The organism is Novosphingobium hassiacum, assembly GCF_014196055.1.
Lineage (GTDB): Bacteria > Pseudomonadota > Alphaproteobacteria > Sphingomonadales > Sphingomonadaceae > Novosphingobium > Novosphingobium hassiacum.
In genome coordinates this window covers 278,415-333,412 of sequence record NZ_JACICY010000001.1, presented here as the reverse complement: position 1 = coordinate 333,412, position 54,998 = coordinate 278,415, and the positions used below count along the sequence as shown (strand labels likewise).

Sequence of the window (54,998 nt, the reverse complement as noted above, 5' to 3'; positions counted from 1 at the left end):
GCTCGGGCCTTCAGTTTCTCGCGATAGCGGCGCTGGCGTTCGGCGTTGGATAGCGGCATCGCGCGATCCTAGTCGTTAACCACGCGCGCCGCCACCTCCGTTACGTTACTTACCCGCGCGTCAACCACGCACTGCCTGATTTTTGACCTCGATCAAGGCAAACTCGTATGTGTTGCATATTATTTTCCGCAAGTCGGACACCCCGCGTCCGGCCGGGAGATTCGCGCCATGACGCCCGATCCGTGTTACGCTGACGAAAGCGCCGCCATCCGCCGCACCATCCCGCTGTTCGACGGCCACCGCGCCGCACGCGGCTATGCGCTCAACGCGATGTGCTTCTCGTTCAACGACGCTGCCAACCGCGCGGCCTTCCGCGCCGACGAGGACGCCTACTGCGCGCGCTTCGCGCTCACCGAGCAGCAGCGCAAGGCCGTCGCGGACCGCGATGTCCTCGCCATGCTCGAGGCCGGCGGCAACGTCTACTATCTCGCCAAGCTCGCCGGCATCCTCGGCCTTGGCGTGCAGGACCTCGGCGCGCTCCAGACCGGCATGTCGCTCGACGCGTTCAAAGCGATGCTCACCGCGTGGGCAGAGAAGATCCCCAACGGAAAGCACGCATAATGGCACAGATCATCGGCGGCTATTTCACCAGCCACGTTCCCGGCATCGGCGGCGCGATCGTGCGCGGCGATCAGGACACGCCCTACTGGAAACCGTTCTTCGACGGCTTCCCCCCGATCCGCGAATGGCTTGCCGAGGCGAAACCAGACGTCGCGGTCGTGTTCTCGAACGATCACGGCCTCAACTTCTTTCTCGACAAGATGCCGACTTTCGCGGTCGGCGCGGCGGCCACTTACGACAACGCCGACGAAGGCTGGGGCTTGCCCGTCTACAAGAGCTTCACCGGCCATCCCGCACTGTCCTGGCACCTGATCGACGCGCTCGTCCGCGATGAATTCGACATCACCACCTGCCAGCAGATGCTTGTCGATCACGCCGTCTCGATCCCGTTCGAACTCGCCTGGCCGGGCGCGGAAAGCTGGCCGATCAAGCTTATCCCGATCGCGATCAATACCGTGCAATATCCCCTGCCGAGCCCCAAGCGCTGCCTCGCGCTGGGCCGCGCCGTCAACCGCGCGCTGCAGTCTTGGGGCGGGACTGAGCGCATTCTCGTCTGCGGTACGGGCGGCCTCTCGCACCAGCTCGACGGCCCACGCGCCGGGTTCATGAACCCCGAATACGACATGTTCTGTCTCGACAACCTCGCCGCCGACCCGGAAGCGCTGACCGGCCACTCAGCCGAACAGGTCGCGGAACTCGCGGGCACGCAAGGCGTCGAAATCCTCAACTGGATCGCCGCGCGCGGCGCGCTGGGGGATCTGCCACTGACCCAGATCAGCCGCAACTACCATATCCCGATCAGCAACACCGCCGCCGCCAGCCTCCTGCTGGAAGCTGCCTGAAGACGGTCGTCCAACCACAGTCCAAGACACCTCGTTCCCCCCTCCCGCTTGCGGGAGGGGTCGGGGGAGGGCCTGTTAAGCCGTGCTGGAATGGCAGGTATCGGCGCGCCCGCGATTTGGGGCGAACGGCCTGAAGTGGGTGGGAAGGGGAATTTTGGCCATCACTTTTTGGGGTCTAATCCTCGGAGAAACTGCTCGACGTCTCCCAAGTCAAGCTTTCGGTAGACGCATTCCTGCTGCTCTTGGGTTGCGGTCCCGTCTAACGTCCAAGACCATTTCGCCAGCTTGGACAAACCGGCGGGGACGCGATGTCGAATGGCAACAGTAGAACAGTCGTGAGCAGCTTTTTGGACTTGTTGCCAAGTCACTGTGCTCCTCGGTTCCCCGGCATCAGCAGCCGCCGGTGATGCAAACACGAGCGAGGCAATAGCGGCCATGAGGACTTTCATGAGCCAAATTTATCTGCTTTGACTAACGACCGCAATGGCGTCGTATCCCGACAGTCGGCCATCAAAACGAAATCGCCAGAACCGGCTACCCCATTCACCCATCCTGATCATTCACCGCCAGCAGCGCCAGCTCCGTGCGGTTCTCGATGCCCAGCTTCTGATACATCGTGTGGAGGTAGACCTTCACCGTGCCTTCACCGATGCCCAGTTCCGCGCCGATGTCGCGGTTGCGCATGCCGCGCGCGACCAGCGCGGCGATCTTGCGTTCGCGTGGGTTCAGCTTGGCCAGTGGCCCTTGTGAATCCGGCTTGAGCGACAGATCGAGCGCGCGCTGGAGGAACACCGGGTCGATCGCCTTCTGGCCCGAATGGACTTTGTCGAGCACATCGACCAGGCCATCCTCGGCGCCGTCCTTCGACACGATCCCGTCGACCCCTGCGCGCATCACGGCCATCAGCTGGCGGTCGGTGATCTCGGCGGTCAGCAGCACCACGGCGCGCTTGTCGCCACGCGCGCGCAATGCCTCGAGTGCCTGCACCCCATTCATCCCGGGCATGTTGATGTCGAGCAGCACGATCGCGGGATCGTGCGTCTTGATCGCGTCCAGCGTTTCCTCGCCGCTGGCGGTCGTTGCCACGATCGCAAAGCGTGTGCCGCGCAGCACGGCTTCCACGCCTGCGCGAATGAAACCGTGATCGTCGGCGATTAGAACGGGTATCATATTGTTCCTCCGGAACGGATAGCTATTTCAAGGCGTGCGCCACGCCCGTCGCTGTGCATGGCGAAACGCCCGCCGAGCGCATCGACCCGTTCGCTGATCGAACGCGGTCGCAAGGGATCGGGCAGTTGCGGGAACCCGATACCATCGTCGATGATAGCAAGGTTGAGCATGCCGTCGGCATCGGCCAGCTCGACGCGGACCTTGCGACATTTGCCGTGACGAACGGCGTTCGCGATGCCTTCGCGGACGAGCTGGCGTATCTCGTGCGAAAGTTGCACGGAGACCGGCTGGGGATGATCGGGCACGACAAGTTCGGTCTCGATATGCCAGTGCGCCCCCGCTTCGGCCAGCAGGTCGCGCATCTCATCGGCAATCTCGGTGCGGCGATCGCCTTCCTCGCCTCGTCGCAGACGCTCGATCAACAGCCGCAGATGACCTTGCTCCCGACGCAGCGCGTTCTTGATCGAATCGATTTCGCCTTCGGGATCGTGGCCGTCGCGAATCCAGCGGCGCAGCGCCTCGAGTCGGAACAGCGTGCCGGCCAGGAACTGCACCACGCTGTCATGCAGGTCGCGGGCGACCGCATGGCGCACCCCGGTCTCGGCGGTCCTGCGTGCGAGCGACGCCATCGCCTCGCGGTCGAGCGCGTGGCCGATCTGTTCGGCCATGGCATGCATGATCGCCAGATCGTCGGGGCCAAGCGTTGCGCAGTCCCACGCCAGCAGGTGACCACTTCCGGTGACGCTCTGGATCGGAACGATCAGGCCTTCGTTGGCGCCCATCATTTCGGCGAGCCGCGATTCGACGTCGCCGGTAACCGCCTCCACAGCGGGGCCGCCAAAGGTAAGTTGGCGTTTGCGCGCGACATTGAAGATAGCGGTCGATCGCAGGGTCGTCAGTTCCTCGCCGAAGTTTTCGGGTCCGTGGCGCTCGACTTTCACACCCTCAGAGGAGAGGTGGTGGATTTCGACCCATGGCTCTTCGCTCCCGGCAAAGGCGAGCGCCACCTGCCGTGCTGCAAGGACCTGCGCGGCAAGCGACAGCGCCGAATTGAGAAGCGGCTCCCAGCGCTCGCCCAACAGGCCCGGCGGCTCGGGGAATATGATTGTCCGCCCACCACCGCGCGACAGGCTCAGCCAGATCAGGATACATGACAGCAGGATCATGTAGACGACCCGGCGCGAGAACCGGAACAGGTCGATGTCGAAGCCGAATTCGTACAGTGCCAGGCCGACGGCCAGGTTGGCGCACAGCAGGGCGATTGCCGTGATCGCGCTCGCCCGCCAGTTCCAGCGGACCATGGCCGAGACCAGCAGAAATGCGGCAAAGGCCAGGAACGGGTTCTGGAATTCGCTGTAGCGGCTTTCGGTGAAATAGACCGCCCCCAGGAACACGCCGATGTCGATGGCCTGTGCGAGCGTCGCCAGGCGGAAATCGTACCACCAGCTTTTCCACGCGACGACCATCAGCGCTGCGGTCCACAGCAGGTAGAGGTTAACCAGTATGTATCCGGCGAGTGCGCCGCGCACGGGCACACTCGGTTCAAGCCATAGCGCCAGCAGGAACGAAAGCGCCAACACGGCTCGCCCGGTTGCAATAACTCGCCCGGTTCGTCTGGTTAGCGTGCCGCCGTACATTTCCGCCCCTGATTCGCCGGGGCTACACTTGCACGCTAAGTTGCAAGGCCGATAGCGTAAGGATCGGGTCAACCAACACAAATCGTTTGATTTTCACTAACTAAAGTGAAGCTACATTGTGGTTGTTAGACAAAAGTTTGCTTGAAAATTCTTTAACATAGCGCAAAATGCGCAGTGCAGCCGTTAACCTTTTTGGGCGAGGTTCTCGGTCTACGGGGTGCAACGTGGTTATGATCATCGAAAACGATCTGGCTGACAGTCCATTGCTAGAGTTGACCGCCAAGCAGCGTGAGGTCCTCGACCTGCTTATTCAGCACAAGACGTCCAAGGAGATCTCGCGCCTGCTCGGGATCTCGCCACACACAGTCGACCAGCGCATTATGCTTGCGCGCGCCAAGCTTGGCGTCGCCACGCGTGGAGAGGTGGCGCAGGGCTATCGCCGCCTGATCGAGATATACGAACAACCCGTATATGAACTTTCCCACATAGGATTCCCGCCGCTTCCGGTCGAAACGTCGGACCGGGATGACGTGGAAGTCGCCCCGTCCATGACAACGACCATGCCTCTGGCGCTACCCGCGTCCGGGATCGAAGGCAGGGCCGGCGTTGCAGCTTCAGGCTGGGCGGACGGAGCGGATTACTACCACGTACTCCCGGAGATGTTCGACGGGCCACACGGCACCGCGATGCGGCTGGGTTACATTGCTGTCATCACGGTATTCCTGATCCTGATCGTGCTCGGGGGCTTGAGCATGTTTGCGCAATTGTCCTCGCTGCTCGATCGTTGATCGCCGCACGACAGGTCGTTCATCTCCATCCGAACCAGGGTGACCGGCGCGGGGGCGCTGCCATCCGTCGTAACAAGTGGGACCTGTCGCGAAGACGCGCAGGCGGGAGACTGAAATGACCAACCACAACACCAATCACGTTGCTATCCACGGCATGCGCATCACCCGCGACCTTCACGAAGCCGAAGCGGCGATCGACGAGGCGCTCATCCGTCAGGCCAACCTGCTCGCCACCATGGTCCGCGCCCGCCGCGGTTCCGAAGTGGGCGCTTTCACCGGACAGGAAGCGCTGCTGCGCCTCGCCGCCAGCCAGAAAGCCATGCTCGACGCCAGCAACGAAATCGCCCGCGTTCACGGCAAGCTGCTCGATGTCGGCCGCGAAGTCGGTAGCGGTATGGTCGACGATTGCCCGCCAAAGGGTGCCACCGGCGATCAGCTCGATCGCAGCCTCGTCACCGTCGGCATTGCAGCCTGACCCTTGCGTAATGACAGAACCGTTCCTGTGACTGGTCCCGGGAAATGATGCTGATATGGACCCTGCGCCTGATAATCGCGGCAATCGTGGTTTTCGTCTTCCGTAAGGGGGGCGAACCGGAAAAGCTTGTCGCGATTGTTCTGGTCACTACGACGGGCCTCGATCTGGCCAACCACGCTATGTTCGGCGACCCCGTTTTCTTTGCGGTCAACCCCGGCCATATCGTGATCGACACCTGGGCGATGATCGCCCTGCTGTGGATCGCTTTGCGTGCCAATCGAGGCTGGCCGTTGTGGGTCAGCGCTGCGCAGATCATCGTGGTGCTCGGCCACGTGTCCAAGATCATCGATCTTTCCCTGGTCCGCTACGGCTATTTCGCAATGATCCAGATGCCTATGAACATCCAGGTCTGCGCGTTGCTGCTCGGAACGCTCGCCCACGTGCGACGTGAAGAGCAGATCGGCCGCTACCACGCGTGGCGACTGGCCTGAAGCGTACCGCCTGCACGACGCAAGCATTGGGGAATGCTGCGGCTCATCGTGCACCACCAGCTGCAGGAATGTTCCACAACCTGATTGGGGAGCACCACAATGACCGTCCGTTCCATGCGCGCAACGACACCGCGCACCACGTCCATGATCGGCCGCCGCAGCGACAGCCGCCCGGCCGAGCCCGCCAACGTCGTGCAAATCGGTGCCGAAGCTTCGGTCATCGTCAACACGCTCGGCGCCGAAACCATCCGCCTGCATCTGGCCACCGCGCGCCATATCTACGCCGAGCGTCGCCGCCGCCACAAGTTCCTGCCCGCCGACCTGTTCGGCGAGCCGACGTGGGACATCATGCTCGATCTGTATATCGCGGCGCGCGAGGATCGCCGCGTGCCCACCACCAGTTCCTGTATCGGCGCACATGTTCCGCCAACCACGGCGCTGCGCTGGCTGCGCATCCTCGAATCGCGCGGCCTGGTCGAGCGTGAGGACGATGGCCGCGACGGCCGCCGCACTTTCGTCCGCCTGACCCGCCCCGGCCTGAGGGCAATGGACGATTGCCTCGCCAGCGAAATCAGGGACTTCGCCCGCGTCCTGCACGATGCCGAGGCCGCGCACGCCGTTGCCGAAGCTGCCGAATGACAGTTCCCCGGAAGGCCGGACGGAGACACGCACCCCCTCCGTCCGGCCGACCGGGTATGCGGCTAAGGCAGGACCCAGCGCACCGCGCCCGCGTAGCTGCCCACCGCCGGCATGCCGTCGCTGCCTAACGCCGGAACGAACCGCGCCCGCGCGCTGACCTTGGCGCAAGTCGCCGCGTCCAGATCCGCCGATCCACTCGAGCCGGTCACCTCGCACCCGGTCACGCGCCCGTCGGGCCCGATCGCCAGCCGGAACCGCGTCGTGCCCTCGCGCTCTGCCCGGATCGCCGCGCTCGGATAGTCGCGGTCCGAAACCCATGATCCCGGCGCCGATTTCGGACTCGCCCCCCGCGTTACAAAGCTCGGCGACGGTTCGGGCGAGGGCGACACCTTCGGTTCGATCAGCACCCCGTTGCCGGACGATGGGATCACCGGCGTCACGATGTCCCGGATCACCGCATCGCTATCGACCGCACCCAGCGTAAACTCCGATCGCGGGACGACCTGTTCGGTCTCGACCGGCTTGGCCGAGGGCTGCGGCTTGGGCGGATCGAGCGGCGCGATCGGGACCACGTTGGGATAGTCCCGCGCGACCAGCGTATCGCGCACGATATTCACCACGCCGCCCGCAAAGCCCGATGCGATCGCCCAGATCCCCACCGCATGCAGCGCACCCACCGCCACCAGCGCCTGCGCCCGTCGCCTGCCCGAATTCTCGATAAGATATGCCATAGACCAGTACCTCTTCCAGTGCCGCCGCCCCGCCTTGCCATGCGAGGGTCGCGCTCCGGATACATCGCCTTGCGGCAATTCAGCCGGAAGAGGGGCCCCCGCACAGTGGGGGGCGATCGGTAACACCGGAAACTATACCTGTTCTCAAACCGACGCCAGAAAAATCTCAACCGAAAAGATAGATATTAGGCATAACCATCGAACGACAGCCCCCGGACCCCGCTCATCCCGCGCCTGTCGCAGGCTCATCCACCGCCTCAGCCTCAGCCGCCAGCCGAGCCTCCCGCGCCTCCCGCATCTCGATCATCTTGCGCATGATCGACGCCCGCACCTCCGCCCCATCGCCCGCGCTCTGTGCCATCCACTCGGCGCGCAGCTTGTCATAGACCGGATGGCCGGGAGACAAATCGGCCAGCCGCACATTGCCGTACTTCTCCGACCGCCTCTGGCGCAGCAGGAACATCAGCAGCGCCGTGTCATAGCGCTTCCACGTCGTCACCACCTTGCCGTCCCACACCACCGGCCGCTCCTCGCCCGCGATGGCGCGTTCCAGCGCACAATCCTCGAGCCGCGTGAACCCCCGCTCGATCGCCGCCTCCCAGGCCGCTGCAAAGCCCTCCGCGCCGGTGCGATTGCGCAACTTGTACAGCGCCTCAAGGCTCGCCCCGATGCACCGCGCCGCCTGCGTCACGATCCCCGTCGCCGCCAGCATGGCAATGAACTCGCGCTGCCGGTCGGGCGTGATCGAATTCCGCCGCGGTGCCACATGCACATAAGGCGCAAAGTCCAGCAACGGATCATCGTCCGCCACGCTTTGCGCAAAAGCCACCCGCGAGGTCCGCCGACCTGGGCGAACCGAAAGCGAAAGAAGTTCATCAGCCATTCCCCGCAAATAACCTATATGGTTATATGTAGGAAACCCCAAAATGGCAGCACCCCAACTCGCTCCACCCAAACCTTCCCCCTTAGATGGAGGAAGGATGCCGCAGCTTACGGCTAGCCCGTTAGCGAAGGCCGGATGGGGGTGAAATACCACTCTCGTGCCAGACCCACCCCCAGCCCCTCCCGCCCGCGGGAGGGGAGATCAGGCTCCACCCACGCATACTGGCGGGAGCGATTGCAGGCTCCCCGTCCCGCAGGCGGCAGGGATTGCAGCTTTCCCCCGTCCCGCAGGCGGGAGCGATTGCAGCTTTCCCCCCTCCCGCAGGCGGGAGGGGTCGGGGGTGGGCCTGCGCAGCGTGCGATAGACAGGCCACTCCGCATAAAACACGGGACACCCGCCCAACGATCGCGCCGCCAGGTCCCGCTGGCCCACGCCACGCCGACTTCGCCAGCCACCGCGCCAGATTGGTCATGGAACTCGACGGCGGCCAGCACACGCAAACCACAGACGCCGCCCGAACCGCCATAATCGAACGCGAAGGCTACCGCGTCCCCCGCTTCTGGAACACCGAAGTGCTGGCCAACCCCGAAGGCGTCCACACCCGCCTGACCGAGGCGCTGGCGCAACCCTCTTCCCCATCCAACTCCGGCTAGGCCGCCAGCGGCCAAGCCTCTCCATCCTTCCCCCATCAAGAGGGAAGGGGGGAGCGCAATGCATCACGACAACCCTTCCCCCGCGATGTGGGAAGGAGGCCGCAGCTTGCGAGCTCGCTAGCGAAGTCTGGAAGGGGGGATGCGACGCGCAACGTCAGCCAAGCCCAGATCCGTCTCGGGGCAATTATCAGATCGTGCCTAATTTTTCGTCAGGATGCCAACGAAAACTGCTACATCCAATCTCCATCTAACCCTAAACCAACTCGGGCAATTCCGTGTTGATCTAACAATGAGAACGATTTAGGAACATCGATGCAATGAGATTCATTAAAATGACGCGGGAACAGAGAAATTGAACAGTCTCACCACAGCTTCATCAAGCGGCAACAAGACGCTGTCGAAGGCAAGAAATGCCAAGCAGGACGAGTTTTACACACAGCTTGCCGATATCGAGAATGAGTTGAGGCACTATCGCGCGCAGTTTCACGGCAAGATCGTGCTGTGCAATTGCGACGACCCGTATGAGAGCAATTTTTTCCGTTATTTCGCCCTCAATTTTAACGCGCTGGGGTTAAAAAAACTGATCGCAACGAGTTATGCCAAATCGACGATTGCGGGAGGCTATCTTCCGCTGGTTGAGATGGCGGGACTCAAGCCCGAGGGCAGAGAACCCTATGCGATCGAGATAAGCGAAGTCCTCGATGCCAACAACGACGGCGCGATCGACCTTTCCGACGTGGAATGGCTGCTGCGTAACGATGCCAATACCTGCCGAACCTTAAAAGGTGATGTTGAATTTGGTCCAGGCGACTTTCGCAGCGCTGAATGCGTTGCGTACATGAAAGAGGCCGACATAGTTGTCACTAATCCGCCCTTTTCATTATTTCGAGAATACGTGGCGCAACTTGTCGAGCAGGAAATGCGCTTCCTAATCATCGCCAACAAGAATGCGCCGACTTACAAAGAGATTTTTCCGCTGATAAAGGAAAACAAAATCTGGACCGGCGTTCGCCCATTTGCCGGAGGAATGTGGTTCATCTCTGACTATGAAGGCAAGTATGAGCGCGTGGTGGACGGAGTAAAACAAATCAATGTTCCTGCAATTTGGTTGACCAATATGGACAACCCCAAGCGGCACGAAACGATACCATTATACAAGCGCTATACACCTGAAGAATATCCGAATTACGACAATTATAATGCCATCGAGGTGTCAAAAGTGATCGAGATTCCCGCCGATTATGATGGAGCGATGGGCGTTCCGATCACGTTTCTCGACAAGTACAACCCTGCGCAGTTCGAGATTTTAGGAATCACTGATCGGGACAACAATTCGGGATTGAAAACCCGCGAATATACGGCATCCGATGTACCCAATGCTGGGGATTTGAACAGGCGTGGAGCAATCAAGGTCGGTGACATATATAAATCGACCTTCGCGAGGCTTCTTATAAAACGGAGGCATCCTAAGTGAAGATCGAATTGCGCAAAGTTAAAATCTCAGAGCTGACCCGAGAATATGAAGACCATGGTGAAGTTGGTGTAAGAGGTTTTGGCGGAAAACTGAATATTAGACCTGCCTACCAACGTGAATTTGTTTATAGCGGAAAGCAGCGTAATGCAGTGATCGAAACAGTTCGGAAGTTATTTCCGCTTAATACTATGTACTGGGCGTCTTCAGGTGACGATTACGAGCTGATGGATGGCCAGCAGCGCACGATCAGCATCTGCCAGTATGTCAGCGGCGATTTTTCCGTCCTTATTGATGGATCGCCCAAGAGTTTTCACAATCTCGCCGCCAATCAACAGCAACAGATCCTCGACTATGAGCTATCGGTCTATGTCTGCGATGGCTCAGACAGTGAAAAGCTCGACTGGTTCAAGATTATCAATATTGCAGGTGTTGAGCTATCCAATCAGGAGTTGCGCAACGCCATCTATACCGGTCCCTGGCTGGCTGACGCGAAGCGATGGTTTTCGCGGCACAATCCACCAGCGGTGCAAGAGGGACGCGACAAGCTGGTCAACGGCTCTCCGATCCGACAGGATATCCTCGAAACCGCTCTCGACTGGCTATCTACTGGCAAGATCGAGCAGTATATGGACGCGCATCAGCAAGATGCCGACGCGGACGAATTGTGGCAGTATTGGCAGGCAGTGTTCGCATGGGTCAAGCGAGTGTTTCCCAACCAAGACAGCGCCCGCGTCCGTTTAATGAAAGGTCTGCCTTGGGGCCGATTCTACAATGCTCACAAGGACGACAAGCTCAACGCTGCCGAACTAGAAAGGCGCATTGTCTATTTGATCGAGGATGATGAGGTCGAGAGTAAGAAGGGCATTTATGCCTATCTGCTCAGTGGAAACGAGAAGACGCTCAACCTGCGTGGCTTCGACGAAAAAACCAAGCAGGCGGTTTATGCGCGGCAGAAAGGTATTTGCCCTGTCTGCGCCAAGCGCTTCGAGTTCCAGCAAATGGAAGCAGATCATGTGATTCCGTGGCACAGGGGTGGTAGGACTTCCGCCGGTAACTGCCAGATGCTTTGTATGCCGGATAATCGAATGAAAGGCGGTAAGTAGCTCCAGCAGCGCATTACTGCACATCTGTAATCCTTCTCGCCACGCGATAGATGGTTCTCGTCACCCCACCCTTGACCCCACCCTTGACCCCAACCCCGAATCCAACTAGGGGCGCATTCTTCCGCGACTGGTCTCACCAAATCGCGGCATTGAGCTGAACATTGCCGGTGCGTGCGGGCAGGGCGTTTCGTCCAACCTGCGTAATCCGTCAAAGTAACCCGGTCCTTGGGTCCGGGTGGAGCGTTTCGGTTCGTTGATGCACTGGCGGCGGGGGCCTTGTCCCTCGCGTTCCGGCATTTGCGAATTCCGCACCGTCTTCACCTTGTCGCTTGGGTCTACAACCAAGGTGAAGAGCACTTCATGCCTACGATCAACCAGCTGATCCGCAAGGGTCGCGAACCGCAGAAGGCCAAGTCGAAGGTCCCTGCGATGGAGCAGAACCCGCAGAAGCGCGGCGTTTGCACTCGCGTTTATACCACGACCCCGAAGAAGCCGAACTCGGCTCTCCGCAAGGTCGCCAAGATCCGCCTGACCAACCAGCGCGAAGTCATCTCGTACATTCCGGGCGAAGGCCACAACCTGCAGGAGCACTCGGTCGTGCTTATCCGCGGCGGCCGTGTTCGCGATCTTCCCGGCGTTCGTTACCACGTCCTGCGCGGCGTGCTCGATACGCAGGGCGTCAAGGATCGCAAGAAGTCGCGCTCGAAGTACGGCGCCAAGCGTCCGAAGTGAGCCGTTCGCGGCGATAGGCCTGGCGGCGCTCCGGCGTCCCCGCGAAGGCGGGGGCCTCAGGCCCCAGGTCGAAACGCTGTAGCGATCCCAGGTTTGGTTCCTTGCCGCACGAGGCCCCCGTTTCCACGGGGGAGCAGCAGGGAAAGTAAAAGGAATTCAAGATGTCACGTCGTCGTCGTCCGGAAAAGCGGGTCATCCTGCCCGACCCGAAGTTCGGTGATCAGGTTCTGTCGAAGTTCATGAACAACCTCATGCTCGATGGTAAGAAGTCGGTCGCTGAAAGCATCGTTTACGGTGCCATGGAAGTGATGCAGACCCGCGCCAAGTCGGATCCGATCCAGCTGTTCCATGATGCGCTGAACAACGTGCGCCCGCAGATCGAAGTGCGCTCGCGCCGCGTCGGTGGTGCCACGTACCAGGTCCCGGTCGAAGTCCGTCCGGAACGCGCTCAGGCGCTCGCCATCCGCTGGCTGATCACGGCTGCGCGCAACCGTTCGGAAACGACGATGGCCGCGCGCCTCTCGGCCGAACTGCTCGACGCTGCCAACAACCGTGGCAACGCGGTCAAGAAGCGTGAAGATACCCACCGCATGGCCGACGCCAACCGCGCGTTCAGCCACTACCGCTGGTAAAAGGAAACACCGACAATGGCCCGCAGCCATCCGCTCGAGACATACCGTAACTTCGGTATCATGGCGCACATCGACGCCGGCAAGACGACGACGACCGAGCGTATCCTTTACTACACCGGCAAGTCCTACAAGATCGGCGAAGTCCATGACGGCGCCGCGACGATGGACTGGATGGAGCAGGAGCAGGAACGCGGCATCACGATCACGTCGGCCGCGACGACCTGCATCTGGAACGACCACCGCCTCAACATCATCGACACCCCCGGGCACGTCGACTTCACCATCGAAGTCGAACGTTCGCTGCGCGTGCTCGACGGTGCGGTCGCTGCCTTTGATGGCGTGGCCGGCGTAGAACCGCAGTCCGAAACCGTATGGCGCCAGGCGGACAAGTACAAAGTCCCCCGCATGTGCTTCATCAACAAACTAGACCGCACCGGCGCCAACTTCTACTACTGCGTCCAGACGATCATCGATCGTCTCGGCGCGAAGCCTGCAGTGCTTTATCTGCCGATCGGTGCGGAAGCGGACTTCAAGGGTCTTGTCGATCTCGTCGAGAACCGGGCGATCATCTGGAAGGACGAGGCGCTCGGCGCTGAATTCTTCTACGAGGAAATCCCTGCCGATATGGCCGACAAGGCCGCCGACTATCGCAACCAGCTGATCGAACTTGCCGTCGAGCAGGACGATGACGCGATGGAAGCGTACCTCGAAGGCAATGAGCCCGACGTCGCGACGCTCAAGGCGCTGATCCGCAAGGGCACGCTGGGTCAGGCGTTCGTGCCGGTTCTGTGTGGTTCGGCGTTCAAGAACAAGGGCGTCCAGCCCCTGCTTGACGCCGTGGTCGACTACCTGCCGTCGCCGCTCGACATCGAGGACGTGCAGGGCGTCAACCCCGACACCAACGAGCCGGACAGCCGCGCCACGTCGGACGACGCCCCGTTCTCGGCACTCGCGTTCAAGATCATGAACGATCCGTTTGTGGGCTCGCTCACCTTCACCCGCATCTATTCGGGCACGCTGACCAAGGGCGGCTACCTGAACTCGGTCAAGGGCAAGAAGGAAAAGGTTGGCCGCATGCTGCTGATGCATGCGAACAGCCGCGAAGACATCGATGAAGCCTTTGCCGGCGACATCGTGGCGCTGGCCGGGCTCAAGGAAACGACGACCGGTGACACGCTGTGTTCCGAGCGTCAGCCGATCATCCTTGAGCGTATGGAATTCCCCGAGCCAGTCATCGAACTGTCGGTGGAACCCAAGACCAAGGCCGACCAGGAGAAGATGGGCGTCGCGCTACATCGTCTTTCGGCCGAGGATCCCTCGTTCCGCGTTTCGACCGATCACGAATCGGGCCAGACGATCATCAAGGGAATGGGCGAGCTCCACCTCGAGATCATCGTCGACCGCATGCGTCGTGAGTTCAAGGTCGAGGCCAACGTCGGTGCACCGCAGGTGGCTTACCGCGAATACCTCGGCAAGGCTGTGGACGTGGATTACACCCACAAGAAGCAGTCGGGCGGCACCGGCCAGTTCGGTCGCGTGAAGGTCCGGGTCAGCCCGGGTGAGCGCGGTTCGGGCATCATCTTCACCGACGAGATCAAGGGCGGTAATATTCCGAAGGAATACATCCCCGCCATCGAGAAGGGGATGCGCGAGACGGCAGCCACGGGTTCGCTCGTGGGCTTCCCGATCATCGACTTCGAGATCAACCTGTACGACGGCGCTTACCACGACGTCGACTCGTCGGCCCTGGCGTTCGAAATCGCAGGCCGCGGCTGTATGCGTGAAGTTGCGCAGAAGGCCGGTATCAAGTTGCTCGAACCGATCATGAAGGTCGAAGTGATCTCGCCGGAGGAATATCTCGGCGACGTGATCGGCGACATCAACTCGCGGCGTGGCCAGATCCAGGGCACCGATAGCCGGGGCAATGCCCAGGCAATCACCGCCATGGTGCCGCTTGCCAACATGTTCGGCTACGTGAACCAGCTCCGCTCGTTCACCCAGGGCCGCGCGAACTATTCCATGTTCTTCGACCACTACGACGAGGTTCCGGCCAACGTCGCGGCCGAGGTCAAGGCTAAGCTTGCATAAGACCACGGATAGCTTTAGGGGCGGCGCTCGATTCAGCGGGTGCCGTCCATTTCCCGCAGATTCTGCACACATTTGAAAAGAAGGTTTGAACAATGGCCAAGGCTAAGTTTGAGCGGACCAAGCCGCACTGCAACATCGGCACCATCGGTCACGTCGACCACGGCAAGACCACGCTGACCGCCGCAATCACCAAGGTTCTCGCTGAGACCGGTGGCGCGACGTTCACCGACTACGCGAACATCGACAAGGCTCCCGAAGAGCGCGAGCGCGGCATCACCATCTCGACTGCACACGTTGAGTACGAGACTGCCAACCGTCACTATGCGCACGTCGATTGCCCGGGTCACGCCGACTACGTGAAGAACATGATCACCGGTGCTGCCCAGATGGACGGCGCGATCCTGGTCGTGAACTCGGCTGACGGCCCGATGCCGCAGACCCGCGAGCACATCCTGCTCGCACGTCAGGTCGGTGTTCCTGCGCTGGTCGTTTACATGAACAAGGTCGATCAGGTCGACGACGAGGAAATCCTCGAGCTCGTGGAACTCGAAATGCGCGAGCTGCTGAGCTCGTACGGCTTCGAAGGCGATGACATTCCGTTCGTCAAGGGTTCGGCTCTCGCCGCGCTCGAAGGCCGCGACGATGCCATCGGCCGCGATTCGATCAACGCCCTGATGGCCGCCGTCGATTCGTGGATCCCGCAGCCGCCGCGTCCGACCGACAAGCCTTTCCTTATGCCAGTGGAAGACGTGTTTTCGATCTCGGGTCGTGGTACGGTCGTGACCGGCCGCATCGAGACCGGCATCGTCAAGGTTGGCGAAGAAGTCGAAATCGTTGGTCTGAAGGACACGCAGAAGACCGTCGTGACCGGCGTCGAAATGTTCCGCAAGCTGCTCGACCAGGGTGAAGCTGGCGACAACGTCGGCGCGTTGGTTCGTGGCATCAAGCGTGAAGACGTTGAGCGCGGTCAGGTTCTCTGCAAGCCCGGTTCGGTTACGCCGCACACCGAGTTCAGCGCAGAGGTCTACGTGCTGTCGAAGGACGAGGGTGGCCGTCACACGCCGTTCTTCGCCAACTACCGCCCGCAGTTCTACTTCCGCACCACCGACGTGACCGGTGAAGTTGTCCTTCCTGAGGGCACCGAGATGGTCATGCCGGGCGACAACGTTTCGATCGGCGTCAAGCTGATCGCTCCGATCGCGATGGATCCAGGTCTTCGCTTCGCAATTCGCGAAGGTGGCCGGACTGTCGGTTCGGGGGTTGTCAGCACCATCACGAAGTAATATAGGCCGCGCACCGGCAGGGAGATTCGCTCTTCCTGCCGGTCGGTTTTTACGAACTGATCGCTATTCAGGCAGTCGGCCAGCTCTCCCCGGGCAACAGCAAATGGGGCAGGGTAAGAGGGCAGGTCGACTGGCTTTTTTGTTTCGCTCTTTCGCATCGGTAAACGGACATGGACGCCCAGAATATCCGCATTCGCCTGAAGGCCTTTGATCATCGTGTGCTCGACCAGGCCACTGGAGAAATTGCAGATACCGCCCGCCGCACCGGCGCGCTGATCCGGGGTCCTATCCCGCTGCCGACGCGTATCGAGAAGTTCACCGTGAACCGCGGTCCGCACATCGACAAAAAGTCGCGTGAGCAGTTCGAGGTCCGTACCTACAAGCGCCTTCTCGACATCGTGCAGCCTAACGCTGCCACTGTCGACGCGCTGATGAAGCTGGACCTTGCGGCCGGCGTCAACGTCGAGATCAAGCTGGCCTGAGCCGGTTTGCCGACGGATCTGCCAAGGCAGTTGTCCGTCCGGTCGGGTCGTCCGTAACGGCCCAGAGATTTCGGTCGGTTCGATCCGGCCAATACTCTCACCCAAGGTCTTCCCGAGGTGAGGGGCCAGAGTTTCCGGGGTAACAAAACCCCCGTTGACAATGGGATACCTCCGGCGCCGCGTGCTTCAGGAAACTGGAGTGAGCATTAGCCGGGCAAGCGTCCCCCGATTGTCTCTGCTATGTGCAGGGACGCTCAGCCCGGTCGGGGGCGCGCTTCACATACGGGCTGAACACGCATGCCGGAATGGGTCTGGCATGCCTCTGTGAGGAGTATGGATCATGCGCACCGGCGTGATCGCGAAGAAAGTCGGGATGACCCGCCTTTTCCAGGATGATGGTCGGCACGTGCCGGTTACCGTCCTTTCGCTAGAAAATTGCCAGGTGGTTTCGGTTCGCACGGCTGAAGTTGACGGTTACGTCGCTTTGCAGCTCGGTGCGGGTCAGGCCAAGCAGAAGAACGTTGCCAAGCCGCAGCGTGAGCACTTCGCCAAGGCGCAAGTGCCGCTGAAGATGGAAGTCGCCGAATTCCGTGTTGCCGATGACGCAACGCTGGACGTCGGTTCGACCATCGCCGCTTCGCACTTCGCTATCGGGCAGATGGTCGACGTTTCGGGTCACACGCAGGGCAAGGGCTTTGCGGGCGGCATGAAGCGTTGGGGCTTCGGCGGTATGCGTGCAACGCACGGCGTATCGATCTCGCACCGTGCACTGGGTTCGACTGGCCAACGCCAGGATCCGGGCCGCGTCTTCAAGAACAAGAAGATGGCAGGGCACATGGGCGACAAGCAGCGCACCCAGCAGAACCTCGAAGTCGTCCGCGTGGACGATGAGCGCGGCCTGATCTTCGTCAAGGGCTCCGTCCCTGGTTCGAAGAACGGCTGGTTGCTCGTTCGCGATGCCGTGAAGGTTTCGCGTCACGCTGATGCGCCTTATCCCGCCGGTCTCAAGCAGGCCGCCAACAGCAACGATTCGGCCGCTGCCGACACCCCCGCCGATACCGGCGCGGCTGTCGAAGCCACCGATGGCCAGGAGGGCTAAGTCGTGAAAGTTCAAGTCCTCAATCTGGACGGTAGCGCAGGCACCAGCGAAGTGGATCTCGCAGACGACGTGTTCGGCCTCGAGCCGCGCGCCGACATCCTGCACCGCGTCGTAACCTGGCAGCTCGAAAACCGTCGCGGCATTGCCCGCAAGGCGCGCGAGCGTTCCGACGTTGCACGCACCGGCAAGAAGTTCGGTCGCCAGAAGGGCGGCGGTACGGCTCGTCACGGTGACCGCAAGGCTCCGATCTTCATCGGCGGCGGCAAGGCCCACGGACCTCGCGTTCGTGAGTTCAATGTGTCGCTGAACAAGAAGATCCGCTCGCTCGGTCTGCGCATGGCGCTTTCGTCGAAGGCTCTCAGCAATGGCGGCGCCGGTCTCGTGATCGTCGACAACCTCGACGTTGACGGCAAGACCAAGGCACTCGTCGGTCAGCTCGCCAAGGCGAACTGGGGCAAGAAGGTCCTCGTAATCGATGGCGATGCGGTGAACGACAACTTCGCCCTGGCCGCGCGCAACATCGTTGGCGTCAACGTTCTGCCCGCAATCGGTGCGAACGTTTACGACATCCTGAAGCATGACACGCTGGTGCTGACGCGCTCGGCTGTCGAAAAGCTGGAGGCGCGTTTCAATGGCTAAGGACGCAATCGACACGCGTCACTATGACGTGATCGTGGCTCCCCACATCACCGAAAAGGCGACGTTGCTCAGCGAGCACAACGCCGTGGTCTTCAAGGTTGCCGACAAGGCGACCAAGCCGGAGATCAAGGCAGCGGTCGAAGCCCTGTTCGACGTCAAGGTCACGAAAGTGAACACGTTGAACCAGGACGGCAAGACCAAGCGCTGGAAGGGCAAGCCCTACAAGCGCTCCGATTTCAAGAAGGCTGTCGTGACTCTGGCCCCAGGCCAGTCGATCGACGTCACCAGCGGGATTTGAGGCTAGACCATGGCACTCAAGAACTATAACCCGACCAGCCCCGCACGCCGCGGCCTGATCCTCGTCGACAAGTCGTCGCTGTGGAAGGGCAAGCCGCTCAAGGCGCTGACCCAGGGCAAGAGCAAGACCGGCGGCCGCAATAACAAGGGTCATGTGACCTCGCGCGGCATCGCAGGTGGCCACAAGCAGACCTACCGCTTCATCGACTTCAAGCGTCGTAAGTGGGACATGCCGGCTACCGTCGAGCGTCTGGAATATGACCCCAACCGCACGGCATTCATCGCCCTCGTCAAGTACGAAGACGGTGAGCAGACGTACATCATCGCTCCGCAGCGTCTTGCGGTCGGTGACTCGATCGTCGCCGGTGAAAAGACCGACGTGAAGCCTGGCAATGCCATGCTCCTGTCGCAGATGCCGATCGGCACCATCATCCACAACGTGGAGATGAAGCCGGGCAAGGGCGGGCAGATCGCCCGTTCGGCCGGCACCTATGTCCAGCTCGTCGGTCGTGACCGCGGGATGGTCATCGTTCGCCTGAACTCGGGCGAGCAGCGTTACCTGCGCGGCGATTGCATGGGTACGGTTGGCGCGGTTTCGAACCCCGACAACCAGAACACCAACCTTGCCAAGGCTGGTCGCAACCGCTGGAAGGGCATCCGCCCGCTTACCCGCGGCGTCGCCAAGAACCCGGTCGATCACCCGCACGGTGGTGGTGAAGGTCGTACCTCGGGTGGCCGTCATCCGGTCACGCCTTGGGGCAAGCCGACCAAGGGCGCCCGTACCCGTCACAACAAGTCGACGGACAAGATGATCATCCGTTCGCGTCACGCGAAGAAGAAGAGGTAACACCCCATGGCACGTTCCGTCTGGAAGGGCCCCTTCGTCGACCTGCACGTCCTGAAAAAGGCGGAAGTCGCCCAGGACACAGGCTCTCGCGCTGGCCCGATCAAGACATGGTCGCGTCGTTCGACCATTCTGCCGCAGTTCGTTGGACTGACGTTCAACGTATACAACGGTCACAAGTTCATCCCGGTCTCCGTCTCGGAAGAGATGGTCGGCCACAAGCTTGGCGAATTTGCGCCCACGCGCACGTTCCCCGGCCATGCCGCTGACAAGAAGGGCAAGCGCTGATGAGCAAGTCTGCAGCTCCCCGCCGCGTTGGCGACAAGGAAGCCCTGGCTGTCGGTACCACGATCCGTGGTTCGGCCCAGAAGCTCAACCTCGTCGCTGGCCTGATCCGCGGCAAGACGGCCGAAGAGGCCATGAACATTCTCGCCTTCTCGACCAAGGGTATGGCGGTTGATGCCCGCAAGGTTCTCGCTTCGGCGATCGCCAACGCGGAAAACAACCACAACCTCGACGTCGATGCCTTGGTCGTTGCGGAAGCCTCGGTCGGCAAGTCGGTGACGATGAAGCGCTTCCACACGCGTGGTCGCGGCAAGTCGACGCGCATCCTGAAGCCGTTCTCGCGCCTTCGGATCGTCGTCCGCGAAACCTCCGACGAAGAAGGGGAGGCCTGATCATGGGTCATAAGTCCAACCCCATCGGTCTGCGTCTGCAGATCAACCGCACCTGGGACAGCCGCTGGTATGCGGAAGGTCGCAACTATGCGCAGATGCTCAAGGAAGATCTTGCCATGCGCAAGTTCATCGTTGACACCCTGCCGCAGGCCGCGATCTCGAAGGTCGTCATCGAACGTCCTGCCAAGCTGTGCCGCGTGTCGATCTATGCCGCCCGTCCGGGCGTCATCATCGGCAAGAAGGGCGCCGACATCGAGAAGCTTCGCTCGAAGCTTGCCGCGATGACGAACAGCGACGTCAAGCTGAACATCGTCGAAATCCGCAAGCCGGAAATCGACAGCAAGCTCGTCGCACAGGGCATCGCCGACCAGCTGGTCCGCCGCGTTGCTTTCCGTCGTGCGATGAAGCGCGCCGTTCAGTCCGCTCTGCGTCTGGGTGCCGAAGGCATCAAGATCACGTGCGGTGGCCGTCTCGGCGGCGCTGAAATCGCGCGCGTCGAATGGTATCGCGAAGGTCGCGTGCCGCTGCACACGCTGCGCGCACACATCGACTATGCGGAAGCTGAAGCCCACACCGCCTATGGCGTGATCGGCATCAAGACCTGGATCTTCAAGGGTGAGATTCTTGGTCATGATCCGATGGCGCAGGACCGACTGATGCTGGAAGCGCAGACTTCCGGCGTCCGTCCGGCACGCTGAGCCTCGAGGGTAGAGAAGCACCATGCTGCAACCTAAGAAGACCAAGTTCCGCAAGACCTTCAAGGGCCGTATCCACGGCCTGGCCAAGGGCGGTACGGACCTGAACTTCGGTTCCTACGGCCTCAAGGCCATGGAACCCGAGCGCATCACCGCGCGTCAGATCGAAGCGGCTCGCCGCGCGATCACCCGCCACATTCGCCGTCAGGGACGTTTGTGGATCCGCATTTTCCCGGACGTGCCGGTATCGAAGAAGCCTGCCGAAGTCCGTCAGGGTAAGGGCAAGGGCTCGATCGAATACTGGGCAGCCCGGGTCAAGCCAGGCCGCATCCTGTTCGAACTGGATGGCGTACCGGGTCCGCTCGCTGCTGAAGCGTTCAGCCGCGCCGCGATGAAGCTGCCGATCAAGACGAAGGTTATCGCCCGCCTGGGTGATACTTCGCACCTTGGCGGCGAGTAAGGAGGAAAGACGATGGCCAAGTTCGAAGACCTTCGCGTCAAGAGCGACGACCAGCTTTCCGCTGATCTCGCCGAGCTGAAGCGCGAACAGTTCAACCTGCGTTTCCAGGGCGCGACCAACCAGCTTGAGCGCCCCGCGCGCATCAAGGAAGTTCGTCGCGACATCGCGCGCATCAAGACGCTGCAGACTGAGCGTTCTCAGTCGGCCCAGGCGTAAGGAAGCACATATGCCAAAGCGTATTCTGGTTGGAACGATCGTTTCCGACAAGACCGACAAGACCGTGGTCGTGAAGGTCGAGCGCAAGGTGAAGCACCCGCTTTACGGGAAGATCATCCGCCGCTCGAAGAAGTATCACGCCCATGACGAGGCGAATGCCTTCAAGACCGGCGAGACCGTGCGCATTGAAGAAACCGCGCCGATCTCGAAGCTGAAGACGTGGAAGGTCATCGACCGCGTCCAGGCCGGCAAGGGCACCGCAATCGAAGCGGACGTCTGAGCAACAGCGACAATTTGGAACTGCCGGACTGGTTCCGGCAAGCCAGTGAGAAGGAACCGGATCAATGATCCAGATGCAATCCAATCTCGACGTCGCGGACAACAGCGGCGCAAAGCGCGTCCAGTGCATCAAGGTGCTGGGTGGCTCTAAGCGTCGGTTCGCGAGCGTTGGTGACGTTATCGTGGTTTCCGTCAAGGAAGCTCAGCCGCGTGCACGCGTCAAGAAGGGCGACGTTCATCGCGCCGTGATCGTGCGTACCCGCAAGGACGTGCGTCGTGCCGACGGCAGCGTCATCCGCTTCGACGGCAATGCCGCCGTGCTCGTCGGCAAGAACGAAGAGCCGATCGGTACGCGTATCTTCGGCCCAGTGGTTCGCGAGCTTCGCGCCAAGGGCTTCATGAAGATCATCAGCCTTGCGCCGGAGGTGCTGTAATGGGCGCTGCAAAGATCAAGAAGGGCGACACCGTCGTCGTTCGGTCGGGCAAGGACAAGGGCCGTTCGGGCACTGTCCTTCAGGTCATGCCGAAGGATGAAAAGGTTGTCGTGCAGGGCGTGAACATCGCTGCCCGTCACCGCAAGCCGAGCCAGCAGAACCCGCAGGGCGGCATCGACCGCTTTGAAGCTCCGCTGCACATCTCGAAGGTTTCTGTTGCTGACAAGGATGGCAAGGCCACCCGCGTCCGCTTCGAGGAACGCGACGGCAAGAAGGTCCGCGTGGCCGTCAAGTCCGGGGAGGCCATCGATGTCTGACAAGTACACACCGCGTATGCGGTCGAAGTATGACGCTGAAATCGCTCAGGCGATGCAGGCCAAGTTCGGCTACAAGAACGTGATGGAAATCCCGCGCATCGATAAGATCACGCTTAACATGGGCGTGGGCGAAGCGAGCCAGGACAAGAAGAAGGTCACGATCGCAGCTGCCGAAATGGAGCTGATCGCCGGCCAGAAGCCTGTCATCACCAAGGCGAAGAAGTCGATCGCTCAGTTCAAGCTGCGCGAAGGCATGCCGATCGGTTGCAAGGTTACCCTGCGCCGCGAACGCATGTACGAGTTCCTCGACCGCCTGATCACCATCGCAATGCCTCGCATCCGCGACTTCCGTGGTTTGAACCCGAAGTCGTTCGATGGTCGCGGCAACTACGCGATGGGTCTGAAAGAGCAGATCATCTTCCCAGAGATCAGCTACGACCAGATCGAGAAGGTGCGTGGCATGGACATCATCGTCACCACCACCGCGAAGACCGACGACGAAGCGCGCGAGCTGCTGCGCCTGTTTGGTTTCCCGTTCCCGCAGGAAGCTGCTGAAGAGCAGCAGGCCGCGTGATCCTGAATTGAAGAAGAGAGCTTAAGTCCATGGCGAAACTGAGTTCCATCAACAAGAACGAGCGACGCAAGAAGCTTGTTGTGAAGTACGCGGCAAAGTTTGCTGCGCTGAAGGCTATTGCAGACGATGAATCGCTCGACGAAACCGAGCGCCTCATGGCCCGTCTCAAGATGGCCGAACTTCCCCGCAACGCGAACCCGACTCGGGTACGCAATCGTTGCGCCACGACCGGTCGCCCGCGCGGCTATTATCGCAAGTTCGGCCTTTGCCGGATCGAGCTGCGGGACAAAGGCAACAAGGGCCTTATCCCCGGCCTGACCAAGTCGAGCTGGTAAGGACATCCGATGGCAATGACCGATCCTTTGGGTGACATGCTCACCCGCATCCGCAACGGCCAGCAGGCAAAGAAGGACTCCGTCCTCTCGCCCGCTTCGAAGTTGCGTTCGCACGTGCTCGAAGTCCTTCAGCGTGAAGGCTACATCCGCGGTTTCTCGGAAGACGCCACCGGCGCTCATCCGCAACTGCGCATCGAGCTCAAGTATTTCGAGGGCCAGCCTGCGATTAAGCACGTTGCCCGCGTCTCCAAGCCTGGCCGTCGCGTCTACTCGGGTTCCAAGGAACTTCCGGTGATCCGCAATGGCCTTGGCATCACCATCGTCTCGACGCCGAGGGGCGTGCTCTCGGATGCCGAAGCACGCGCCGCGAACGTCGGTGGCGAAGTGCTCGCGGAGGTCTTCTGATGAGCCGCATCGGCAAACAGCCAGTGACTATTCCCGCTGGCGTCACCGCTGATATCGCAAACGGCGTTCTGACCGTGAAGGGCCCCAAGGGTTCGCTCACGCTCAAGCTGCGTGACGAGATCAGCTACACCCTCGAAGGCGATCGGCTCGTTGTGAAGCCCGCCAACGAAAGCAAAGCGGCGCGTGCCTTCTGGGGCATGCAGCGCACGATGGTCGACAACCTCGTAACCGGCGTAACGCAGGGCTACACCAAGGTTCTCGAGATCACCGGTGTGGGCTATCGCGCCAACTCGCAGGGTCGCAATCTGAAGCTGCAGCTTGGCTACAGCCACGATGTCGATTTCGCAGTGCCCGATGGCATCGAGGTCAAGACCCCGGATAACACCACGGTCGAAATCTCAGGTATCGACAAGCAGATGGTCGGCCAGGTTGCCGCCGAGATCCGTCGCTGGCGCAAGCCCGAGCCTTACAAGGGCAAGGGTATCAAGTACCGCGGCGAGTTTGTCTTCCGCAAGGAAGGGAAGAAGAAGTAATGGCAAAGCTGTCCCTCTTCGCACGCCGCCGTCAGCGCGTTCGCACTGCGCTCAAGGCTCGTTCGGGCGGTCGTCCCCGCCTGTCGGTCCATCGCTCGGGCCGCCACATCTACGCTCAGATCATCGACGACGCTCAGGGCCTCACGGTCGCTGCCGCATCTTCGCTGGTCAAGGGCGAGAAGTCGATCGGCGCGAACGTCGCTGCTGCGGCCAAAGTCGGTGCCGAGATCGCCGAGAAGGCCAAGGCTGCCGGCATCACCACCGTCGTGTTCGATCGCGGTGGTTTCCTGTTCCATGGCCGCGTCAAGGCGCTGGCTGATGCTGCCCGCGAAGGCGGCCTGGAGTTCTGATCATGGCTGACGAAACCAACATGGAAGGCGAAGTCGCCGTTGCTGCAGAAGCAGCGCCCGGCGGCGAGCCGCAGCGTGAAGGTCGTGGCCGTGGTCGCGGCCGTGGCAACAACGATCGCGGTGGCAACAACGATCGCGGCGGCAACAACCGCGGCGGGCGTCGCGACGACCGTCGTGGTGGTCGTGGCGGCGACGATGATGGTGGCGAGGAGCTGATTGAAAAGCTCGTCCACATCAATCGCGTCTCCAAGACCGTCAAGGGTGGCAAGCGCTTCGGCTTTGCTGCGCTGGTCGTGGTCGGCGATGGCAAGGGCCGCGTCGGCTTCGGTCATGGCAAGGCTCGCGAAGTGCCTGAGGCGATCACCAAGGCAACCGCTGCCGCCAAGAAGGCGATGGTTCGCGTTGCGCTTAAGGAAGGCCGCACCCTCCACCATGACGGCAAGGGCCGTTTCGGTGCAGGCAAGGTCAACGTTCGCTCGGCACCTGCCGGTACCGGCATCATCGCCGGTGGCCCGATGCGCGCCGTGTTTGAAAGCCTTGGTGTTGCCGATGTGGTGACCAAGTCGGTCGGCACGTCGAACCCCTACAACATGATCCGCGCCACCTTCGACGCGCTCGTCAACCAGACTTCGCCGAAGTCGGTTGCCCAGCGTCGTGGCAAGAAGGTTGCGGATCTGCTCGGTCGCGGTGGCGCCACTCCGGTGGAAGCCGAAGCCGCCGCCGACGCCATCACGGAGTAATCGGTCATGGCTACGATCAAGATCAAGCAGATTGGTTCGCCGATCCGTCGCCCCGCCAGCCAGAAGAAGATTCTGGTAGGTTTGGGCCTGGGCAAGATGAACCGTGTCGTCGAGCGGGAAGATACCGCCGAAGTACGCGGCGCCATTGCCAAGCTTCCCCACATGGTGAAGGTGGTCGACTGACCAACCTTCCCATGCGGGAAAAAGGAACGCCCCGGCCATGTGCCGGGGTTTTCCGTTGAGCCTTCGGGCTCTCTCCTTTGGGGGTGACAACCTGAGGCCTTTGGCTTAAGGGCGCCGCTTCCATCCAGCGCGACAAAAGCGAAAGCGAGTGCACGACATGAAACTCAATGAAATCTCCGACAACGATGGTGCCCGCAAGGGCCGCATGCGCGTGGGCCGTGGTATCGGTTCGGGCAAGGGCAAGACCGCCGGTCGCGGCCAGAAGGGTGCTAAGGCACGTTCGGGCGTATCGATCAACGGCTTCGAAGGCGGCCAGATGCCGCTCCACATGCGTATCCCGAAGCGTGGCTTCAACAACATCTTCGCCAAGGACTGGGCTGAAGTGAACCTGGGCATGATCCAGAAGTTCATCGATGCCGGCAAGATCGACGCGTCGGCAACTGTCGATCATGCTGCGCTCAAGGCCGCTGGCCTTGCCCGTGGCGGCAAGAATGGTGTGCGTTTGCTCGGCAAGGGCGAACTGACCTCGAAGGTCGCGTTCAAGGTCGACGGCGTCAGCAAGGGCGCGCTCGAGGCCGTCCAGAAGGCTGGCGGATCGGTCGAACTTCCCGAGGCCGCGCCGAGCGAGCACGAGAAGAAGACCGCTCGCCGCGAAGCCAACAAGCAAGCCAAGTAAGCCAAATCCGGTCCCTGCCTGCAACGCGGGCGGGGATTTTGGCACGCGCGGGTTCGACTTCTGCGATCCCGCACTATATGGGCTAGCTCGACAGTATGGAGACGGGCCCGTGCGGCCGGTCTCACAGCAAGGCTTGAACCCCGAAAATGGCATCACGCGCCGACAACATCGCCAGCAACATGAGCCTGGCCAACTTCTCCAAGGCAACCGAGCTCAAGAAGCGCATCTGGTTCACGGTGGGCGCGCTCATCGTTTTCCGGTTCCTCAGCTTCGTGCCGTTGCCCGGGGTGAACCCGCTGATCATGGAGACGCTCTACGATCAGACGCGCGGTGGCGTGCTCGACATCTTCAACGCGTTTTCGGGCGGTTCGCTCGAACGCATGAGCCTGATCGCATTGGGAGTGATGCCCTACATCACCGCCTCGATCGTGGTGCAGCTTGCCGCCTCGCTCCATCCGTCGCTTGCCGCGATGAAGAAGGAAGGCGAGAGCGGGCGCAAGAAGCTCAACCAGTATACGCGCTATGGCGCGGTGTTGCTGACCGCGATCCAGGGCTGGGTTCTTGCGTCGGGCCTTGAGGCCTATGGCGCCTCGAGCGGCCTGCAGGCCGTGGTCAATCCGGGTATGCTGTTCCGCGTGGGCGCAGTCGTTTCGCTGATCGGCGGCACGATGTTCCTGCTGTGGCTGGGTGAGCAGATCACCTCGCGCGGCATCGGCAATGGCGTTTCGCTGATCATCATGGCGGGTATCGTCGCACAGTTGCCCAAGTTCTTCGGCAACCTGTTCGAAGGTGGCCGCACCGGCTCGATCTCGCCATTTCTGATCGTCGGCATCGTGATCATGCTGATCGGCCTGGTGCTGGCGATCTGCTTCATCGAGCGGGCGAGCCGGCGGTTGCTGATCCAATATCCCAAGCGCGCAACGCAGCGCGGCATGATGAATGCCGACCGCAGCCATCTGCCGCTCAAGCTCAACACCGCAGGCGTGATTCCGCCGATTTTCGCCAGTTCGCTGCTGTTGCTGCCGCTGACGATCACGCAGTTTGCCGGTAACTCGATCTCGCCCGATACCACGATGGGTCAGGTGATCGTATCGCTGAACCAGTATCTCGGCCACGGCAAGCCGCTGTACATGCTGCTTTATGCGGCGGGGATCATCTTCTTCTCGTTCTTCTACACCGCAGTCGTGTTTAATCCGGAAGAGACCGCCGAGAATCTCAAGAAGAATGGCGGCTTCATTCCCGGCATCCGTCCGGGCAAGAACACCGCCAACTATCTCGATTACGTACTGACGCGGATTACCGTGTTGGGCGCCGCCTACATCACGATCGTCTGCGTCGTGCCAGAGTTCATCATGGCCGAGACCGGAATGGGCGCGGTGTTCTTCGGCGGCACCAGCTTGTTGATTGTCGTCAATGTGACGGTCGATACGATCACGCAGATCCAGTCGCACCTGCTGGCCCACCAGTACGGAGACCTGATCAAGAAGGCGAAGTTGAAGGGGCGGCTGCGCTAAGATCAGCCGAGCGACGACGAGGGGAGCTAATTCGTGAACATCATCCTGTTGGGGCCTCCGGGCGCAGGCAAGGGCACTCAGGCCCAGCGACTGGTCGAACGCCATGGCATGAAACAGTTGTCGACCGGCGACATGCTCCGCGCGGCGGTCAAGGCCGGTACGCCAGTCGGCCTCAAGGCCAAAGCCGTGATGGAAGCCGGCGAGCTGGTCTCCGATGAGATCGTCTCTGCGCTGATCGGCGATGAACTCGACGCGATGCCTGCAAGCCAGGGCGCGATCTTCGACGGTTATCCGCGCACCGCACCTCAGGCTGCTTCGCTCGAACAAATTCTCGAAAGCCGCGGCCGCAAGCTCGATTGTGTGATCGAACTGGGCGTCGACGAAGACGCGCTGGTTGAGCGTATTACCGGCCGTTACACCTGCGCCTCATGCGGCAAGGGTTATCACGACACCTTCGAAAAGCCGGTAGTCGAAGGCACTTGCGACAAGTGCGGATCGCATGAATTCAAGCGCCGCCCGGACGATAACGAACAGACGGTGCGCACGCGCATGGCCGAATATCGCGCCAAGACCGCACCGATCCTGCCTATCTATGAAGAGCGCGGCATCGTCGCGCGGGTCGATGGTATGGCCGATATGGACAATGTCACGGCGGCCATTGAGGCTGTTCTCAAGCCGCGCTAGTCTGGTCCCGAAGTCCGCCGGTCTGGTGGACGGGGGGCTGGTATGATCCGCATCGTTCTGATCACGTTGACGGCGGGGCTGTGCAGCCTCGCCGTTCCTGCATCAGCCGAAGTCGCGCAGAAGAGCGATGCAGGCTTTGTCGTCCGCGTGACCGACGAGGTCGCGGTAACGCCCGCCGAGGCATGGAAGGCGTTCACAACGCCGTCCTCCTGGTGGAACGGCGCCCACACCTTCTCCGGATCCGCCGCCAACATGACGCTGGACCCCACGGCCAACGGCTGTTTCTGCGAGCGGCTGCCCGTTCCCAAGGATGCTCCGGCAGGGCAGAAGCCTGGCTCGGTCATGCACATGCGCGTGCTCTATGCCGAGCCCTACCGTGCGTTGCGCCTGACCGGTGGGCTCGGGCCGCTGCAGTCCGAGGCGATTAACGGCACGATGACGGTGACCTTCAAGCCAATCGACGGACCCGGCGGCAAGGGCACGCGAATCCTGTGGGAATATGTCGTCGGTGGCTTCATGCGCTACAAGACCGATGTCATCTCAGGTGCCGTGGACAAGGTGCTTACCGAGCAACTGGGTGGGCTGATCAAGTTGTTGGGACCACTCGCGTCCAAGCCATCAGTCCCGTCGCTCGCGCCCGAACTGCCGCCTACGGATGAGGAGCCTGCGTTCTCCGCCGACCCCGCCAAGGACGAGACTGCGGCCGGTGAATCGGTGAAGGCTGCGCTCGACAAGATGTTCAAGAAGAAGTCGGTAAGTTCGTCCGAATGACGATCGGGCGTATCGCCGCTTTTGTGTGGCGCAAAAGCCGCTAATCTCCGCTCCAACAATAACGCGACTCGGCTGAATGGGCTGAAGTCGCGCCCGATCGGGCCGCACCTGCCACCACAACGAAGCCCGTCTTGGGCTTCACCAAGGGGAGAGTACTGTGGCCGTTTCCGATCATGTTGACTTGCCGACCTTCATGGAGGGCGTGAAGAAGCGCAATCCATACCAGCCCGAATTCGTCCAGGCCGTCCAGGAGGTCGCCGAGGATATCTTCGAGTTCATGCAGGACAAGGAAGAGTACCACTCGCAGCAGATCCTGCGGCGCATTGCCGAACCGGATCGCGTGGTCTCGTTTCGTGTGTGCTGGGAGGACGACAACGGGAACGTGCGCGTCCAGCGCGGGTGGCGCGTCCAGAACAACAACGCCATCGGCCCGTACAAGGGCGGCATACGGTTCCATCCTTCGGTGACGGAATCGGTGCTGAAGTTCCTCGCCTTCGAACAGACCTTCAAGAACGCGCTGACCGGCTTGCCGATGGGCGGGGGCAAGGGCGGATCGAACTTCAACCCCAAGGGCAAGAGCGTGCGCGAGATCATGCGCTTCTGCCAGTCGTTCATGACCGAACTCTATCGCCATATCGGCGCGGACGTAGACGTCCCGGCCGGCGACATCGGCGTGGGCGGCCGCGAGATCGGTTTCATGTTCGGCCAGTACAAGCGCATCACCAACAACTTCACCGGCGTGCTGACCGGCAAGGGACTTGAATGGGGCGGCTCGCTGATCCGTACCGAAGCGACTGGTTATGGCGCGGTCTACTTCCTCGCCAACATGCTCGCCACGAAAGGCGAAGACCTCGTCGGCAAGACGGCGGTCATTTCCGGCTCGGGCAATGTCGCGACGCATGCCGCAGAAAAGATCGTGCAACTAGGCGGCAAGGTGCTGACGCTGTCGGATTCGGGAGGGTACATCCACGACCCGGACGGCATCGATCAGGAAAAGATCAACTGGGTCAAGAGCCACAAGACGCACCGCCGTGGCCGGATCGAGGAATACGTCGAGGCCTACCCCAAGGCCAGTTTCCACGCCGGCAAAACGCCATGGGGCGTGCCCTGCGATGTCGCGCTGCCCTGTGCGACGCAGAACGAGCTGCTTGGCGACGATGCGAAGATGCTGATCGCGAACGGCTGCAAGGCCGTGGCTGAAGGGGCGAACATGCCGACCGATCTGGCCGGCGTCCACGTGTTCAAGGATGCGAAGATCCTCTACGCGCCGGGCAAGGCATCGAACGCTGGCGGCGTTGCCGTCTCGGGTCTGGAGATGAGCCAGAATTCCGAGCGGCGCTCGTGGAAGGAAGATGAACTTCAGCAGATGCTCAAGGACATCATGATGGGCATCCACCAGTCCTGCCTCACCTACGGCGATCAGGGCGGCGGCTACGTCGACTATGTGAAGGGCGCCAATATCGGCGGCTTCAAGAAGGTTGCTGACGCTATGCTGGCGTTCGGCGTCGTCTGACGAATGCAGTGCTCCCCGCCGCCCGGACAGGGCGGTGGGGAGGCCTTGATAGCGATATGTCCCCGTGATTCGCGGGGCGCCGGAGCATCCTTCCATATCCGAGCCGATTGCGCGCGTCGGACAGCAGCATGGGCGCTTTTTCCGGGCATCGTTCCCGCCCGGCCCTTGGCGAACAAAGCCTTGCGCCATAAGTGTTTGGCTGTGCATGCCTCCATATCGGCAGAAAAATTTCGTTCCCCTCTTGTTCCTAAAGAACAGAATGGGTACATAACCCTTGTTGACGGTTCGTGTGAGCCAACTCTAGCAAGGGAACAGATGCCATGGCGGCTCAGCTCAAGCTCATCGAGGAAGGTAAGACCAAGGACATGGATCGTCAGAAGGCGCTAGACGCCGCCCTCGCGCAGATCGATCGCGCGTTCGGGAAGGGCTCGGCAATGAAGCTGGGCTCGAAAGAAACAATGCAGGTCGAGGTTATCCCGACCGGCTCGCTTGGGCTCGACATCGCACTCGGCGTCGGCGGATTGCCGCGCGGCCGGGTGATCGAGATTTATGGCCCGGAAAGCTCAGGTAAAACCACGCTCGCGCTGCATGTCATTGCCGAAGCGCAGAAGGGCGGCGGCACGGCTGCGTTCATCGACGCCGAACACGCGCTCGACCCGGTCTATGCCCGCAAGCTTGGCGTCAACATCGACGAACTGATCGTGTCGCAGCCTGATACCGGTGAACAGGCGCTCGAAATCGTCGATACGCTGGTCCGCTCCAACGCGATCGACGTCCTCGTCGTGGATTCGGTCGCCGCACTGGTCCCCCGCGCCGAAATCGAAGGCGAGATGGGCGATAGCCACGTCGGCCTCCAGGCCCGTTTGATGAGCCAGTCGCTGCGCAAGCTGACCGGTTCGATCAGCCGCTCGCGCTGTATGGTGATCTTTATCAACCAGCTGCGCATGAAGATCGGAGTGATGTACGGCAACCCCGAGACGACGACGGGCGGCAACGCCCTCAAGTTCTACGCCTCGGTTCGTCTCGACATCCGCCGCACCGGACAGATCAAGGACCGGGACGAAATTGTCGGTAACGCCACCCGCGTCAAAGTCGTCAAGAACAAGGTCGCGCCGCCGTTCAAGCAGGTCGAATTCGACATCATGTACGGCGAGGGCATCTCCAAGATCGGCGAAATTCTCGATCTTGGCGTCAAGGCCGGACTCGTCGAGAAGTCGGGTGCCTGGTTCAGCTATGACTCCATTCGCATCGGGCAGGGGCGTGAAAACTCCAAGAATTTCCTGCGCGAAAACAAAGAGCTTTGCAGCCGCCTCGAAACCGCGATCCGCGGTCGCACCGAGCAGGTTGCCGAAGGACTGATGGCGGGCCCGGACGCGGACGACGACACCTGATCCTTCAAGGCGAAGGCTGCACCCTCCAGTAACAGCCATCCGCCAATCAAAGAGCCCGCGCGTTCCCCGGCAGGAACGTGCGGGCTTTTTGCTGTTCAGGCATGGGCTTGCAGGTTAACCTCCCGATTAAATCCATCGGAGTCGCCCATGTCCATCATCGTCCACCACCTCAACAACAGCCGCTCGCAGCGCATTCTCTGGCTGCTAGAGGAGCTCGGCGTCGATTATGAGATCCGCCACTACCAGCGTGATCCGGAAACCAATCTCGCTCCTCCCGAACTGAAAGCGGTCCACCCGTTGGGGAAGTCCCCGCTCCTCGAAATCGACGGCCGCGTCATCGAGGAATCGGGCGCGATCGTCCAGGTTCTGTGTGATCGCTATGGCAACGGCGCATGGTTGCCTGAGGCCGGCAGTGACGACGCGCTGCGCCACCTTGAGCTGACGCACTTCGCCGAAGGGTCGGCGATGACGCCCATATTGCTCCAGCTCTACACCTCACGCCTGGGTGACGCCGCCGCGCCGCTCACCCCGCGCATCACCGAACAGCTCGCCGCAACCTTCGGCTACATGGAGCAGATCCTGCGTCCCTCAGGCCATTTCGTCGGTGACGACTGGACCGGGGCCGACGTAATGATGAGCTTCCCCGCCGAGGTCGCCCTCATGCAGGGCCAAGGCGCCAACTTTCCAAAGCTCGCAGCATTTGTCGCGTCGATCCACGCGCGTCCAGCCTGGCAGCGCGCCCGCGAAAAGGGCGGAGCGTACTTCGCCACCTAGTGCCACAGGTACTGGATCGCTTGTCTTAGCCGCTTGGCGCCCGTAACCTTGCAAGCATGACAAGCGCATTTGATTGGCAAGGTAGTGTCGGGCGCAACTGGGCAACCGAGTGGCGACGAACCGACACGAGCTTCAGCGACCTCACCCCGCATCTGCTAAAGGCGGTGGAAGCCGAATCTGCCACAAGAATCGTGGATATCGGATGCGGTGCAGGGGAGGTCGCGATTGCCGTCGCATGTGCACGGCCGCAGGTGCGCGTGACCGGTGCTGACATCTCACCGGACCTGATTTTGGCGGCAGACCAACGCGGCTCGGGCATTGCCAATCTGTCGTTCGTCCTCGCGGACGCATCGCAATGGTCGGACCCTGATGGCGCACCGGATCTTATCATTTCGCGACACGGGGTGATGTTCTTCGCCGATCCGCCGGCCGCTTTCGCGCATCTGGCTGCAGTCGCCTCGGCGCGGGCGCGCATGGTGTTCACTTGTTTCCGCGCGCCTGCACAGAACGAGTGGGCAACCGCCATCGCCGGGCTACTGCCGCCAACAGAAGCCGCAGCTTCGTCGCCGTTCGCGCCCGGCCCCTTCGCCTTCGCCGATCCCGAACACGTGCAGCGCTGCATGGCGGGGTGGCGGGACGTGACGTTCACACCCGTAGACTTCACCTATGTGGCGGGTGAAGGCGATGATCCCGTCGGCGAGGCGATGGCGCTGTTTCACCGAATCGGACCTTCGGCGTTCGCCATGCGCACCTTGCCCGAGGCCGAGCGCGCGGCATTCGAGAAGCGGCTGCTCGAACTGGTCGAAGCCCATTATGATGGCACCCGCGTCGCATTCGGTGCGGCGGCGTGGCTGGTAACTGCATCGTCCGATCACAGTCATGGATGAAACGTGCTTGTAGCGCGCCAAACGCTCGCCTAATCGGCAGGTTATGACTTCCACGAACGAAATCCGCCGGTCCTTCCTCGACTACTTCGGTTCTGCCGGGCACGATGTGGTGCAATCCGCGCCGCTCGTCCCGTACAACGATCCGACGCTGATGTTCGTCAACGCCGGGATGGTTCCGTTCAAGAACGTGTTCACCGGCCTTGAGACCCGGGCAACTCCGCGCGCAACCTCGTCGCAGAAATGCGTTCGCGCGGGCGGCAAGCACAACGATCTCGACAATGTGGGCTACACCGCGCGGCATCACACGTTCTTCGAGATGCTCGGCAACTTCTCGTTCGGTGATTACTTCAAGGAGCAGGCGATCACCCACGCCTGGACCCTGCTGACCCGCGAATGGGGCCTGCCCAAGGACAAGCTGCTCGCCACCGTCTATCACACCGATGACGAGGCGTTCGAGCTGTGGAAGAAGATCGCAGGCCTTCCAGAAGACCGCATCATTCGCATCACCACCAAAGACAACTTCTGGGCGATGGGCGACGACGGCCCATGCGGACCGTGCTCGGAAATCTTCTTCGATCACGGCGATCACATCTGGGGCGGCCCTCCGGGATCGCCCGATGAGGACGGCGACCGCTTCATCGAGATATGGAACCTCGTGTTCATGCAGTTCGAACAGACTGCGGGCGAGATCACCGGCAACCTGCCAAAGCCCAGCATCGACACTGGCATGGGTCTCGAACGCATCGCGGCGGTGCTGCAGGGCGAGCATGACAACTACGATACAGACACGTTCAAGGCATTGATCGCGGCGTCCGAAAGCCTGACCTCGGTCAAGGCCGAAGGCGAGCAGCGCGCCAGCCACCGCGTCATCGCCGATCACTTGCGTTCGACAAGCTTCCTGCTGGCCGATGGCGTTCTGCCTTCGAACGAGGGGCGCGGCTATGTGCTGCGCCGGATCATGCGCCGCGCAATGCGTCACGCACATCTGCTCGGCGCGCGCGATCCGCTGATGCATCGCCTGGTGCCCGCTCTGGTTGCCGAAATGGGCGCAGCTTATCCCGAGCTTGGCCGCGCGCAGCCGATGATCGAGGAAACATTGCTGCGCGAGGAAGTACAGTTCCGCCGCACCTTGTCCAACGGCCTCAAGCTCCTCGACGAGACGACGGGCGCGCTGGGCGAGGGCGACAAGCTTCCCGGCGAAACCGCATTCCGGCTCTACGATACGTTCGGCTTCCCTTATGACCTGACCGAGGACGCCCTGCGTGCGCGCGGAATCAGCGTGGATCGGGAAGGCTTTGACGCTGCAATGGCGCAGCAGAAGGCTGCGGCCCGCGCTGCGTGGAAGGGCTCGGGCCAAGCGGCTGACGGCGAAGTATGGTTCGACATCGCCGAGCGTGTCGGCGCGACGGAATTCACGGGCTACACCGCATCCACGGGCGAGGCGCAAGTCGTTGCGCTGGTCAAGGACGGCAAGGAAGTGGGCAGCGTCGGTGTGGGCGAGACCGTCACGGTCATCGTCAACCAGACGCCTTTCTATGGCGAAAGCGGCGGGCAGACCGGCGATGCGGGCACGATCACCGGGGTGGACGGCCTTGCGCTGGCCGTATCCGACACGTCCAAACCGCTCGGCCGCCTTCACGCACACAATGCCAAGGTGGACGCTGGCTCTCTCAAGGTCGGCGACGTGGTCAAGCTCGACATCGACGTCGAGCGCCGCGACGCCATCCGCGCGAACCATTCGGCCACGCACCTGCTGCACGCGGCGTTGCGCAACCGGCTGGGCGGCCACGTGACGCAAAAGGGCTCGCTCGTCGCAGCCGATCGCCTGCGCTTCGACTATTCGCACCCAACAGCGCTCACGCCGGAAGATATTGCGGCGATCGAAGCAGAAGTGAACGCCGAGATTCGCGCCAACGAGGCCGTCTCGACCCGGCTGATGTCGCCCGACGATGCGATCGAAGCCGGCGCGATGGCGCTGTTCGGTGAAAAGTACGGCGATGAGGTGCGCGTGCTGAGCATGGGCCGCGCGACCGACAAGCATTTTTCGGTCGAGCTGTGCGGCGGCACGCACGTGCGTGCACTTGGTGATATCGGCGTGTTTCGCATCGTCGCGGAGGGCGCGGTATCGTCCGGCGTCCGGCGCATCGAGGCACTGACCGGTGAGGGCGCGCGCCAGTGGTTCGTCGCACGCGAAGAGGCGCTGAAGAACACCGCGAGCCTGCTGCGTACCACGCCCGAAGACGTCGAAGCACGCGTGGCGGCGCTGATGGACGAGCGCAAGAAGCTCGAACGCGAACTCGCCGAAGCGAAGAAGGCGCTCGCGCTCGGCGGCGGATCGGCCAAGGCGGAAAGCGCGGACGAGGAAGTTGGCGGCGTGAAGTTCTCGGGCCAGGTGCTCGAAGGCCTTGACCCGAAGGACCTGCGCGGACTGCTCGATCAGGCGAAGCAGCGGTTGGGGTCAGGCGTGGCGGTGATCGTCGCGGTCAACGAGGGCAAAGCGAGCATCGCCGCTGCGGTCACCGAGGATCTGGCGGGCAAGGTCAGCGCGGTCGATCTGGTGCGCGCGGGCGTCGAGGCGCTCGGCGGCAAGGGCGGCGGTGGACGGCCGGACATGGCGCAGGGCGGTGGTCCGGACGGCAGCAAAGCCGCCGACGCGGTCGCTGCGGCGAAGGGCGTGTTGGCGCAGTGACATCGTTCGTGCGATGGTCGACCACATGGTAACCATCGCCGATATCGTGACCGAGATCGCCGCCGAAATGCGCGACGTTTCCGAGCGGGGAACGGTTGCGTCCTATATTCCGCCGCTGGCCGAGGTATCGCCCGACAAGTTCGGTATCGCTGTGGTCATGGCCGATGGCGCAGTGCACGTCGCAGGGAATGCGGACGAAGCGTTTTCGATCCAGTCGATTTCAAAAGTGTTCGCGCTCACCCAGTCGCTCGGCGCGGTGGGCGATCAGCTGTGGCTGCGCGTCGGGCGCGAACCATCGGGCAGCGCGTTCAATTCGATCGTGCAGCTTGAAACCGAGCAGGGCATCCCACGAAATCCTTTCATCAATGCCGGCGCCATCGTGCTGTGCGATGTACTGCTGGGCCGATACGAACCGCGCGAGGCGATCGGTCAGATGCTCCGCTTCGTGCGCATGCTCGCGGGCGACGACGCCGGTTCGATCACGATCGACGATGCGGTAGCCCATGCCGAACAGGACACCGGGTTCCGCAACATGGCGCTCGCCAACTACATGCGCGCCTTCGGCAACATTCGCGCTCCGGTCGAACGCGTGCTCGGCGTCTACTTCCACTTCTGCGCGCTGGCGATGAGTTGCCGCGAGCTGGCAATGGCAGGGCGCTATCTGATGGATGGCGGGCGCGTGGACGGCCATTCGGTCGTCACCGCGAGCCGCGCGCGGCGCATCAACGCACTGATGATGTCTTGCGGGCACTATGACAATTCGGGCGATTTCGCCTTCCGCGTCGGCTTGCCGGGCAAGTCGGGCGTAGGCGGCGGGATCCTGTCGGTCGTGCCCGGCGTGGCGAGCATCGCGGTGTGGTCGCCCGGGCTCAACGCCAGCGGCAACTCGCAGCTTGGCACGCTCGCGCTGGAGCGGCTCGTCCAGCGCACTGGGTGGAGCGTGTTTGAGCCCCGTTCGCTTTAGGCTCTTTCGCGCAGCGAGGCGGATTTCAATTTGGGTAGTGAGTTCAGCTCGCCTTCTTCCTTGATCTTCTGGCGGAATTCATCGCGCTTTTCGTGGATCGAGGCGATTACCGGCCCCATCGGGAAGCCGAGATCCACCAGTACCGCTTCCGACAGTTGCAGCGAACTTTCAAGCGTTTCAGGGACGGCGTGGCTGGCCCCGGCCTTGTACAGCGCGGCGGCATGGCTGGCGTCGCGTGCGCGGACGATGATCGGCAGAACCGGATGAAGCAGCCGAAGGCGCTTGACCATGCGCAGGATCAACACAGGTTCGTCCATCGTCAGGATCATCGCTTTTGCATTGTCGAGGCCAAGCCGCTGTATCGCTGCCTCGCTGTCGACGTTTCCGAACAGAACGGGCAGGCCGTCTTCGCGCGCAGTCCTTACGATCGCAGGATCGGTGTCGATGCCTAGCCAGGGTTCGCCGTGCACGGTGAGCATTTCTGCAATCAGGCGCCCGACCCGGCCAAAGCCCATCACGACGACGCGCTCCCCCTCGGGCTCGGCAACCGGAACCGTTTGTCCCGCATCAGCCGAGTCTTTCGCAACCCGTTTGCCCCAGGTCTTGCCGAGCAGCGCCAGCAGCGGTGTGATCGTCAGCCCGATCGCGGTGACGATCTGCCAGAATTGCGCCGTCTCGCGGTCGATCAGCGCTGCTTCTGCCGCTGCGGTCAGCACAATCAGCGTCGTTTCGGACGGGCTGGCCATGAGAATGCCCGTCTCGAGTGCCGTCGCACGCGCCTTACCCATGGCGCGCAGCGCAAATCCGGTGACGAGCGACTTGACGATCACAACGCCGAGAACCGCAACCGTCAGCGGCACGATCTCGGCCCAGACGACGCGCAGGTCTATGCCCATCCCGACGGTGATCAGGAACACGCCGAGCGCGAGGCCTTTGAACGGCTTGGTGATTGCCTCGACTTCGGTGTGATACTCGGTCTCGGCAATCAGTAGCCCTGCCAGCAGCGCGCCCATGATGGGGGACAGGCCAACCATCGATGTCGCCAGCGCCGACGCGATCACGACAAGCATCGTCGCCGCAAGGAACAGCTCGGGACTCTTGGTTTGCGCGGCCTGCGCGAACAGGCGCGGCAATAGCATCCGGCCGAAAACCAGCAGCGCGCCGACGACCAGGCCGCCGTAAAGCAGGGTCTCGCCGATACTGGGGCCGGTATCCTGTGCGGCGAACGGTGCCATCGCGCCGAGGAGAAAGATGATCGGGACCAGCGCGATGTCCTCGAACAGCAACATCGCCAGCGCCGCCCGGCCTACCGGACCCTGTGTCCCCGAAATCGGCAGAACAAGCGCGGTCGATGATAGCGCCAGCGCGATCCCCAGGCCGAACGCTCCGCTTATGGGTAGCCCCGTCGCGATCAGGACACCCGACAGCAGGAATGCCGAAACGCCCAGTTCCATCGCGCCGAGCCCGAAGACCAGACGGCGCATGTCCCACAAGCGATTGAACGAAAGCTCGAGCCCGATCTCGAACAGCAGCAGGATGATGCCGAATTCCGCAAACGGCGTAATCGCCGCCGGGTCGGTTATCGTGACATGATAAAGCCAGGGATACTGCGTGACGAGCGAGCCTAGCCCGAAGGGGCCGACCGCAAGCCCGACGAGAATGAAGCCGATGATCGGCGTGATGCGCAACCGCGCAAACGCGGGGATGACGATGCCGGCTGCACCGAGCACAACGAGTACGTCGGAAAGTGCGGTAGTCGGTTCGAGATTGCCTGCCATTGCGACAGGTTAGGGGAGGCCATGCGGGGTGTCACGATGAAAGGCGCGATTGCACTCGCTCCTGCACAATCGTCCACCCCTGCGCGCGCCGCGCCACACCGCTTCACCCGCCGTGATTGGCCTGACCGCCGCGAAACCCCTGTCTGTCCCCGCTATTTCCACACCCAACACGAAAAAGGCCCGGAGTGACCCGGGCCTTTCGCGATTTTCACAGGAAGGTAGCGTGTTAGGCCCAGTTCTTCATTTCGGTTTCGAGGTTCTCGACGATGGCTTCGAAGAACTGCTCGGTCGTCATCCATGCCTGGTTGGGGCCGATGAGCAGCGCGAGGTCCTTGGTCATCTTGCCAGTCTCGACCGTTTCGATGCAGACGCGCTCCAGCGTTTCGGCGAACTTCACCACATCGGGCGTCTCGTCGAACTTGCCGCGATAGATCAGGCCGCGGGTCCAGGCGAAGATCGAGGCGATCGGGTTGGTCGAGGTCTGCTTGCCCTGCTGGTGCTGGCGATAGTGACGCGTGACCGTGCCGTGCGCAGCCTCTGCTTCGACCGTCTTGCCGTCGGGCGTCATCAGCACCGAGGTCATCAGGCCGAGCGAGCCGAAGCCCTGTGCGACGGTGTCCGACTGGACGTCGCCGTCGTAGTTCTTGCAAGCCCACACGAACTTGCCCGACCACTTGAGCGCCGAGGCGACCATGTCGTCGATCAGGCGATGTTCGTAGACGATGCCCGCAGCGGCGAACTTTTCCTTGAAGCCTTCGTTGTCGAACACTTCCTGGAACAGGTCCTTGAAGCGGCCGTCATAGGCCTTGAGGATGGTGTTCTTGGTCGACAGGTACACCGGCCAGCCAAGGTTGAGGCCGTAGTTGAGGCTGGCGCGCGCGAAGTCGCGGATCGAATCGTCGAGGTTGTACATCGCCATGGCGACGCCTGCCGACGGGTACTTGAACACTTCGCGATCGATCACTTCGCCGTTGTCGCCTTCCCAGACGAGGCGCAGCTTGCCGGGGCCGGGGACAAGGAAATCGGTTGCGCGGTACTGGTCGCCGAATGCATGACGGCCGACGACGATCGGGTCGGTCCAGCCCGGAACCAGGCGGGGCACGTTCTGGATCACGATCGGTTCGCGGAAGACGACGCCGCCAAGAATATTGCGGATCGTGCCGTTGGGCGACTTCCACATCGACTTGAGGTTAAATTCCTCGACGCGCTGCTCGTCAGGCGTGATCGTGGCGCACTTCACGCCGACACCGTACTGCTTGATTGCATTGGCAGAATCGACGGTTATCTGGTCGTTGGTCTCGTCGCGCTTTTCAACCGACAGGTCGTAATACTTCAGGTCGATATCGAGGTAGGGAAGGATCAGGCGTTCGCGGATCCATTCCCAGATGATCCGGGTCATTTCGTCGCCGTCGATCTCGACGACCGGGTTTTTCACCTTGATCTTCGCCATGTCTGTCCTGTCTTTCGGAGCTGGGGAGAGAAATTGCGTTTTCCCTTAGCAGAGGCGTGCGTCGGCGCAAGGCAGCCCACTGCTGCGCTCGATTTTTGAACGTCGACCACTGGACAGGGAAACCTCTTTCGAGCAGTAGTTAAGCGACCGATTAAGCTTTTTGGGAGTGCTTGAAATGAGCGAGGCTGAAGTCCTTACCGAAGTCGATGGCAACGTGTTGATCGTCACTATTAATCGGCCCGATGCCAAGAACGCGATGAACAAGGCTGCGGCCGAGGGAATATCGGCCGCCATGGACCGACTGGATGCAGACGCCGACCTGCGTTGCGCGGTGCTGACCGGCGCGGGTGGCACGTTCTGTTCGGGCATGGATCTCAAAGGCTTCTTGCGCGGCGAATCGCCATCGGTACCTGGACGAGGCTTTGGCGGCCTGTCGCAGTGGACGCCAAAAAAACCCATCATCGCAGCAGTCGATGGGTACGCTCTGGCGGGAGGGATGGAACTGGCCTTGTCTTGTGATCTGATCGTTGCCAGCGCGGGATCGAAGTTCGGCATTCCCGAAGCCAAGCGAGGTCTTGCCGCTGCCGCCGGTGGTCTGATCAAGCTTCCGCGCCAGATCCCGCCGCGGATCGCGATGGAACTGGCGTTGACCGGCGATTTCATCACGGCCCAGCGCGCTTACGAACTCGGCTTCATCAACCAGATCACCGAAGGCCCTTCGATCGATGGAGCAAAAGCGCTTGCCGCGCGGATTGCCGAAAATGGCCCGTTGGGACTGATCGCGTCGAAGGGGATCATCCGCGATTCCCACGAATGGACCGAGGCCGAGATGTGGGACAAGCAGCAGGCCTACATCACACCGGTGTTCACCTCGAGCGATGCACGCGAGGGTGCGTCGGCCTTTGCCGAAAAGCGCAAGCCGAACTGGCAGGGCAAGTAAACCGGACGCAAGCGGGCTGCCGACCTCTGGACAGGTCGGCAGTGATCCTCCAGACAAGCAAGAATGGGGGCGGTGCGGTCGGTCATTGACGGGTTGAGATCGGGCGAGTGGCTTAACCGAGCGCGCGTCCGCAGCTACTTGTTGATCCTGGCTGCTGCCAACCTTCTCTCACTTGCATGGCTGTTGGTCAGTGCACGAAACGGGTTTGACCTCGAAGGGCGACTGCTCGGCACGGATTTCGTCAGCTTCTGGGCTGCCGGGCAGATGATCCAATTCGGTGGCAATCCTTACAACATTGCCGCACACGCCGCCGCACAAGGCACAGTGTGGATCGGTCAGACCGGATATACCGCATTTTTCTATCCTCCGGTCTTCCTGCTGTGGTGCTGGCCGCTGGGGTTGTTCGGCTATTTTCCGGCATTGGCGAGCTGGCTCGTCCTCACTGGTGCGGCCTTGATCGGGGCGGTGCGGGTGTGGATGGGGCGGATCAACTGGCTGGCGGTCGCGGCCTTTCCGCCGCTGGTAATCACCATCACCCATGGGCAGACTTCGTTTCTGCTCGCAGCACTGCTCGGACTTGGTGTCTGGTGCGCGGCCAAAAAGCAGCATTTTGCAGCGGGAGTTCTACTAGGCCTGGCGACGTTCAAGCCGCAGTTCGGAGTCCTGGTCCCTCTGGTGCTGCTGGCCGGACGCGAATGGCGCGTGATCGGCTGGGCCGGGCTCACGGCGGTTGTGCTGGCCGGCGTGTCTACGTTGATTTTCGGGACGCAGGTATGGTTCGATTGGCTCTCGATCACCAGGTTGGCGCAGGATGCGATGGCTGATGGCGCAATTGGCTTTGCCAAGATGCAAAGTTTGTTCGCGATGGTGCGGCTGTGGGGAGGGGGAGCACGGCTTGCATTCGGAATGCAGACGGTGCTGGCGGCGGGAACCGCTGCGACACTGGTCGTGCTGGCATGGCGGCGCGGGCTGACACTCGAGGTCGGAGCAGCGACATTGGTGGGAGCCCTGCTAGCGACCCCGTTTCTGCTCGATTACGACTTTGTCCTTTTGGCCTTCCCGCTGATCCTGCTGCACGCACGCGACCCTTTGCCTTGGGAGCGAACTGCTGCAGCTATCGCTTTTGCCATGCCGGCATTCGCAAGGCCCTTGGCGATTGCAACGGGCGTGCCGCTGGCCGTGTTCGTGACCACGGCGTTATTTATCCTGCTGGCTCGGCGCGCGGCACTTGCAGAGCCTGCAACAGAGGTGTGAGGTTGTAGCAGGCGCATGAAAAACCCCGCCGAAGCGGGGTTTTTCATGCGATGGTGGGCGTAGCAAGGATTGAACTTGCGACCCCTACGATGTCAACATAGTGCTCTACCACTGAGCTATACGCCCGCACCATCGGAGTTCGCGACGTTGCGATGGAAGACCATCGCGCTGCCGGGAAGCGGCCCATTAGCCCCCGCGTTTGGCCAAGGCAAGAGGGTAAATCAAGCCTCGTCGATCAAGGCTGACGGGTACCGGCATAAGGCACGTCCTCGAATGCCCGCTCGACCTCCATCACGAGGTCCTTGAGGTGGAAGGGCTTGGACAGGACGCGTGCCTGCGGCGCCTCGCGATTCGCCTTCAGCGTAACGGCGGCAAAGCCGGTAATGAACATCACCTTTGTGGACGGGCTGATTTCGGCGCACCGTTGCGCAAGTTCGATACCGTCCATTTCGGGCATCACTATATCTGACAGCAGGAGATCAAAATGCTCAGCTTGCAAAAGTGGAATGGCAGCCGTGCCACGATCGACTGATGCAACTGAGAAACCAGCATTTTCAAGCGCACGCGCAAGATAGGTGCGCATCGCCTCTTCATCTTCGGCGAGCAGGATCCGGATCATGGCCAACCTTCGTGTGCTTTCGTTATGTCAGGGTGGGGGCGTTGTCGCGCCCGGCGTGGCGACTTGTATATGTCCAATCGGTTAAGATTCTCCCGATGCGGCCATGGGGTCGCTTTGACTTCGTTGCGAATCAGTTGCACGATTTCGCCATGAATCATGAAGGCGAGCAAGAGGGCGATTCGACGCTGATCCAAGGAGGGTCGGTGCCCGGTAACGCCGGCGTTCCTGCATATTCGCTGAAGTGGCGCAATCCTTCGCCTATTCCCGTGGTGATTGCCGTGCCGCACGCAGGGCGGGCGTATGCCAAATCGTTGCTCGATCGGATGCGACATCCGGCCTTCGCGGCACCCCGCCTCGAAGACCGCTACGTCGATTTGCTTGCCGAAGCGGTGTCGCGCGAAACCGGCGCTGCGTTGCTGGTCGCCCATGCGCCGCGCGCGATGCTCGATCTCAATCGGTCGAGCGACGATGTGGACTGGGAAATGCTCGCCGGACCGCCAGCGGACGCATCGGCCGCGCCGAGCCCATTCGCGCGACGCGCGCGTAGCGGTCTGGGTCTTGTCCCCCGACGCCTCCCGGGGCTCGGCGAGCTCTGGAAGCGACGACTGGATCACGGCGAGTTGCAGGACCGTATCGCTTGCATCCACCAGCCCTATCACGGCGTTCTGGCAACGACGCTGGAGACCATCCGCGACCGTTGGGGCGCGGCGTTGTTGGTCGATCTCCATTCGATGCCGCCGCTGGCCGCGCGATCGGCGGGCGAACTGGCACCCGAATTCGTGGTCGGCGACCGATTCGGTGCTTCGTGCGATGGCGGGATCATCGGGTCTGCGTTCGGGGTGTTTGCCGAATCGGCACGACGTGCTGCGCATAACCGGCCCTATGCTGGCGGCTTTGTGCTTGAACGCCACGCGCGGCGGCATGAGGGGCTGCATTGCCTTCAGTTGGAGATCGATCGGACATGCTATCTCGATTCTCGGCTGGCTGAGCCCGGGCCCGGCTTCGATGCCACGGTAGAGCTGCTGATCGGGCTCGTGCGGCGGCTCGCGGTTGATGTAGCCGATATCGGCCGGACCTCCGATCGTAGCCGGTGGCGTGCGGCCGCTGAATAGCAAGTCGCTGGCGTTCAAAGAAATTACCTGAAAAGAAAAAACCACCTGGAGACATGCTCCAGGTGGCCAAGGTTCAGGGAGGAGGTGCACCGAGGTGCACCAGTTGCGCCGGGCCATGAGGGGAGCCGCGCCGCAACGACTCCTAAATAGGTGACGGCCATGGGCACTGCAAGTCATTTCGAGGGATTTTTGTCACACCCAAAGGAAAAAAGCGACGAACCGTTAAGTTCGCCGCCTTTTTTGTTGACTGTGTCTCTTGTGTTTCTGGACCGCTTTACTCGGCCGGAACGGCGATCGCTGGTGTCGGGCCCTTGCCGAGTTGAACCTGCGCGCCAAACACCTGGCTGATAAGTTCAAGCGAGAACAGATGGGCGTAAAGCAAGGGCAGAAGTCCGCTCTGCGCCCAGCCACGCAGGACATCGCCACGGGTTTCGCGCAGCTTATCCTGGTTCACCATCTGGAATCCACGATAGATGAAGGGCTGTTCGTTGCCTTCCTGCTGAATGGCGACTTCGCCTTCCATCAGAAGGTCGTGCTTCTTCAATTCATCGATGAAGGCCTGCGTGCGCTGGCCTGCCTGCTCAAACTGCTCACAAAAACCGAGTGCGGCCTTGGTCGCTTCCGAAGGCTGGCCATCGGTGAACAGTTCCTGGCCTTCCTCGACCGAATCACCGATCAGGCCTGAAGACGGATCGAAGCACAGCGAAAGCTCTTCGCTGTTCTGATTGAGCTTGGCGAGGAGGAACGGATAGCGACGTACGTAGGCAGGAATGTAGATCGGCTGGGTGACCTTGCCGTCCTCGTCGACGAACACGTTGACGCCTTCGTTGAGGCCCATCAGCGCCAGCGGCACGGGATTGTCGCCCGATGCGAAGATGATCGGATAGTGCCGTCCAGCTTGCGGAAATTCCTCTGCCGTCAGAGGGATAGCGTGCTGGCCGATCAGCCAAGGTGCCGCATCTGCATTCTTTGCCTTCCACGTTGCGTGGTCGCGGCTGTTGAGCGGCATCAAGTCGTTGTAGAACATCGGCAGGTTGGCTTGCGGCGCGCTGGCCATTTGTATCTCTCCAGATTCGTACGGTAACGCGCGGCGGGCCGCGGTAATGGCGGGAGTGGCGGTTCTTAGGGACTGGCTGCAGGCCGCGCAAGCCGCGTCAGACAAGCTTTCCCGGGTTAAGCAGGCCCTGCGGGTCGAGCGCATGCTTGATCGCTCGCATGGTGGAAAGCGCGACCGGATCGCCGAGACGCGCCAGTTCGTCGCGCTTGAGCCTGCCGATGCCGTGCTCGGCCGAGATAGAGCCACCCCATTGCGTCACCATGTCATGCACTTGCGCGCTGATCGCCTTGCCGTCGCCCGCTTCCCAGACTGCACGATCCGCGCCGGGCGGAGCGATCACATGAAAATGGACGTTACCATCACCAAGGTGCCCAAAGCACACTGCAGTCGTCCCCGGCCAGTCGGCCTCCAGACGGGGGACGGCGGCGTCGACGAATGCGGGCATCGCCTCGACGGGTACGGAGATATCATGCTGCATCGCCGGACCGATCGCGCGCTCGGCGGGGGAAATGGTTTCCCGGATCAGCCAGAGGCGTTCGGCCTGATCTTCGCTCGCGGCGATCGTGGCGTCGGCAATCAGCCCCCGCTCGAACGCTTGTGACAAGAGGTGTTCGGCAATCTCGGGTAGGCGGGCCGCAGTGCTGACGTCCCCGGCGACGAATTCGATCAACGCATGCCACTCGTACGGCGCTGCCAGCGGGGAACGCGCATCGGGCAGATAGGCCAGCACGGCTTCAAGGCTGTGGCGTGGCAATACCTCGAATCCTTCAAGCAGGTCTGCTGCCATGTCCTGGGCCATCACCAGCAGCGCGCGTGCATCGTCGAGCGTGGCGCATCCGGCCCACATCACGCAGCGCCCGGCAATGTCGGGCACCAACCTGAGCGTGGCAGCGGTCACGATGCCCAGAGTGCCCTCCGATCCGATCAATACCTGCTTCAGGTCGAAGCCGCGATTGTCCTTCTTGAGCGGGACGAGCTGGTCAAGGATTGATCCGTCCGCCAGCACGCCCTGCAACCCAAGCACCAGCGCCCGCATCGAACCATGCCGCAGGACCTGTGTGCCTCCGGCGTTGGTCGAAACGAGCCCGCCGATCGTCGCCGATCCCTTGCCGCCCAGCGAGAGCGGGAAGCGCAAACCTTCACGCGCGGCTGTTTCGTGCAGCGTTTGCAGGATCACGCCAGCTTCGCATACGACCGTCTGCGCGGCACGGTCGAGCGAACTGATCGCGTTCATGCGCCGCAACGAGAGCAGCAGTTCCGTGCCGCTATCGAACGGCGTCGCGCCGCCGGACATGCCGCTGTTGCCGCCCTGAGGAACGATCGGCACCTGATGCTCGGCGCACAACCTGACCAGCGCCGAAACCTCGGCCGTGCTGGCAGGCGAAGCGAGGGCCAGCGCCTTACCGGTATAGCGGCCGCGCCAGTCGGTGAGCCACGGAGCAAGGGCATGCGAATCGGTGGTCAGCCCTTTCGGACCGAGCAGGCGGGCCGCAGCTTCAAGGAATGCGCTGGTCATATCGGTTTGGGCTATTGTGCGACTGCCGTCTGGGCAATTCATTTTTGGGCCGAGGCAAGTTAAGCCAGTGTTCAAGCCTGAGATATAGGGGTGCGACAAGACGCATTTTCTGGTTCAGGAGTGCGACAGGACGCGATGGGCAATCAGGGACGCTCACGAGCCTGAGGGCAAGAAAGAGACATATCGCCGCGACATGCCGAGCATTGCCCACATCCTTGCGTCTCTGGCGCTGCTGCTTCCTGCGACGGTGGTCGATCCGTCGGCAGAGTGGTCGTGGGACAGCGGATGGGACGTGGCTTCCTTGCCGTCCGGAGCGCCGCTGTCGGGCACAACTTTCGACCCCGCCTTTGTCGCCGAAGGGCTAGGTGATGATACTTGGAATCAGGTGCGGATCGAGCAGCGCGTGATCATCCGGATCGCGCCGCGGATTTCCGGGCAGTCGTTCGCGCTGCCATCTCCGACGCCTGATTTCCCCCGCTTTCGCGAGCGCAAGACGGCCAAGTGCCTGCCGATCGCCAGCATTGCCGGGGTCCAGGCCGATACGCCCGACAGATTGTTGCTGATTACGCGCAATCGCAAGCTGATCGGGGCAAGCCTCGACAAGACGTGTCGTGCGCGCGATTTCTATTCCGGCTTTTACGTCGAACGGAACGAAGACGGTCAGCTATGCGCTGGTCGAGACATCATCCATTCGCGCGCGGGAGCAAATTGCGCTGTGACAAAGATGCGCGAACTTGTTCAGGATGACGATTGATTGGTTTGCAGACCTCCGGATTTCTTGACTTTTCACCTTATATCGGCATAGCGCGCGTGTAGCGTTGGCGCTTCCCGTACGGGACGTCGTCCAACAGGCGCGAAATCTGCGCCGCCTCTTGTTTTCGGATCATAACCTGCATGAAGTTTGCCGACCTCGGCCTCTCGGATGAATTGCTCAAGTCGGTACTGGATGCCGGCTATGACGAGCCCACACCGATTCAGGCGCAGGCGATCCCCTCGGTCCTGATGATGCGCGACATCATCGGCATTGCGCAGACCGGCACCGGCAAGACCGCCGGCTTCGTTCTGCCCATGATCGACATCCTGGCCCATGGCCGCCGACGTGCGCTGATGCCGCGTTCGCTGATCCTCGAACCGACGCGCGAACTGGCTGCGCAGGTTGCCGAGAATTTCGAAAAGTACGGCAAGAACCACGATCTGAAGATGGCGTTGCTGATTGGCGGCGTGCAGATGGGTGACCAGATCAAGGCGCTGCAGGATGGCGTCGACGTGCTGATCGCAACGCCGGGCCGTCTGATGGACTTATTCGAACGCGGCAAGATCCTGCTCACGGGCTGTGATATGCTGGTGATCGACGAGGCTGACCGCATGCTCGACATGGGCTTCATCCCCGATATCGAGACCATCTGCACCAAGCTTCCGGCGCAGCGCCAGACGCTGCTGTTTTCGGCTACGATGCCGCCGCCGATCAAGAAGCTGGCCGACAAGTTCCTGTCGAACCCCAAGACGATCGAAGTCGCGCGGCCTGCCAGCACCAATCTGAATATTGTTCAGCACAAGGTCCGTTGCACGACGCGCGCCAAGCGGGAAGTGCTGCGTCACCTGTTGCGCACCGACAACGTTACGACCGCGATCGTCTTTGCCAACCGCAAAACGACCGTGCGCGAACTCGCCAAATCTTTGCAGAGCCACGGTTTCTCGGCTGGCGAAATTCATGGAGACATGGACCAGAACGCGCGCAATGCGGAGCTGCAGAAATTCAAGGATGGCGTGATCACCATCCTGTGCGCGTCCGACGTTGCGGCGCGCGGGCTTGACGTCAAGGGCGTAAGCCACGTGTTCAATTACGACACGCCGTGGCATCCGGACGATTATGTACACCGCATCGGACGAACCGGTCGCGGCGGCGCAACCGGTCGCGCTTTCACTTTGGTCGCCGACGATGATCTTGAGTCGATCGAGAACGTCGAGAAACTGCAGGGGACCAAGATCCCCGAGTACAAGATCGAGGCGCCTGAGAAGGCCGAACGCAAGCCGCGCACTGTCAAGGCCGAAGCTGAGCCCGCCGAAGATGCGCCGACCGAGCGCGCCCCGCGTGCGCCGCGCGAAAAGCGGCCTGCGCGTGAGGCCCGAGCGCCAAGGGAGGAACGTGCACCGCGTGAAGCCCGTCCGCCGAGGGAAGAACGTGCACCACGCGAAGAGCGTCCCGCGCGTGAGGAACGTCCTGCCGAACCGAGCCGCGCGCTGCGGTCTGAACCGACCCCGCGCCGCGATTCCATCGATCCGCCGACGAAGGCGGGCGAATGGAACGGCCCGGTCCCTGGGTTCCTCAGCGTCTCTGCACTCTGATCGGGTCGCCCCTCAGGGGCCGACTTCGATCAATCCGCCAGCTTGACAAAGCTGTCGATCACGCGCTTGCGGCCGCCGGTCTCGAAATCGATTTCGAGCTTGTTGCCTTCCTGTGCTGCAACCGCGCCGTAGCCGAACTTCTCGTGGAACACGCGCGCGCCGATGCCGATATCGTTGCGCGGTTTGGCGGCAAAGCTGGCAGCGCTGCGTGTTGCTTCCGGAATACGGCGCGGATTTTTATCGAACACTTGCGCGGCGGCGCGCTGCCAACCGGGTCCACGTGACATGTCGCGCCCGGGCTTAGCCAGCGCGAGATGGGCGAACGGATCGTCACGCTCGCTCCAGTTGGCTCGCCACATTGATGCGCCGCCCGACAAAGTGGTTTCCTCCTCTACGTGTTCGGCGGGCAATTCGGCAATGAAGCGCGACGGTATTGAACTCGTCCACTGCCCGTAGATACGGCGATTTGCGGCATGCAGGATCGTGCAGTGTCGGCGCGCGCGCGTGATCGCTACATAGGCAAGGCGGCGCTCTTCTTCGAGCGATGCAAGGCCACCTTCGTCCAGCGCGCGCTGCGACGGAAACACGCCTTCTTCCCAACCCGGCAGGAATACGTTGTCGAATTCGAGTCCTTTTGCGGCGTGGATGGTCATGATGGTGACCTTCTCGGTGTCCGAAGCGGCCTCGTTGTCCATAACCAGGCTGACATGCTCGAGAAAATCGCCGAGCGTTTCGTACTCTTCCATCGCGCGGGCAAGTTCGGTGAGGTTTTCAAGGCGCCCAGTCGCTTCGGCGGTCTTTTCAGCCTGTAGCGCGCCGGTGTAGCCACTTTCATCCAGGATCGTGCGGATCAGTTCGGATGGCACCAGCATCTTGGCATCATCGCGCCACTTGGCGAAGTTGCGCATCAGAGCGGACAGCGTGCCGCGCGCGCGCGCGGGAAGTTCGTCGGTGTCGAGAATTTCGACGGCGGCCACGGACAGTGGCAATGAGCGGGCACGGGCGTGGCGGTGAAGCTTTTCCAGCGTCTTGTCGCCCAGACCCCGCTTGGGAGTGTTGTAAATCCGCTCGAACGCAAGGTCGTCCTGCGGGCTGGCGATGATCCGCAGGTAGGCCAGCGCATCACGGATTTCAGCGCGCTCATAGAAGCGGAAGCCACCGACGATGCGGTAGCCGAGCCCGATCTGGATGAAGCGGTCCTCGAACTCGCGCGTCTGGAACTGCGCGCGGACGAGGATCGCCACGCGGTCCAGCGGTGCGCCTTCGCGTTCGAGACGTTCGATGTCCTCGCCGACGCGGCGCGCCTCTTCGGGGCCGTCCCACACGCCGATCGCCTTGACCATCTCGCCGCCGTCGATCTCCGTCCACAGCGTCTTGCCGAGGCGTTCGGAATTTTCAGCGATGAGGCCTGATGCCGCGCCGAGGATGTGCGGGGTGGAGCGATAGTTCTGTTCGAGCTTGATCACCTTGGCGCCGGGAAAATCCTTCTCGAAGCGCAGGATGTTGGCGACCTCCGCACCGCGCCAGGAATAGATCGACTGGTCGTCGTCACCCACCACGCAGATGTTCTTGCGGGTCTGGGCGAGCAGGCGCAGCCACAGGTACTGGACCGCGTTGGTATCCTGATATTCGTCGACCATCACGTACTTGAAGCGCTGTTGCCAGCTTTCGAGGATGTCGCGCTCGCGCCGGAAGATGTTGAGCATGTGCAGCGTCAAGTCGCCGAAATCGCAGGCGTTAAGGTCCTTCAGCCGGTTTTGATAGAGCGCGTAGAACCGCTGACCTTTGCCATTGGCATAAGCCTCGTTTTCCAGAGCGTCGAGATCGGCGGGATTGAGGCCGCGGTTCTTCCACTTGTCGATCAGGCCCGCCAACTGCTTGGCCGGCCACCGCTTGTCGTCGATCCCCTCGGCCTGGATCAGCTGCTTGAGCAGACGGAGTTGATCATCGGTATCGATAATCGTGAAGGTTGATTGCAGACCCACCAGTTCGGCGTGGCGGCGCAACATCTTGGCCGCGATCGAATGGAACGTGCCGAGCCACGGCATCCCCTCGACCGCCGGGCCGATCAGCGCACCGACCCGCTCGCGCATCTCGCGCGCGGCCTTGTTGGTGAAAGTGACGCACAGGATCTCGCTCGGCCAGGCGAGCCGCTGGCGCAACAGATTGGCGAGCCGCGCGGTCAGCGCCGCCGTCTTGCCCGTACCCGCGCCGGCAAGCATCAGCACCGGCCCTTCGGTGGTCATCACCGCCTCGCGCTGCTGCGGGTTGAGGCCGTCGAGCCAGCTGTCTGCTGGCTGAGCGCTTATTGGGGAAGGGGAGGACATAGGCGAACAGATAGGGACCAAAACCGCGCGCGGCAATCTCGTTTGCTAGCCCCGCAAGCAAACGGGCTCGAAAACTCGATTCGTCTCACGACTCGTCACGCCCCGTCGCAACTTCGGGAACCGCGAGTTGTCCCTTGGCTTGCAGTCCCATGCTTAGGGCAAACGATAACAGGAGAATTCACATGCGAAACCTTTTTGCCGCTAGCGCGCTGGCGCTGGCCATTGCCGCCACGCCAGCAGCATTGATGGCGCAGACCACCACGGCGGCGCCGACGACTATGCCGGATTCGACGTCGCCAACGGGCAAGTCGATGAACGCGACCTCGCAGGATACGACTGCCCCGCCTTCGGCCACGCCATTCTCGCCTTCGGCTGATCAGCAAAGCCAGATCGATGCTTGGCCAGCTGAACAAAAGACCAAGTATGCCGCCTGGCCCGCCAATTATCAGGAATATTTCTGGACGCTCGATGCTGACCAGATGAAGGGCTGGTGGGCGCTGACCGACGAGCAGAAGGCACAGGTCTATGCCCTGACGCCCGAACAGCGCACCCAGGTCTGGCCCTCGATCGTTGCGCAGGTGAACGGTCAACCAGCCCCGGCAACGGGTGCTACGCCAGCAACGCCGGCTCAGCCTGCGCCCGGTGCTGGCATGGGCGCGAAGCCTGCCACTCCGGCTGAACCCGCCACCACCTCGCCTGGCATGTCGACTTCGGGCGGCATGACCGCCGACGCGACCACCACTACCACGGCTCCGTCGTCGGACATGGCTTCGAGCCCGTCCAGCATGTCAGCAGGGGCAATGCCTGATAATGCCTCGGCACAATCATCGGCGTCGATGGCCAGCAATGCGGCTCCTCCGGCCGAGGCCATGAACAAGAAGTACCCGGTTTGCAGCAAGACCGTGACTGATGGCTGCCGCAACCGCGGTGGTGTGTAAGCGCTCCGGTCGAGTGAAAGATGGATGGGGGCGTCGGGCAACCGGCGCCCCTTTCGTATTGCGGCACTGGTTGTATTGCGGTTGACCCCGCGAGCTTGACGCTGAAAGACCGTGCGCTCGACACGAGGGGGGAAGCGCGCCGATGAATCCGATTCGACAGCATGGTCGCGTGCTTACCGCCAGCCTCGTCGGTACGGCGGTCGAATTTTACGACTTCTATATCTACGCAACTGCGGCCGCGCTGGTCATCGGTCCGCTGTTCTTCCCGACGGAATCACCCACCGCACAGACGCTGCTCGCGTTCATGAGCTTCGGACTGGCCTTTTTCGCGCGGCCGGTCGGCGCTGTCGTGTTCGGACACTTCGGCGATCGCATCGGGCGCAAGTCCACGCTGGTTGCCTCGCTTCTGCTGATGGGCACTTCGACGCTGCTGATCGCATTCTTGCCCACGTATGCGATGGCAGGGTGGATCGCGCCCGCTTTGCTGTGTCTGCTGCGCTTCGGGCAAGGCTTTGGGCTGGGCGGGGAATGGGGCGGGGCGGCGCTACTCGCGGTGGAAAATGCACCCAGGGGCTGGGAGGCACGCTTCGGGAGCGCGCCGCAGCTTGGCGCCCCGGTCGGGTTCTTCTTCGCCAATGGTCTGTTCCTGTTGCTCGGTCTGGGCCTTTCGGACCAGGACTTTGTGAGTTGGGGCTGGCGCGTGCCGTTCCTGCTCAGCGCGGTGCTGGTCGGCGTCGGGCTGTGGGTGCGGCTCCGGATTGGCGAGACGCCGTCATTCAAGGCGGAACTGGCCAAAGCTCCGCCAGCCCAAGTGCCGATCAGCCGCCTACTGCGCGATCACACCCCCGCAGTTCTTGCCGGTATCGCGGGCGTCGTTGCATGTTTTGCGGTGTTCTACCTCGCAACCACGTTCGCCCTGTCGTTCGCCACGACCAAGCTGGGCTATGCCAAGCAGGAGTTTCTGGCGGTGCAGCTGGGCGCCAACGTGTTTTTCGCGCTCGGTATTCTGCTGGCAGGCTGGTGGGCGGACAAGGCCTCGGTACAGCGCGTGCTCGGAACCGGAGCGGCGCTGACGGCGGTGATCGGCGTGGTGTTCGGGTCGGGGCTCGGCTCAGGCTCGCTGCCAATCGTTTTCGCGACGCTGGCCGGATCGCTGTTCGTGATGGGCCTTGCCTATGGACCGCTCGGCGCATGGCTGCCGACCCTGTTCCCGGTCGCGGTGCGTTACACCGGCATATCGCTGGCGTTCAACATCGGAGGGATCATCGGCGGCGCATTGTCTCCGTTTGCGGCAGCGTGGGCTGGGACGCAGGGCGGCACGGCTTATGTCGGGCTGTTCCTGACGTTGGCAGGCGCAATGACTTTGGCGGGCGTAAAGTTCGCGCCACGGTTGCGGGATTAAAAGCCCTCTCCCCTTCAGGGGAGAGGGTTGGGAGAGGGGGCGTGCGCGCGCAACTCCCCGCTCAACTTCGGCTAGGCAGACAAGCTGCCAAGCCTGCGTATCTCTCCCCTGAAGGGGAGAGTGCAGTGCTGGCTCACCTCTTCAACCGCATCAGCGTCAGTAACGCCTTGCCGACCTTTCGGTCCGCATCAACCTCGCAGATGCGCACGTCGGGCACTTCCTTGAGCGCGGTTTCAAGGCAGATCCACGTGCCCTCGCCGATCCAGCCCAGGCGGGTGAGCTTTTCGATCGCGACGACGCCCGCGCCCGTTCCGTAAGGTGGGTCGAGCATCACCAAATCGAGCGGTTGCTTGGTCGGCCCGAGTGACAGCACCGAAGACGCCCGAACATCGCATTGATCAGCGCAGCGCAGCGCGGCGATGTTGGCGCGGATGGCACGCACGGCGGCGGCATTGTTCTCGACAAAGATCGCCGATGCCGCTCCACGCGAGAGAGCTTCGAGCCCAAGCGCGCCGGAGCCCGCAAACAAATCGGCCACGGTCAGACCCTCGAAGCTGCCGAGGCGGCTGGCGAGCATCGAGAACAGCGTCTCGCG

At 61.9% G+C, this 54,998-nt stretch carries 62 protein-coding genes and 1 tRNA gene (2 of these 63 cut by a window edge); 50 read left to right on the top strand and 13 right to left on the bottom strand.

Annotated elements, in window-relative coordinates; translation table 11 throughout:
- Positions 1-59 carry the 5' end (the start) of a hypothetical protein gene (locus GGQ88_RS01785; protein ID WP_183611303.1) on the bottom strand. Its footprint begins 322 nt before the window's first position, so only the first 59 of its 381 coding nucleotides appear in the window; it begins with the start codon at positions 57-59; its stop codon lies beyond the left edge, outside the window.
- Between the two features lie 169 nt (positions 60-228).
- Here GGQ88_RS01785 and GGQ88_RS01780 point away from each other — a divergent pair, with 169 nt between their 5' ends.
- Both GGQ88_RS01780 and GGQ88_RS01775 read left to right on the top strand, forming a co-directional pair.
- Complete coding sequence (locus tag GGQ88_RS01780) at positions 229-621, top strand: protocatechuate 4,5-dioxygenase subunit alpha (protein WP_183611302.1); 393 nt, start codon at positions 229-231, stop codon at positions 619-621.
- The gene (locus GGQ88_RS01775) at positions 621-1,463 is read left to right on the top strand and encodes a class III extradiol dioxygenase family protein (protein ID WP_183611301.1); all 843 of its coding nucleotides are present in this window, start codon (positions 621-623) and stop codon (positions 1,461-1,463) included. The genes GGQ88_RS01780 and GGQ88_RS01775 overlap by 1 nt, the downstream gene beginning before the upstream one ends.
- Before the next feature lie 543 nt (positions 1,464-2,006).
- Here GGQ88_RS01775 and GGQ88_RS01770 read toward each other — a convergent pair.
- A complete protein-coding gene (locus tag GGQ88_RS01770) occupies positions 2,007-2,633 on the bottom strand; it encodes a response regulator (protein WP_183611300.1) in 627 nt (208 codons plus the stop codon).
- Positions 2,630-4,213 (bottom strand): histidine kinase, encoded by a 1,584-nt coding sequence (locus GGQ88_RS01765; RefSeq protein WP_183611299.1) that lies wholly within the window; start codon positions 4,211-4,213, stop codon positions 2,630-2,632. Before GGQ88_RS01765 ends, GGQ88_RS01770 begins: the two co-directional genes overlap by 4 nt.
- A gap of 287 nt (positions 4,214-4,500) precedes the next feature.
- Here GGQ88_RS01765 and GGQ88_RS01760 point away from each other — a divergent pair, with 287 nt between their 5' ends.
- The 4 genes from GGQ88_RS01760 (at position 4,501) to GGQ88_RS21065 (ending at position 6,663) form a co-directional block, all read left to right on the top strand.
- Positions 4,501-5,058: a helix-turn-helix domain-containing protein gene (locus tag GGQ88_RS01760; RefSeq protein WP_183611915.1), complete on the top strand. Its 558-nt coding sequence runs from the start codon at positions 4,501-4,503 to the stop codon at positions 5,056-5,058.
- Positions 5,059-5,173: 115 nt separating this feature from the next.
- Complete coding sequence (locus GGQ88_RS01755) at positions 5,174-5,533, top strand: hypothetical protein (RefSeq protein ID WP_183611298.1); 360 nt, start codon at positions 5,174-5,176, stop codon at positions 5,531-5,533.
- Between the two features lie 44 nt (positions 5,534-5,577).
- Positions 5,578-6,024 carry a hypothetical protein gene (locus GGQ88_RS01750; protein ID WP_183611297.1) on the top strand — a complete coding sequence of 149 codons (447 nt, stop codon included), beginning with the start codon at positions 5,578-5,580 and terminating at the stop codon, positions 6,022-6,024.
- A gap of 99 nt (positions 6,025-6,123) precedes the next feature.
- Positions 6,124-6,663: a helix-turn-helix domain-containing protein gene (locus tag GGQ88_RS21065; RefSeq protein ID WP_246385388.1), complete on the top strand. Its 540-nt coding sequence runs from the start codon at positions 6,124-6,126 to the stop codon at positions 6,661-6,663.
- Positions 6,664-6,725: 62 nt separating this feature from the next.
- Here GGQ88_RS21065 and GGQ88_RS01740 read toward each other — a convergent pair whose 3' ends face one another.
- Positions 6,726-7,394: an energy transducer TonB gene (locus GGQ88_RS01740; protein ID WP_183611296.1), complete on the bottom strand. Its 669-nt coding sequence runs from the start codon at positions 7,392-7,394 to the stop codon at positions 6,726-6,728.
- A 223-nt stretch (positions 7,395-7,617) separates the two neighbouring features.
- Positions 7,618-8,277 (bottom strand): hypothetical protein, encoded by a 660-nt coding sequence (locus GGQ88_RS01735; protein ID WP_183611295.1) that lies wholly within the window; start codon positions 8,275-8,277, stop codon positions 7,618-7,620.
- A 266-nt stretch (positions 8,278-8,543) separates the two neighbouring features.
- Here GGQ88_RS01735 and GGQ88_RS21735 point away from each other — a divergent pair, with 266 nt between their 5' ends.
- The 37 genes from GGQ88_RS21735 to GGQ88_RS01550 all read left to right on the top strand — a co-directional run bounded on the left by GGQ88_RS21735 (position 8,544) and on the right by GGQ88_RS01550 (position 37,664).
- On the top strand, positions 8,544-8,930 hold the full coding sequence (locus GGQ88_RS21735) for an endonuclease domain-containing protein (RefSeq protein WP_425490399.1): 387 nt from the start codon (positions 8,544-8,546) through the stop codon (positions 8,928-8,930).
- A 352-nt stretch (positions 8,931-9,282) separates the two neighbouring features.
- Complete coding sequence (locus GGQ88_RS01725; protein ID WP_183611294.1) at positions 9,283-10,404, top strand: adenine-specific methyltransferase EcoRI family protein; 1,122 nt, start codon at positions 9,283-9,285, stop codon at positions 10,402-10,404.
- Positions 10,401-11,507: a GmrSD restriction endonuclease domain-containing protein gene (locus tag GGQ88_RS01720; RefSeq protein WP_183611293.1), complete on the top strand. Its 1,107-nt coding sequence runs from the start codon at positions 10,401-10,403 to the stop codon at positions 11,505-11,507. The genes GGQ88_RS01725 and GGQ88_RS01720 overlap by 4 nt, the downstream gene beginning before the upstream one ends.
- Positions 11,508-11,867: 360 nt before the next feature.
- On the top strand, positions 11,868-12,239 hold the full coding sequence (rpsL, locus tag GGQ88_RS01715; RefSeq protein ID WP_183611292.1) for a 30S ribosomal protein S12: 372 nt from the start codon (positions 11,868-11,870) through the stop codon (positions 12,237-12,239).
- Between the two features lie 161 nt (positions 12,240-12,400).
- Positions 12,401-12,871, top strand: coding sequence for a 30S ribosomal protein S7 (gene rpsG / locus GGQ88_RS01710; RefSeq protein WP_183611291.1), 471 nt, complete (start codon positions 12,401-12,403; stop codon positions 12,869-12,871).
- A gap of 15 nt (positions 12,872-12,886) precedes the next feature.
- Positions 12,887-14,959 (top strand): elongation factor G, encoded by a 2,073-nt coding sequence (gene fusA, locus GGQ88_RS01705; protein WP_183611290.1) that lies wholly within the window; start codon positions 12,887-12,889, stop codon positions 14,957-14,959.
- Between the two features lie 92 nt (positions 14,960-15,051).
- The gene (tuf, locus tag GGQ88_RS01700; protein WP_183611289.1) at positions 15,052-16,242 is read left to right on the top strand and encodes an elongation factor Tu; all 1,191 of its coding nucleotides are present in this window, start codon (positions 15,052-15,054) and stop codon (positions 16,240-16,242) included.
- Positions 16,243-16,412: 170 nt separating this feature from the next.
- Positions 16,413-16,724, top strand: coding sequence for a 30S ribosomal protein S10 (rpsJ, locus tag GGQ88_RS01695; protein ID WP_039334374.1), 312 nt, complete (start codon positions 16,413-16,415; stop codon positions 16,722-16,724).
- A gap of 340 nt (positions 16,725-17,064) precedes the next feature.
- Entirely contained in the window at positions 17,065-17,823 is a 759-nt protein-coding gene (gene rplC, locus GGQ88_RS01690; protein ID WP_183611288.1) for a 50S ribosomal protein L3, read from the top strand.
- 3 nt (positions 17,824-17,826) lie between these two features.
- Positions 17,827-18,462 (top strand): 50S ribosomal protein L4, encoded by a 636-nt coding sequence (rplD, locus tag GGQ88_RS01685; protein ID WP_183611287.1) that lies wholly within the window; start codon positions 17,827-17,829, stop codon positions 18,460-18,462.
- Positions 18,455-18,760, top strand: a complete 306-nt coding sequence (locus tag GGQ88_RS01680; protein WP_183611286.1) for a 50S ribosomal protein L23 — start codon at positions 18,455-18,457, stop codon at positions 18,758-18,760. Before rplD ends, GGQ88_RS01680 begins: the two co-directional genes overlap by 8 nt.
- A 9-nt stretch (positions 18,761-18,769) precedes the next feature.
- Positions 18,770-19,606, top strand: coding sequence for a 50S ribosomal protein L2 (gene rplB / locus GGQ88_RS01675; protein ID WP_183611285.1), 837 nt, complete (start codon positions 18,770-18,772; stop codon positions 19,604-19,606).
- A gap of 6 nt (positions 19,607-19,612) precedes the next feature.
- On the top strand, positions 19,613-19,891 hold the full coding sequence (rpsS, locus tag GGQ88_RS01670; RefSeq protein WP_183611284.1) for a 30S ribosomal protein S19: 279 nt from the start codon (positions 19,613-19,615) through the stop codon (positions 19,889-19,891).
- On the top strand, positions 19,891-20,280 hold the full coding sequence (gene rplV / locus GGQ88_RS01665) for a 50S ribosomal protein L22 (protein ID WP_183611283.1): 390 nt from the start codon (positions 19,891-19,893) through the stop codon (positions 20,278-20,280). The genes rpsS and rplV overlap by 1 nt, the downstream gene beginning before the upstream one ends.
- 2 nt (positions 20,281-20,282) lie before the next feature.
- Entirely contained in the window at positions 20,283-20,978 is a 696-nt protein-coding gene (gene rpsC, locus GGQ88_RS01660) for a 30S ribosomal protein S3 (RefSeq protein ID WP_183611282.1), read from the top strand.
- A 22-nt stretch (positions 20,979-21,000) separates the two neighbouring features.
- Positions 21,001-21,435, top strand: a complete 435-nt coding sequence (gene rplP, locus GGQ88_RS01655) for a 50S ribosomal protein L16 (RefSeq protein WP_183611281.1) — start codon at positions 21,001-21,003, stop codon at positions 21,433-21,435.
- A 12-nt stretch (positions 21,436-21,447) separates the two neighbouring features.
- Positions 21,448-21,651 (top strand): 50S ribosomal protein L29, encoded by a 204-nt coding sequence (gene rpmC, locus GGQ88_RS01650; protein ID WP_183611280.1) that lies wholly within the window; start codon positions 21,448-21,450, stop codon positions 21,649-21,651.
- Between the two features lie 10 nt (positions 21,652-21,661).
- Positions 21,662-21,931, top strand: coding sequence for a 30S ribosomal protein S17 (rpsQ, locus tag GGQ88_RS01645; RefSeq protein ID WP_183611279.1), 270 nt, complete (start codon positions 21,662-21,664; stop codon positions 21,929-21,931).
- A gap of 64 nt (positions 21,932-21,995) precedes the next feature.
- Complete coding sequence (gene rplN / locus GGQ88_RS01640; RefSeq protein ID WP_183611278.1) at positions 21,996-22,364, top strand: 50S ribosomal protein L14; 369 nt, start codon at positions 21,996-21,998, stop codon at positions 22,362-22,364.
- The gene (rplX, locus tag GGQ88_RS01635) at positions 22,364-22,681 is read left to right on the top strand and encodes a 50S ribosomal protein L24 (protein WP_183611277.1); all 318 of its coding nucleotides are present in this window, start codon (positions 22,364-22,366) and stop codon (positions 22,679-22,681) included. Before rplN ends, rplX begins: the two co-directional genes overlap by 1 nt.
- The gene (gene rplE / locus GGQ88_RS01630; RefSeq protein ID WP_183611276.1) at positions 22,674-23,255 is read left to right on the top strand and encodes a 50S ribosomal protein L5; all 582 of its coding nucleotides are present in this window, start codon (positions 22,674-22,676) and stop codon (positions 23,253-23,255) included. Before rplX ends, rplE begins: the two co-directional genes overlap by 8 nt.
- A gap of 29 nt (positions 23,256-23,284) precedes the next feature.
- Positions 23,285-23,590: a 30S ribosomal protein S14 gene (rpsN, locus tag GGQ88_RS01625; protein WP_183611275.1), complete on the top strand. Its 306-nt coding sequence runs from the start codon at positions 23,285-23,287 to the stop codon at positions 23,588-23,590.
- A 9-nt stretch (positions 23,591-23,599) separates the two neighbouring features.
- Positions 23,600-23,995 carry a 30S ribosomal protein S8 gene (gene rpsH / locus GGQ88_RS01620; protein ID WP_183611274.1) on the top strand — a complete coding sequence of 132 codons (396 nt, stop codon included), beginning with the start codon at positions 23,600-23,602 and terminating at the stop codon, positions 23,993-23,995.
- On the top strand, positions 23,995-24,528 hold the full coding sequence (rplF, locus tag GGQ88_RS01615) for a 50S ribosomal protein L6 (RefSeq protein ID WP_183611273.1): 534 nt from the start codon (positions 23,995-23,997) through the stop codon (positions 24,526-24,528). Before rpsH ends, rplF begins: the two co-directional genes overlap by 1 nt.
- The gene (gene rplR / locus GGQ88_RS01610) at positions 24,528-24,878 is read left to right on the top strand and encodes a 50S ribosomal protein L18 (RefSeq protein WP_183611272.1); all 351 of its coding nucleotides are present in this window, start codon (positions 24,528-24,530) and stop codon (positions 24,876-24,878) included. Before rplF ends, rplR begins: the two co-directional genes overlap by 1 nt.
- Positions 24,879-24,880: 2 nt before the next feature.
- The gene (rpsE, locus tag GGQ88_RS01605) at positions 24,881-25,618 is read left to right on the top strand and encodes a 30S ribosomal protein S5 (protein ID WP_183611271.1); all 738 of its coding nucleotides are present in this window, start codon (positions 24,881-24,883) and stop codon (positions 25,616-25,618) included.
- A gap of 6 nt (positions 25,619-25,624) precedes the next feature.
- Positions 25,625-25,801, top strand: a complete 177-nt coding sequence (gene rpmD, locus GGQ88_RS01600; protein WP_183611270.1) for a 50S ribosomal protein L30 — start codon at positions 25,625-25,627, stop codon at positions 25,799-25,801.
- A 157-nt stretch (positions 25,802-25,958) separates the two neighbouring features.
- Positions 25,959-26,477: a 50S ribosomal protein L15 gene (gene rplO, locus GGQ88_RS01595; RefSeq protein WP_183611269.1), complete on the top strand. Its 519-nt coding sequence runs from the start codon at positions 25,959-25,961 to the stop codon at positions 26,475-26,477.
- 146 nt (positions 26,478-26,623) lie between these two features.
- Positions 26,624-27,991 carry a preprotein translocase subunit SecY gene (gene secY / locus GGQ88_RS01590; protein ID WP_183611268.1) on the top strand — a complete coding sequence of 456 codons (1,368 nt, stop codon included), beginning with the start codon at positions 26,624-26,626 and terminating at the stop codon, positions 27,989-27,991.
- 33 nt (positions 27,992-28,024) lie between these two features.
- Positions 28,025-28,675, top strand: a complete 651-nt coding sequence (locus GGQ88_RS01585) for an adenylate kinase (protein ID WP_183611267.1) — start codon at positions 28,025-28,027, stop codon at positions 28,673-28,675.
- A gap of 42 nt (positions 28,676-28,717) precedes the next feature.
- Positions 28,718-29,446, top strand: coding sequence for an SRPBCC family protein (locus GGQ88_RS01580; RefSeq protein WP_183611266.1), 729 nt, complete (start codon positions 28,718-28,720; stop codon positions 29,444-29,446).
- Positions 29,447-29,603: 157 nt separating this feature from the next.
- A complete protein-coding gene (gdhA, locus tag GGQ88_RS01575) occupies positions 29,604-30,959 on the top strand; it encodes an NADP-specific glutamate dehydrogenase (RefSeq protein WP_183611265.1) in 1,356 nt (451 codons plus the stop codon).
- A gap of 320 nt (positions 30,960-31,279) precedes the next feature.
- Complete coding sequence (gene recA / locus GGQ88_RS01570) at positions 31,280-32,350, top strand: recombinase RecA (RefSeq protein WP_183611264.1); 1,071 nt, start codon at positions 31,280-31,282, stop codon at positions 32,348-32,350.
- Positions 32,351-32,497: 147 nt separating this feature from the next.
- Entirely contained in the window at positions 32,498-33,124 is a 627-nt protein-coding gene (locus tag GGQ88_RS01565) for a glutathione S-transferase family protein (RefSeq protein ID WP_183611263.1), read from the top strand.
- Between the two features lie 56 nt (positions 33,125-33,180).
- Positions 33,181-34,011, top strand: a complete 831-nt coding sequence (locus GGQ88_RS01560; protein ID WP_183611262.1) for a class I SAM-dependent methyltransferase — start codon at positions 33,181-33,183, stop codon at positions 34,009-34,011.
- 43 nt (positions 34,012-34,054) lie between these two features.
- Positions 34,055-36,700, top strand: a complete 2,646-nt coding sequence (gene alaS / locus GGQ88_RS01555) for an alanine--tRNA ligase (protein WP_183611261.1) — start codon at positions 34,055-34,057, stop codon at positions 36,698-36,700.
- A 25-nt stretch (positions 36,701-36,725) separates the two neighbouring features.
- Positions 36,726-37,664: a glutaminase gene (locus GGQ88_RS01550; protein WP_183611260.1), complete on the top strand. Its 939-nt coding sequence runs from the start codon at positions 36,726-36,728 to the stop codon at positions 37,662-37,664.
- Here GGQ88_RS01550 and GGQ88_RS01545 read toward each other — a convergent pair.
- Positions 37,661-39,442, bottom strand: a complete 1,782-nt coding sequence (locus tag GGQ88_RS01545) for a cation:proton antiporter domain-containing protein (RefSeq protein WP_183611259.1) — start codon at positions 39,440-39,442, stop codon at positions 37,661-37,663. The genes GGQ88_RS01550 and GGQ88_RS01545 overlap by 4 nt on opposite strands.
- A gap of 226 nt (positions 39,443-39,668) precedes the next feature.
- Positions 39,669-40,892: an NADP-dependent isocitrate dehydrogenase gene (locus GGQ88_RS01540; protein ID WP_183611258.1), complete on the bottom strand. Its 1,224-nt coding sequence runs from the start codon at positions 40,890-40,892 to the stop codon at positions 39,669-39,671.
- Positions 40,893-41,067: 175 nt separating this feature from the next.
- Between GGQ88_RS01540 and GGQ88_RS01535 the strand changes: the two genes are divergently transcribed.
- Together GGQ88_RS01535 and GGQ88_RS01530 are read left to right on the top strand one after the other, a co-directional pair.
- A complete protein-coding gene (locus tag GGQ88_RS01535; protein WP_183611257.1) occupies positions 41,068-41,832 on the top strand; it encodes a crotonase/enoyl-CoA hydratase family protein in 765 nt (254 codons plus the stop codon).
- Positions 41,833-41,895: 63 nt separating this feature from the next.
- Positions 41,896-43,086: a glycosyltransferase family 87 protein gene (locus GGQ88_RS01530; RefSeq protein WP_183611256.1), complete on the top strand. Its 1,191-nt coding sequence runs from the start codon at positions 41,896-41,898 to the stop codon at positions 43,084-43,086.
- A gap of 51 nt (positions 43,087-43,137) precedes the next feature.
- Here GGQ88_RS01530 and GGQ88_RS01525 read toward each other — a convergent pair.
- A tRNA-Val gene (locus tag GGQ88_RS01525) sits at positions 43,138-43,212 on the bottom strand.
- A gap of 109 nt (positions 43,213-43,321) precedes the next feature.
- Positions 43,322-43,705 carry a cell cycle two-component system response regulator CpdR gene (cpdR, locus tag GGQ88_RS01520; RefSeq protein ID WP_183611255.1) on the bottom strand — a complete coding sequence of 128 codons (384 nt, stop codon included), beginning with the start codon at positions 43,703-43,705 and terminating at the stop codon, positions 43,322-43,324.
- Positions 43,706-43,854: 149 nt separating this feature from the next.
- Between cpdR and GGQ88_RS01515 the strand changes: the two genes are divergently transcribed.
- Positions 43,855-44,817: an N-formylglutamate amidohydrolase gene (locus tag GGQ88_RS01515; protein WP_183611254.1), complete on the top strand. Its 963-nt coding sequence runs from the start codon at positions 43,855-43,857 to the stop codon at positions 44,815-44,817.
- Positions 44,818-45,091: 274 nt separating this feature from the next.
- On the opposite strand, the gene GGQ88_RS01510 is transcribed toward GGQ88_RS01515, so the two are convergent.
- Entirely contained in the window at positions 45,092-45,874 is a 783-nt protein-coding gene (locus tag GGQ88_RS01510) for a SapC family protein (protein WP_183611253.1), read from the bottom strand.
- A 97-nt stretch (positions 45,875-45,971) separates the two neighbouring features.
- The gene (locus GGQ88_RS01505) at positions 45,972-47,390 is read right to left on the bottom strand and encodes an FAD-binding oxidoreductase (RefSeq protein WP_183611252.1); all 1,419 of its coding nucleotides are present in this window, start codon (positions 47,388-47,390) and stop codon (positions 45,972-45,974) included.
- A gap of 193 nt (positions 47,391-47,583) precedes the next feature.
- Here GGQ88_RS01505 and GGQ88_RS01500 point away from each other — a divergent pair, with 193 nt between their 5' ends.
- Together GGQ88_RS01500 and GGQ88_RS01495 are read left to right on the top strand one after the other, a co-directional pair.
- Complete coding sequence (locus tag GGQ88_RS01500) at positions 47,584-48,144, top strand: hypothetical protein (protein WP_183611251.1); 561 nt, start codon at positions 47,584-47,586, stop codon at positions 48,142-48,144.
- Between the two features lie 140 nt (positions 48,145-48,284).
- A complete protein-coding gene (locus tag GGQ88_RS01495) occupies positions 48,285-49,736 on the top strand; it encodes a DEAD/DEAH box helicase (protein WP_183611250.1) in 1,452 nt (483 codons plus the stop codon).
- Positions 49,737-49,765: 29 nt separating this feature from the next.
- Here GGQ88_RS01495 and GGQ88_RS01490 read toward each other — a convergent pair whose 3' ends face one another.
- The gene (locus GGQ88_RS01490; RefSeq protein WP_183611249.1) at positions 49,766-52,063 is read right to left on the bottom strand and encodes an ATP-dependent helicase; all 2,298 of its coding nucleotides are present in this window, start codon (positions 52,061-52,063) and stop codon (positions 49,766-49,768) included.
- A 182-nt stretch (positions 52,064-52,245) separates the two neighbouring features.
- Between GGQ88_RS01490 and GGQ88_RS01485 the strand changes: the two genes are divergently transcribed.
- Together GGQ88_RS01485 and GGQ88_RS01480 are read left to right on the top strand one after the other, a co-directional pair.
- Positions 52,246-53,001 carry a hypothetical protein gene (locus tag GGQ88_RS01485; RefSeq protein WP_183611248.1) on the top strand — a complete coding sequence of 252 codons (756 nt, stop codon included), beginning with the start codon at positions 52,246-52,248 and terminating at the stop codon, positions 52,999-53,001.
- Positions 53,002-53,143: 142 nt separating this feature from the next.
- Positions 53,144-54,403 carry an MFS transporter gene (locus GGQ88_RS01480; protein ID WP_183611247.1) on the top strand — a complete coding sequence of 420 codons (1,260 nt, stop codon included), beginning with the start codon at positions 53,144-53,146 and terminating at the stop codon, positions 54,401-54,403.
- 133 nt (positions 54,404-54,536) lie between these two features.
- Here GGQ88_RS01480 and rsmD read toward each other — a convergent pair whose 3' ends face one another.
- Positions 54,537-54,998: the 3' portion of a 16S rRNA (guanine(966)-N(2))-methyltransferase RsmD gene (gene rsmD, locus GGQ88_RS01475; protein ID WP_183611246.1), read on the bottom strand. 84 nt of this gene lie beyond the right edge of the window; only the last 462 of its 546 coding nucleotides appear in the window; its start codon lies off the right edge, out of view — the gene reads right to left on this strand; its stop codon occupies positions 54,537-54,539.

Excerpts from the sequence above, each read along its gene's own strand:
- GGQ88_RS01780 (WP_183611302.1), top strand. The coding sequence starts at position 229 with ATGACGCCCGATCCGTGTTACGCTGACGAAAGCGCCGCCATCCGCCGC.
- GGQ88_RS01775 (WP_183611301.1), top strand. The coding sequence starts at position 621 with ATGGCACAGATCATCGGCGGCTATTTCACCAGCCACGTTCCCGGCATC.
- GGQ88_RS01770 (WP_183611300.1), bottom strand. The coding sequence starts at position 2,633 with ATGATACCCGTTCTAATCGCCGACGATCACGGTTTCATTCGCGCAGGC.
- GGQ88_RS01760 (WP_183611915.1), top strand. The coding sequence starts at position 4,501 with ATGATCATCGAAAACGATCTGGCTGACAGTCCATTGCTAGAGTTGACC.
- GGQ88_RS01755 (WP_183611298.1), top strand. The coding sequence starts at position 5,174 with ATGACCAACCACAACACCAATCACGTTGCTATCCACGGCATGCGCATC.
- GGQ88_RS01750 (WP_183611297.1), top strand. The coding sequence starts at position 5,578 with ATGATGCTGATATGGACCCTGCGCCTGATAATCGCGGCAATCGTGGTT.
- GGQ88_RS21065 (WP_246385388.1), top strand. The coding sequence starts at position 6,124 with ATGACCGTCCGTTCCATGCGCGCAACGACACCGCGCACCACGTCCATG.
- GGQ88_RS01740 (WP_183611296.1), bottom strand. The coding sequence starts at position 7,394 with ATGGCATATCTTATCGAGAATTCGGGCAGGCGACGGGCGCAGGCGCTG.
- GGQ88_RS01735 (WP_183611295.1), bottom strand. The coding sequence starts at position 8,277 with ATGGCTGATGAACTTCTTTCGCTTTCGGTTCGCCCAGGTCGGCGGACC.
- rpsL (WP_183611292.1), top strand. The coding sequence starts at position 11,868 with ATGCCTACGATCAACCAGCTGATCCGCAAGGGTCGCGAACCGCAGAAG.
- rpsG (WP_183611291.1), top strand. The coding sequence starts at position 12,401 with ATGTCACGTCGTCGTCGTCCGGAAAAGCGGGTCATCCTGCCCGACCCG.
- fusA (WP_183611290.1), top strand. The coding sequence starts at position 12,887 with ATGGCCCGCAGCCATCCGCTCGAGACATACCGTAACTTCGGTATCATG.
- tuf (WP_183611289.1), top strand. The coding sequence starts at position 15,052 with ATGGCCAAGGCTAAGTTTGAGCGGACCAAGCCGCACTGCAACATCGGC.
- rpsJ (WP_039334374.1), top strand. The coding sequence starts at position 16,413 with ATGGACGCCCAGAATATCCGCATTCGCCTGAAGGCCTTTGATCATCGT.
- rplC (WP_183611288.1), top strand. The coding sequence starts at position 17,065 with ATGCGCACCGGCGTGATCGCGAAGAAAGTCGGGATGACCCGCCTTTTC.
- GGQ88_RS01680 (WP_183611286.1), top strand. The coding sequence starts at position 18,455 with ATGGCTAAGGACGCAATCGACACGCGTCACTATGACGTGATCGTGGCT.
- rplB (WP_183611285.1), top strand. The coding sequence starts at position 18,770 with ATGGCACTCAAGAACTATAACCCGACCAGCCCCGCACGCCGCGGCCTG.
- rpsS (WP_183611284.1), top strand. The coding sequence starts at position 19,613 with ATGGCACGTTCCGTCTGGAAGGGCCCCTTCGTCGACCTGCACGTCCTG.
- rplV (WP_183611283.1), top strand. The coding sequence starts at position 19,891 with ATGAGCAAGTCTGCAGCTCCCCGCCGCGTTGGCGACAAGGAAGCCCTG.
- rpsC (WP_183611282.1), top strand. The coding sequence starts at position 20,283 with ATGGGTCATAAGTCCAACCCCATCGGTCTGCGTCTGCAGATCAACCGC.
- rplP (WP_183611281.1), top strand. The coding sequence starts at position 21,001 with ATGCTGCAACCTAAGAAGACCAAGTTCCGCAAGACCTTCAAGGGCCGT.
- rpmC (WP_183611280.1), top strand. The coding sequence starts at position 21,448 with ATGGCCAAGTTCGAAGACCTTCGCGTCAAGAGCGACGACCAGCTTTCC.
- rpsQ (WP_183611279.1), top strand. The coding sequence starts at position 21,662 with ATGCCAAAGCGTATTCTGGTTGGAACGATCGTTTCCGACAAGACCGAC.
- rplN (WP_183611278.1), top strand. The coding sequence starts at position 21,996 with ATGATCCAGATGCAATCCAATCTCGACGTCGCGGACAACAGCGGCGCA.
- rplX (WP_183611277.1), top strand. The coding sequence starts at position 22,364 with ATGGGCGCTGCAAAGATCAAGAAGGGCGACACCGTCGTCGTTCGGTCG.
- rplE (WP_183611276.1), top strand. The coding sequence starts at position 22,674 with ATGTCTGACAAGTACACACCGCGTATGCGGTCGAAGTATGACGCTGAA.
- rpsN (WP_183611275.1), top strand. The coding sequence starts at position 23,285 with ATGGCGAAACTGAGTTCCATCAACAAGAACGAGCGACGCAAGAAGCTT.
- rpsH (WP_183611274.1), top strand. The coding sequence starts at position 23,600 with ATGGCAATGACCGATCCTTTGGGTGACATGCTCACCCGCATCCGCAAC.
- rplF (WP_183611273.1), top strand. The coding sequence starts at position 23,995 with ATGAGCCGCATCGGCAAACAGCCAGTGACTATTCCCGCTGGCGTCACC.
- rplR (WP_183611272.1), top strand. The coding sequence starts at position 24,528 with ATGGCAAAGCTGTCCCTCTTCGCACGCCGCCGTCAGCGCGTTCGCACT.
- rpsE (WP_183611271.1), top strand. The coding sequence starts at position 24,881 with ATGGCTGACGAAACCAACATGGAAGGCGAAGTCGCCGTTGCTGCAGAA.
- rpmD (WP_183611270.1), top strand. The coding sequence starts at position 25,625 with ATGGCTACGATCAAGATCAAGCAGATTGGTTCGCCGATCCGTCGCCCC.
- rplO (WP_183611269.1), top strand. The coding sequence starts at position 25,959 with ATGAAACTCAATGAAATCTCCGACAACGATGGTGCCCGCAAGGGCCGC.
- secY (WP_183611268.1), top strand. The coding sequence starts at position 26,624 with ATGGCATCACGCGCCGACAACATCGCCAGCAACATGAGCCTGGCCAAC.
- GGQ88_RS01580 (WP_183611266.1), top strand. The coding sequence starts at position 28,718 with ATGATCCGCATCGTTCTGATCACGTTGACGGCGGGGCTGTGCAGCCTC.
- recA (WP_183611264.1), top strand. The coding sequence starts at position 31,280 with ATGGCGGCTCAGCTCAAGCTCATCGAGGAAGGTAAGACCAAGGACATG.
- GGQ88_RS01565 (WP_183611263.1), top strand. The coding sequence starts at position 32,498 with ATGTCCATCATCGTCCACCACCTCAACAACAGCCGCTCGCAGCGCATT.
- GGQ88_RS01560 (WP_183611262.1), top strand. The coding sequence starts at position 33,181 with ATGACAAGCGCATTTGATTGGCAAGGTAGTGTCGGGCGCAACTGGGCA.
- alaS (WP_183611261.1), top strand. The coding sequence starts at position 34,055 with ATGACTTCCACGAACGAAATCCGCCGGTCCTTCCTCGACTACTTCGGT.
- GGQ88_RS01550 (WP_183611260.1), top strand. The coding sequence starts at position 36,726 with ATGGTAACCATCGCCGATATCGTGACCGAGATCGCCGCCGAAATGCGC.
- GGQ88_RS01545 (WP_183611259.1), bottom strand. The coding sequence starts at position 39,442 with ATGGCAGGCAATCTCGAACCGACTACCGCACTTTCCGACGTACTCGTT.
- GGQ88_RS01540 (WP_183611258.1), bottom strand. The coding sequence starts at position 40,892 with ATGGCGAAGATCAAGGTGAAAAACCCGGTCGTCGAGATCGACGGCGAC.
- GGQ88_RS01535 (WP_183611257.1), top strand. The coding sequence starts at position 41,068 with ATGAGCGAGGCTGAAGTCCTTACCGAAGTCGATGGCAACGTGTTGATC.
- GGQ88_RS01530 (WP_183611256.1), top strand. The coding sequence starts at position 41,896 with ATGGGGGCGGTGCGGTCGGTCATTGACGGGTTGAGATCGGGCGAGTGG.
- cpdR (WP_183611255.1), bottom strand. The coding sequence starts at position 43,705 with ATGATCCGGATCCTGCTCGCCGAAGATGAAGAGGCGATGCGCACCTAT.
- GGQ88_RS01515 (WP_183611254.1), top strand. The coding sequence starts at position 43,855 with ATGAATCATGAAGGCGAGCAAGAGGGCGATTCGACGCTGATCCAAGGA.
- GGQ88_RS01510 (WP_183611253.1), bottom strand. The coding sequence starts at position 45,874 with ATGGCCAGCGCGCCGCAAGCCAACCTGCCGATGTTCTACAACGACTTG.
- GGQ88_RS01505 (WP_183611252.1), bottom strand. The coding sequence starts at position 47,390 with ATGACCAGCGCATTCCTTGAAGCTGCGGCCCGCCTGCTCGGTCCGAAA.
- GGQ88_RS01500 (WP_183611251.1), top strand. The coding sequence starts at position 47,584 with ATGCCGAGCATTGCCCACATCCTTGCGTCTCTGGCGCTGCTGCTTCCT.
- GGQ88_RS01495 (WP_183611250.1), top strand. The coding sequence starts at position 48,285 with ATGAAGTTTGCCGACCTCGGCCTCTCGGATGAATTGCTCAAGTCGGTA.
- GGQ88_RS01490 (WP_183611249.1), bottom strand. The coding sequence starts at position 52,063 with ATGTCCTCCCCTTCCCCAATAAGCGCTCAGCCAGCAGACAGCTGGCTC.
- GGQ88_RS01485 (WP_183611248.1), top strand. The coding sequence starts at position 52,246 with ATGCGAAACCTTTTTGCCGCTAGCGCGCTGGCGCTGGCCATTGCCGCC.
- GGQ88_RS01480 (WP_183611247.1), top strand. The coding sequence starts at position 53,144 with ATGAATCCGATTCGACAGCATGGTCGCGTGCTTACCGCCAGCCTCGTC.